The sequence below is a fragment of the Pseudomonas flavocrustae genome (assembly GCF_029872515.1).
Classification (GTDB): domain Bacteria; phylum Pseudomonadota; class Gammaproteobacteria; order Pseudomonadales; family Pseudomonadaceae; genus Chryseomonas; species Chryseomonas aestiva.
In genome coordinates this window covers 55083-111631 of the sequence record NZ_JAPDIQ010000013.1, presented here as the reverse complement: position 1 = coordinate 111631, position 56549 = coordinate 55083, and the positions used below count along the sequence as shown (strand labels likewise).

The following is a 56549-nucleotide window of genomic DNA, read 5'->3' as shown; positions in this document are numbered from 1 at the left end:
CGGTGGCCTTCGCCCTGGGCCTGCCGCCGGAGACGTCGCTGATCCTGCTGGCGGCGGTCTATCTGGGCTGCGAATACGGCGGCCGGATCTCTTCGATCCTGCTGAACATCCCCGGCGAAGCCGCGACCATGATGACCTGTCTGGACGGCTATCCGCTGGCACGGCAAGGGATGGCGGGCGTGGCCCTGTCGCTGTCGGCCTGGAGCTCCTTCATCGGTGCCTTCATCGCCACCTGCGGCATGGTGCTGTTCTCGCCGCTGCTGGCCAAGTGGGCGATCGCCTTCGGTCCGGCGGAATACTTCGCGCTGATGGCCCTGGCCATCCTCAGCCTCTCCGGCATGGCCGCCGAGAAGCCGGTCAAGACCCTGGTCGCCGCGCTCTTCGGCCTGGCCATCGCCTCCGTGGGCATCGATGCCAACAGCGGCGTCTATCGCTTCACCTTCGACAACGTGCACCTGGCCGACGGCATCGACTTCGTGATCCTGGTGCTGGGGCTGTTCTCGGTGAGCGAACTGCTCCTGCTGCTGGAGCAGACCCATCATGGCCAGGTCGCGGTTAAGGCCACCGGGCGCATGCTGTTCAACGTGCGCGAAGCCCGCAGCGTATTCATGGTCAACATGCGCAGTTCGGTGAGCGGCTTCATCATCGGCGTCCTGCCAGGTGCTGGCGCGACCCTGGCCAGCGCCCTGGCCTACACCACCGAGAAGCGTCTGGCGGGTGCCGATGGCAAGTTCGGCAAAGGTGACCTGCGTGGCCTGGCCGCGCCGGAAACCGCCATCGGCGCGGCGGTGTGCGGCAACATGATTCCCATGCTGACCCTGGGCATCCCCGGCTCGGGCACCACCGCGGTGATGATCGGCGCCCTGACCCTGTACAACATCACCCCCGGCCCGCTGCTGTTCCAGAACGAGCCGAATCTGGTGTGGGGCCTGATCGCTTCGCTGTTCATCGCCAACGTGATGCTGCTCATCCTCAACGTGCCCATGGTGAAGATGTTCACCAAGATCCTCGATGTGCCGAACTGGTCGCTGGCCCCGGCCATCGCCATCATCACCGGCATCGGCGTCTACGCGGTGCACGCCACCACCTTCGATCTGGTGCTGATGGTCTGCGTGGGCATCTTCGGCTACATCATGCGCAAGCTGGACTTCCCCCTCTCGCCGCTGCTGCTGGGCTTCATCCTCGGCGAGCTGATGGAGACCAGCCTGAGACGCGCGCTGTCGATCTCCAACGGCGACGTGGGCATTCTCTGGCAGAGCGGCATCAGCCAGGTCATCTGGATCGTCTGCATCCTGATGGTGGCCCTGCCCTTCTACCGGGCCTGGCGCAAGCGTCGCGCGCCCAAGCCCGCGACCGTCTGAAGTCGGTGACACCAGCGCCCGCGGCCGGAGTCCTTCCGCCCGCGGGCGTTTTCGTTCAGGGCGGCTAAAAAAACGTAGCGAGCGGCTGTCAGGCGGGTGCGCGCGGCGCGCAGGAACCGCACCGGGCTCGCGCACGAGTGTACGAGCGGTACATGAGGATTCCGAGCACTGCACGCGCCCGTCTGGCGGACGCGCAGTAGGGTTGTTAGCTGCTCTAGGAGGACTTGAAGCTCTTCTTCGGATAGATATCGTAGCGGCTGGACTTGCCCTCCAGCACATAGCCCGGCTTCACGCCCTCGATGGCCGGCGCCTTGCGCGGGCGCTTGACCACCACCCGGTGACTGGCGCGGGCCAGGGCCGCGGCCAGCAGCGCCGGGGCGTCCAGATCGTCGCCCACCAGCGGTCGGAACAGGCGCATCTCCTTCTTCACCAGGGCGCTCTTGTCGCGATGCGGAAACATGGGATCCAGGTAGATCACCTCGGGCGCCTCGCCTTCCCCGCCTTGCAGGTAGGCGGTGGAATCGGCCTGCACCAGGGTCATCAGGACTGCGATACCGGCCGCTTCATGATCCCGTGCCGCGCGAGCGAGGCCGTCTTCGAGCAGGGCGGCGATCAGCGGCTGGCGCTCGACCAGCGTCACCGTGCAGCCCAGGGTCGCCAGCACGAAGGCGTCGCGACCCAGACCCGCGGTGGCGTCGAGCACGCGCGGGCGCACGCCGGGTCCGACTCCGATGGCCTTGGCGATCATCTGGCCGGCGCCACCGCCGAACTTGCGCCTGTGCGCCGCCGCGCCCTCGACGAAGTCCACCCGTACCGGACCCGGTGCCTCCGGGCCGCGCTGCACCAGTTGCAGGCCCTGAATACCGACCTGCAGGGCGAATTCCTCGGTCGTGGCGGTGCCCAGGGGCAGGTCAAGGCGCGCGGCCCAGGCAGCGGCGGCCTCGGTGAAGGCGGGTTCCAGGGCTTCGACGATAAGCGCGGGGCGGGCGGTGGACATGGGCGACTCGCTGGCGAAAGGACCGGCCATTCTACCGGCAGACGCGAAAGCCACCCATGTCGACATGGAAATGATCGCGGTGCGCCGCGTTGTAGTCCGGTCCCAGGGTGGTATTGAAGGACCGGCAAGCCCCATCGCGTACCAGCCGCAAGAAGCGTTGGGCCTGGGGATCGCCCTTCCAGTCCCGTGCCACGCTGATGCGGCGGCCATCGGCCAGGCGCAGTCCGGCGATGTCCAGGGCGTTGGCCGTGGCGTGCTGACTGCGCCGGCCGCTGGCGCGGCCATAGATGTTGCGGCAGGCAAAGCTGCCGTAGTGCTCCACCTCGGCCACCCGCTGGCCATAGACGGCTTCGGCCGCCGGCTGCAGGCCCTGCCGCTCGAACAGCGCGAAGCTGACGGCCAGGGGACAGCTGGCGAGGAAGCTGCCGCTGAGTCTCACCCCTTCGCCGCGCTGGATGCGCACCGTCCGCTCCAGCGGGCAGTCGGCCGAACCGGCATTGCCACGTAATTCGCGATAGTTGAGCGCCGAGGTGGCCAGGGACGCCGCGCAATAGTCGGCATCGGCCTGCAGGCGCCAGAGCTTGAGTCGGGTGACGGCAGTGGTGGGTGCCTGGATGTCCAGCGGCGCCCAGGGGTTGTAGGCAGGCGGAATGCGCAGCCAGCCCTGGTCGAAGGCGGTGTGCAGACCGCCATAGAGCAGGATGACGAGACCGAGCAGGTGTCTGGCTTTCATGCGGCGCGCCGAAGAGGATCGTCAAGCGAGAGACTTCATCTGACCGGAGCGGACCACGGGAATGCCGGCGAAAACGTCGCCAAACGTATCGCGGTGGACGGCGCGGACTAGAGCAGGCCGAGTTGTTCGGTATCAGCGGTGCTCAACTCGGGCAATGCGGGCAAGCCGGACAGGCGCTCGCGCAGCTGGGCGTGGAATCTCAGGGCCAGCTCGGGCGCCTGGCGGTTGTCCGGGGTATGCAGGAAGACATAGGGCACCTTGCCCGCCTCGATCCAGTCGGCTACCCGGGTGACCCACTTGGCCAGGTAATAGTCGTTGGCAGCGAGCTCCAGGCGGCCGATGAAGCGCACCTGGGGATGCTCGCTGAATGCCAGGGCACGCGCCGGTACCCGCGGCTTCTTGGCCTGGGCCAGGCGCACGGCCGGCTCGCTCGGATCGGCGCTGAACAGGGCAGCCGAATCCAGGCCGACGCGCTCCACGCCCAGGTCCATGAGCAGGCGGTTCAAGGCCCGCTCGGACTCGCCCTTGTCGAAAAAGGCCAGGTGCCGGACCTCCACGGCCAGGGCGCAACGCGGCGCCATGGCCGAGAGAAAGACCTGTAGTTCCTTGAGCCGATCGGGCCCGAAGCCGGCGGGCAGTTGCAGCCACAACGGACTGGCGCGCTCGCCAAGGGGCGCCAGCAAGTCGAGAAAGGTGCGTGCGCTGGCGAGTTGCACGCGCAGATCCTCGGCATGGCTGATGTCGCGGGGAAACTTGGCGCAGAAGCGAAAGTCGGCAGGCATCAGCTCGGCCCAGCGGCGGATGGTGTCCGCCGCGGGCCAGGCATAGAAGGTGGTATTGCCTTCCACGGCATTGAACACCTGGGCGTAGCGCGGCAGGAAATCTCCCGGGCGCAGGCCGTGGTAGAGGCTTTCACGCCAGGCGTTGTCGTTCCAGGAAGGGCAGCCGAGAAAGTACGGCAGCATCAGGCGTAGAGATCGAGGCCCACGACGCTGGAGGAGCCGTCCGCCTCGGCGCCGAGGGCGGCGGTGCTGCCGTAGCTGGCCAGCGCCTGTTGCGCACGCGCGGTGAGCTGACTGGCGAAGCGCCCTTCCCGCTCGCTGAGCACCAGGCCATTGCCACCGCCGTTGCCGGTATCGGTTGCCCCGGTCGCCTCGACGCGGCGGACGGGCGCGACGTCGGACCGGGAATTACCCGTGGCCTCGCGGGCGATGGCGTTCTGACGGGCGTCCTCGTCCTTCGCCACCTCGCGTACGGGCGTGACCGCGCGCGAGGAACGATTCAGGGAATAAGCAGAGGAGGAATAGCCGCTGTCAATGCGCATGGCAGGTCCCAAACGGATGGCACTACTCTAAGTAGGGTCGAAAGCTATGACAATCAAGGGGCGGACGCCCGTCGCGACCGGCGGACGAGCGGCATACATAGCTTGGACGTCAGACTATTACGTCGGGTTTCCTGACGTCAGACCGACTGCTTGGGAGTGGCGACCCGATCACGCAGATAGACGGGTTGCGCCGCTTCGGATTCGGCCGACACGGCTTCGCCGCGCTGCCAGGCCGAGGCCGCCAGCACCGCCAGATCCTGCGCATGGGGCAACAGGCTGGCATCCCGCTCGATCAGGGGCACAGCCATGCGATCGCCGTAACCCCACCCGGTGCCGGCACCGAACCAGTCGCCGGTGGCGGCAGCCGGCAGGACGACGGCTTCGGGGGCCAGCACGGCTTCCGTTCCTGCCAGCACCATGGCGTCGTCGGCGAGGTGATAGCAGCCCCAGTAGACCTCGTCCATGCGCGCATCAATGGCCGCGGCCACCTGGGTCACGCCACGCTCGCGCCAGGCGCGCTGGGCGATGATCGCCAGATTCGACACCGGCAGCACTGGCCGGTCCAGACCGAAGGCCAGGCCCTGCACCACGCCGATGGCGATGCGCACGCCGGTGAAGGCGCCCGGACCGCGACCGAAGGCGATGGCGTCCACCTGCGTCAGACTCAGACCGGTCTCGGCCAACAGCTCCTGCACCATGGGCAGGACCCGCTGGGCATGCAGGCGTGGCGCGATCTCGTAGCGATGGATGATCTCTTCGCCCAGATGCAAGGCGACCGAACAGGCTTCGGTGGCGGTGTCGAGGGCGAGCAGGATGGACATGGGGGCGAATCCGCGACGAGGAAAAGGGCTGCGCATTCTAGAGGAAGACGGGACGCGAGGGGACCCGCCCATCGGTCACGACGCCAGGACGGCGCCTTGACCGGACCGCCTGCAGGCACAGGCGGCCGTTACCGGCGTTTAGTTCAGGGCCTGCAGCACCTTGGCGGTGATGGCATCCACCGAACCCACGCCCTCGATGCGGCTGCACTTCGGCGTGCCCTGGGCGGCGCCCAGCTTCTGGTAGAAGTCCACCAGCGGCTTGGTCTGGGAATGATAGAGGTCCAGACGCTTGCGAATGGTGGCTTCGCGGTCGTCTTCGCGCTGTACCAGCGGCTCGCCGGTCAGGTCGTCGGTGTCGGCGACCTTCGGCGGATTGTGCTCGACGTGATAGACGCGACCCGAACCCGGGTGCACGCGGCGACCGGACAGGCGCTGGACGATTTCTTCGTCATCGACGGCGATTTCCAGCACGTGGTCGATCTTGACGCCCGCGGCTTCGAGGGCCTCGGCCTGGGGAATGGTGCGCGGGAAGCCGTCGAACAGGAATCCCTTGGCGCAATCGGCGTCGAGGATGCGTTCGCTGATCAGGGCGATGATGATCTCGTCGGAGACCAGGCCGCCGTTGTCCATGATGTCCTTGACCTGCAGGCCCAGGGGCGTGCCGGCCTTGACCGCGGCACGCAGCATGTCGCCGGTGGAAACCTGCGGAATGCCGAATTTCTCAGTGATGAACCGGGCCTGAGTACCTTTGCCGGCACCGGGCGCTCCCAGCAGGATTACGCGCATCTGTTGCTCCTTAGAATGGTCTCGGACTGGCAGCCCGCACGGGGCGCTGTCGCGATGATTGTTGTCGACGACACGAGACGGCCAAAGGGACCAACCATACACAGCGCCCCCTGGCCGCACAAGTTACCAAGCGTCGCAGGTGCCGGGGCCGTCCAGACGACGCCGGACCCCGGCAAAAGCGACAGTCTGTTCAACCGGTATTGCGCAGTCCGGCGGCGATCCCGGCCACGCTCACCAGCAGGGCCTGATCGAGTGCGGCCGGCTGGCTTTCGCCCGCCGCCCGCGCCCGGGCCAGCAACTCGATCTGCAAGAGATGCAGCGGATCGAGATAGGTGTTGCGCACGGCAATGAACACCAGGGTTTCCGGATGGTGCTCGAGCAATTCGGCCTGTCCGGTCAGGCGCAGGACCGCCACCCCGGCCTGGCGCAGCCGCTCGCGCAACTGGCTGCCGAGCACCTGCAGATCGGCTTCCACCAGGCGTTGGTCATAGAGCCGCGCCAGTTCGGCTTCGGCCTTGGCCAGCACCATTTCCAGCATGTCGATGCGCGTCTGGAAGAACGGCCAGCGCTCGCGCATCTCGCGCAAAAGCGGCGATTCGCCACGGCGCTCGGCTTCTTCCAGCGCCCTTTCCCAGCCGAGCCAGGCCGGCAGCATCAGCCGGGTCTGGGTCCAGGCAAAGATCCAGGGGATGGCCCTGAGGCTTTCCACGCCGCCTTCGCGGCGCTTGGCCGGGCGACTGCCCAGGGGCAAGCGGCCCAGCTCCTGCTCGGGCGTGGCCTGCCGGAAATAGCTGACGAAATGCGGATCCTCGCGCACCACCCCGCGATAGGCCTGCAGGCTGTCGCGGGCCAGGCGATCCATCTGCTCGCGCCAGGCCGGCTCGGGTGCCGGCGGCGGCAACAGGGTGGCCTCCAGCACGGCGCCCAGGTACAGCGCCAGATTCTGCTCGGCGATGGCTGGCTGACCGAACTTGAAGCGGATCATCTCGCCCTGTTCGGTGGTGCGGAAGCGCCCGGCCACCGAGCCCGGCGGTTGCGAGAGAATGGCCGCGTGAGCCGGGCCACCGCCACGCCCCACGGTGCCGCCACGGCCATGGAACAGCAGCAGTTCGACGCCACGACTGGCGCAGATGTCCACCAGGGCTTCCTGGGCACGGTACTGAGCCCAGGCGGCCGCCAGGGTGCCGGCGTCCTTGGCCGAGTCGGAATAGCCGATCATGACCTCCTGGGGACCGGCCAGACGCTCGCGATAGTCGGGCAGATCGAGCAGGCTGGCGATGGCCGTGCCGGCGTGATCCAGATCGTCGAGGGTCTCGAACAGCGGCACCACGCGCATCGGCTGCCGTACCCCGCACTCGCGCAGCAGCAGCTGCACGGCCAGCACGTCGGATGCGGCGCCGGCCATGGAGATGACATAGGAACCCAGGGCGTCAGGCGGCGAAGCGGCGATGACGCGGCAGGTGGCGAGCACCTCCCGGGTATCGGCCTCCAGCTCGGCGTCCAGCGGCAGCAGGGGGCGCCGGCTGCCGAGCTCGCCGCGGAGGAATTCCAGGCGCTGCGCCTCGCTCCAGGCGGCATAGTCGCCCAGGTCGAGGTAGCGGCAGATATCGGCCATGGCTGCGGCATGGCGCGCGGCGTCCTGGCGGATGTCCAGGCGGACCAGATAGAGACCGAAGGTGCGGGCCCGCCGCAGGGTATCGAGCAGGGAACCGTCGGCGATGACCCCCAGGCCGCAGCGCTGCAGGGAGTCGTAGCACAGCTGCAGCGGCGCGATCAGCTCGGCGTTGTCGCTGAGGACATGGCGGGCGCCGGCATGGGGATCGGTGATGGCATGGGCCGCCCAGCTGCGGGTGATCTGCAGCCGCTCGCGCAGCACCTTGAGCACCTTGCGATAGGGCTCCGGGTGATCGCCGGCCTGCTCGCGCAGGGCCGGACTCGCCGCCTGCATGGACAGCTCGGCGGCCAGCCGATCGACATCGCGCAGATAGAGATCGGCGGCCATCCAGCGCGCCAGCAGGAGCACCTCGCGGGTAATGGCGGCGGTGACATTGGGATTGCCGTCGCGGTCGCCCCCCATCCAGGACGAGAAGCGCACCGGCGCCGCCGTCAGCGGCGGCCGCTGGCCGGTGCGTTCCTGCAGGCCGGCATCCAGCTTGCGCAGCAGACTGGGTATCGCCTGCCAGAGCGAATTCTCGATCACCGCGAAGCCCCACTTGGCTTCGTCCACCGGCGTCGGGCGCTGGCGGCGGATCTCTTCGGTGTGCCAGGCCTCGGCGATCAGCCGGCGCAGCCGTGCCTCGATGGCGGCCACCTCGGCAGCGGTGAGGTCGCGATGATCGAGGGCCGCCAGTTGCGCACTGATCTCGTCGTATTTCTGGATCAGGGTGCGCCGGGAGACCTCGGTGGGGTGAGCGGTCAGCACCAGATCGATGTCCAGCGCCGCGACCCGCTCGGCCAGCGCCTGGCCGGAGTGCCCGGCCGCGCCCAGACGCTCCAGCAATTCCGGCAGCACCTGCTGCTCGAAGGGTGGCGGCTCGTCCTCGGTGCGCCGTCTGACCCGATGATATTCCTCGGCGATGTTGGCCAGGTTGAGAAAATGGCTGAAGGCCCGCGCCACTGGCAGCAGCTCGTCTTCGGCCAGGGTATCCAGGGTGTCGCCCAGTTGGCGGGCACCCTCCGCGGAGCCGCCACGGGCGGCCTTGGCGCCCTTGCGGATCCGCTCGATCTTGTCGAGAAAGGCCGCGCCATGCTGGTCGGCGATGGTCTGCCCCAGCAGATCGCCCAGCAACCGCACCTGCTCGCGCAGGCGAACGTCGATTTCCACCATCTCGTGCTCCTCGAAAGTACCGGTTCGGACCTCACGGCAACCGCTGCGGTCTAGCGCAGAGGACAGCACCCTGCTGTCACGGTTGCAAGCCCCGGCTGTTGCAGGGTGCCCAGCCTCGCTCAACCTGAATATCCGACCTTTGCCTAAGCCACGGGAGATGCTCATGAAGATTCGCGAACTCGCTCACCAATGGGAGCAGCAGGCCACCACCTCCGGCACCACCCGCAGCTACCGCCTCGACCTGGAAGTCGAGACCGCGGCCCGTCTCGAGGCGCTCTGCGAACTCTATCCCCAGCGCACGCCCGAAGCCCTGCTCGGCGAGTTGCTGGCGGCCGCCTTCGAAGAACTGGAAGCCAGTTTCCCCTACGTGCAGGGCGAGGAAGTGGTGGCCACCGATGAACTCGGCGACCCCCTCTATGCCGATGCCGGCACCACGCCGCGCTTCCTGGAACTGGCGCGCAAGCACCTGCATCGCCTGCAGTCCGAAACGGCCGGCTAGCCGCCGACCTGCAGCTTTACCTACGCCGCTACCGCTCTGCCAAGGGCCTCCGCGCATGGCGAAATTCGATAGCCAGTGAACATTTTTGCCGGATGAGCGGTCACAGAGTCAGACCGCAGCGCTGGACGAGGGCTGGTTACCAGTACCCGTCACGGCCCCTTGGGGACGGATCGGACTTGCTTCCACGTGCGGCTTTCAACTGACCAGGCGCCCGCCCTGCCCGTGCCGGCGGCGCGCTTTTCGGATCAACAACGGAGCTTGAATCCATGAAGAGTGCCACTGCCCAAAAGTCCCTTTCCAAAGCCTGCACCCTGAAACTTGCAGCCCTTGCCCTGGGCAGCTCGCTGTTGCTGGCCGGTTGCGCCGGCAATCCGCCGACCGCCCAGATGGCCGTGACCCAGTCCGCCGTCAACGAAGCCGTGAGCGGCGGCGGCAACCAGTTCGCCCCCATCGAGACCAAGTCGGCCCAGGACAAGTGGACCCAGGCCCAGACCGCCCTCTCCAACGAGAAGTACGACGAAGCCAAGCAACTGGCCGAGCAGGCCGAGTGGGATGCCCGCCTGGCCACCCGCAAGACCCAGGCCGCCAAGGCCGACGCCGCACTCAAGGATGCCCAGAACAGCATCCAGCAGATCCGTGAGGAAGGTCAGATCAACCTGCAGCTCCAGCAGAACCTGCAGAAGAAGGTCCAGCAGTAAGCGACCGCCCCTTTCCTCCCTTCACGAATTCAAAGGACGACCATCATGCGTAAACACATTCTGATCCCTGCCGTGTCGCTGCTCAGCCTGGCCCTGGCCGCCTGCTCCACGCCGCCCAACCCGAATCTGGAACAGGCCAAGTCCGACTATTCGGCGCTGGAATCCCAGCCCCAGGCCGCCCAGCTGGCCGCCCTGGAAACCAAGGACGCCGGTGCCTGGCTGCAGAAGGCCGAGAAGGCCTACAAGGACGGTGAAAACGAGAAGACCGTCGACCAGCTGGCCTACCTGACCAACCAGCGCATCCAGACGGCCATGCAGACCATCAAGCTGCGCATGACCGAAGCCCAGATGCAGAATGTCGATGCCGAGCGCACCCAGGCCCGCCTGGACGCCCGTACCGCCCAGCTCAAGCAGCTGCAGGACGCCCTGCAGGCCAAGCAGACCGAGCGCGGCACCGTGGTGACCTTCGGCAATGTGCTGTTCGACTTCAACAAGGCCGAACTCAAGCCCCAGGGCTACGCCAATGCCCAGAAGCTGGCCGAGTACCTGAAGCAGAATCCCGAGCGCAAGGTGATCGTCGAGGGTTATACCGACAGCGTCGGCAGTGACTCCTACAACCAGCAGCTGTCCGAGCGTCGCGCCCAGGCCATCCAGACCGCCCTGGTCAGCGCCGGTGTCGAGCCGAGCCGCATCCAGACCCGTGGCTATGGCAAGGCCTTCCCGGTGGCCAGCAACAGCAACGCCTCCGACCGCGCCCTGAACCGTCGCGTGGAAGTGACCATCTCCAACGATGCCAACCCCGTCGCCCCGCGCATGTAATGACTGCGTGAAGCTCAAGGACCCCGCCCAGGCGGGGTCTTTTTTTGCCTGCGGTCCGGCTAGCGGCGCTTGCCACCCAGCAGGGAGCCAAGCAACCCCCGAACCAGCTGCCGTCCGAGCTGATTGGCCGCCTGGCGAGCCGCGCTCTTGAGTGCATTTCCCGCGAGTTCGCCCACCAGATCGCTAAGGGCACCGCCCTGCCCGGCCTTGGTCCGTGCCGCTGCCGGCGCCTCCGTCGGTACCCGCTCGGCCTGACGCTCGCGCAGGATCTCGTAGGCCGATTCGCGATCCACGGCCCGGTCATAGCGACCCGCCTGGGGCGACTGGCGGATCAGCGTCTGGCGCTCGGCTTCGCTCAGCGGGCCGACCCGGGATTGCGGCGGGGCGATGGCCACGCGCTGGACCAGCGCCGGCGTGCCCTTGTCTTCCAGGCTGCCCACCAGGGCCTCACCGATGCCCAGCTCGGTCAGCACCTGCAGGCTGTCGAACGCCGGATTGGGCCGGAAGCCGTCAGCCACCGCGCGCAGGGCCTTCTGCTCCCGGGCGGTGAAGGCGCGCAAGCCGTGCTGGATGCGCAATCCCAGCTGGGCGAGGATGGCGTCCGGCAGGTCGCTGGGCGACTGGGTGACGAAATAGACGCCAACGCCCTTGGAGCGGATCAGTCGCACCACCTGCTCCAGGCGATCGCGCAGGGCCTTGGGGGTGTCGCCAAACAGCAGATGGGCCTCGTCGAAGAACAGCGCCAGCACCGGCTTATCGGCATCGCCACGCTCGGGCAGTTGCTCGAACAACTCGGCCAGCAGCCAGATCAGAAAGGTGGCATAGACCTTGGGCGCCTCGTGCACCAGGCGACTGGCGTCGAGCAGATGAATGCGTCCGCGGCCGTCGGCCTCCGGGCGCAGCACGGCTTCCAGCTGCAGCGCCGGCTCGCCGAAGAAGGCCTCGGCGCCCTGCTGTTCCAGGGTCGCCAGCCGGCGCAGCAGCGCCTGGGCCGAGGCGCCGGCGAACAGCGCGCGGTCTTCGCCCAGGGCCTCGGGCTGTTCGCGCAGGTGATTGAGGACGGCCTTGAGGTCCTTGAGATCGAGCAGCAGCAGGCCTTCGCGATCGGCCACCTTGAAGGCGGCGTGCAAGGCGGCCTGCTGGCTGTCGGTCAGCTCCAGCAGATTGCCCAGCAGCAGCGGGCCCATCTCGCTCAGGGTGGTACGCAGCGGATGACCGCGCTTGCCGTCGACGTCCCAGAGGGTGACCGGATAGGCCTGGGGCTGGTGCGGCAGACCCTGGGCGGTGATGCGCTCGGCCAGCTTGCCCTGAGGCGCGCCGGCCGCGCCGAGGCCGCAGAGATCGCCCTTGATGTCGGCGGCGAAGACGGTGACGCCAGCGTCGCTGAAGGCTTCGGCGAGGCGCTGCAGGGTCACGGTCTTGCCGGTGCCGGTGGCGCCAGCGATCAGACCGTGCCGATTGGCCAGCTTGAGCGGATGACCGAGCGGTTGGCCAGCGTGCGGGGCGGTGTTCGGGTCGGCAGAAACGGCAGTACCAAGGATCAGCAGGGGCGTCGAGGGCATGGCGCAGCTCCGTAGCGGTTCTGCGCCCAGCTTAACCCGGGAGTCCGCGCTCAGGTACGGTTGCGAATCCGCTCGACGATGGCGGTGGTGGAGCTGTTTTCCACCAGGCCGAGGATGCGTACCTCGCCACCATAGGCCTGCACGATCTGGGCGCCGACCACCTCTTCGACGCTCTTGTAGTCACCACCCTTGACCAGCACATCCGGACGCACCTGCTCCAGCAGGCGCTCCGGGGTGTTCTCGCTGAAGGGGATGACCCAGTCCACCGCGCCGAGGCCGGCGAGTACCGCCATGCGCCGGTCGACGCTGTTGATCGGCCGGCCCGGGCCCTTGAGGCGGGTCACGGAGGCGTCGTCGTTGACCGCCACGATCAGGCGATCGCCCTGGGCCCGCGCCTGTTCCAGGTAGGTCACGTGACCGGCGTGGAGGATGTCGAAGCAGCCGTTGGTGAAGACGATCTTCTCGCCGTGGGCGCGGGCGTCCTCGATGGCCAGCTGCAGCTGTTCCAGGGTCAGGACGCCGCGCTCGGAGCCTTCCGAACGCTGCACCGCGCGCCGCAGCTCGGGGGCGCTGATGGCGGCGGTACCCAGCTTGCCGACGACGATGCCGGCAGCCAGGTTGGCCAGCCCCACGGCCTGGGGCAGGTCTTCACCGGCGGCCAGGGCAGCGGCCAGGGTGGAAATCACGGTGTCGCCCGCGCCGGTGACATCGAACACTTCGCGCGCACGCGCGGGCAGATGCACGGCCGGCTGAGCGGGACGCAGCAGGGTCATGCCGTGCTCGCCGCGGGTCACCAGCAGCGCCCCCAGATCCAGGCGCGCCATCAGTTCGCTGCCCTTGGCCACCAGCTCGGCGTCGTCGGCGCAGACGCCGACGATGGCTTCGAATTCGGAGAGATTCGGCGTGATCAGGCTGGCGCCGCGATAGATGGAAAAGTCCTTGCCCTTGGGATCGGCCAGCACCGGGATGTTGCGCGCCCGCGCCAGCTGGATGAGGGCCTGGTGATTCTTCAGGGCGCCCTTGCCGTAGTCGGACAGCACCAGCACCTTGACCCCGGCCAGCATGGCGGCGGTGTCCGAGGCCAGCGCCTGGGCATCGGTGTCGAAGGGCTCTTCGAAGTCGACCCGGATCAGTTGCTGATGGCGACTCATGATGCGCAACTTGACGATGGTCGGCTGCTGGGCGATGCGCTGGAAGCGCACCTGCACATGGGCCGCTCTCAGGCTGTCGGTGAGGGCATCGGCGGCTTCGTCCTGGCCGGTGACGCCGACCAGATAGGCCGGCGCGCCCAGGGCGGCGATGTTGAGGGCGACGTTGGCCGCGCCACCGGGACGATCCTCGTGCTGGTCAACGCGCACCACGGGTACCGGTGCCTCGGGCGAGATCCGCGAGGTGGTGCCGTGCCAGTAGCGGTCGAGCATCACGTCGCCGACCACCAGGACCGGCGCGAGATCGAAGCGAGGCATGGTCAGCTTCATAGGGACAGGCTCCAAAGCGCGAAAATGGCGGCGATCATAGCATAGGGGCCCAGGCGTCCCGGAAGCGCCTGCCAGCGGGAGATGCCGGGTTCAGAGCTCGTCGCGGCGGTCTATCCAGAACAGCTCGTGACGGCGTACGGCCTTGCGAAAGAACTCGTCTTCGCCGGTGCGCGGCCAGCGGCGTCCGGCCAGCAGCCACTGGATGGCCCGACGCAGGCGTTTCTTCGCCGGCAGCGGCACCAGCAGGTCGTGCTGCATACCCAGGGCCATGGCCTTGTCCAGCCGTCGCTCGGGGGTCAGCAGCGGACTCCAGGGCACCAGGGGCGCGGGCGTCTCGATGGCCGGCGGCAGGGCGATGCCGCCTTCGGCCGGGCCCATGGGCCAGCGGTCGTTGTCGTGCAGGTGGTTGGCGTAGAGCAGTTCGAGTTCGGGCTGCCACTGGCTCAACGTCAGGGCTTCGCGCAGGGCCTGGGTACTGGCCACGTGATCGGCATGGGGATCGATCTGCGGATGCGGCAGCACCACCACCTCGGGACGGAAGTGCTCCAGCAGGGCCACCAGATCGGCCACCAGATTGCGCCAAGTGGGGGCGCCGTCGACATCGCCGGGCAGTTGCAGGGGATTGTGGCGCCGGGCGCTATGCACATCGCTGTCGCCGGACTCGCGGGAGCCGAAGGTGTCTTCCGGCGCCTGGCGCATGGCCGGCAATTGCAGGCAGTAGTAACCCAACTGCACGCAGCGCTCCGGCGGTACCCCACCCCACAGCGGCGTGACTAGGCTGTCCCAGGTGCGCAGCCGCCCCTTGAGCCGGGCCGCGGCCTGGCGATCGAGGCCCAGGCGCTGATAGTGCCCGGCCTCGATCTCGCCCTGGGTCAGGGTGACGATGCTGGCTTCCCGCGCCTGGCTGTAGAGGCCGAACGCCGCCAGTTCGGCGTCGTCGGCGTGGGGCGCGATGACCATGACGCTCTTGCTGCGGAAATCCGGCTGGGCGAAGACGTGCAGACGCAACTCGCCCTGCAACCGGCAGAAGCGCGTCCAGAGGTGCAACTCGCCACGCCGCAGGGCTTCGGCGTAGCCACTGAGATTGACATAGCGCCGCCCGGCCACGCCGCGCTCGAAGTCCTGGCGATCGCCTTCGTCACCAGCGCGCAGGTGCACCCGGGGATCCAGCAGGCGACCAAGCCAGCCGGCCCGCAGCCGACCTTCCAGGAACAGCGTCAGCTCGCCCGGCGGCAATTCCACCGCGGCCAGTCGACCGTGCTCCAGATGCAGGCCCAGCACCAGGGTGTCGGCGGGGAACTGGTAGCTGTAGTTGTCGCGCGGCGAATAGAAGAGATGGTCGGCGAACCAGGCCTCGTGGCCGAGCCAGACCAGCAGCGCCAGCAGCGGCGCGCTCCACCAGGGCCCGAGCGCCAGGCAACCGAGCAGCACGACGGCGATGACCACCAGGACCAGCCGCTTGTGACGGCGGTGACGCTTGAGCAGGGTTTGTTTGCGGGCGGTCATCTCAGCTCTCGAAGACGGTGACGCGGTGGCACCAGCGGTCCTTGTAGTCGCGATCGGCGCGGCCGAAGGAATAGCGCAACGCCTTGCCGAGGGCGCGGGCATCCTGCCAGGCGGCCTGGGTGTTCAGATAGGTGAGGACGCTGCCGGGACTCAGGTCGCTGGCAGCCGGATCGACACCGCCGTTGACGTATTCGACGCTGATCCATTCGGGCGCCTCCACCCGATAGAGCACCTGGATCGCCACCGGACGTTCGCCGAGCATGAGCAGCGAGCCGGTCATGAATTCCCGCAGCAGGCCGAACACCTCGGCCAGCCGGGCCTTGCCCGGCACCTCGAAGCCCCAGCGCGCCTCGAACAGCTCGGCATAGATCCGTGCCTGCTCGGTGCTGTCCAGCTCGGCCATGGGGACCACGCGCCCACCGGCGTCTTCGAACAGGCGCTGCTCGCGACGCTGGTTGTAGCGGAATTTCTTCGACCAGGCTTCCGGCTCGCGGAGCATGGCCAGTTCTTCGCTCTGCCGGCGCAGACCGGCGAAACGCTCGTCGCACAGGGGCGACAGATAGCGGGCGCGCTGCCGCAGGGGCGCTGCGCTACCCGGAGCGGCTGGCAGGATGATCTCGGCGTTGCCCAGGTCGAACAGGGCACGCTGGCGGCGCTTCTTCAGCACCGTACGTGACAGCGCCAGCTCGCGCCCCCAGCAGGGCACCGCGGCCTGCAGGCCATCCGCGCCGGGCCAGCCCAGGTAGCGCACCGGAATCCCGGCCAGTCCGGCCAGCCGGTCGACCACCTCGGGGTGGCTGGCGACGCTGCCGCCATGGCACTGCCAGGCGGCGGCGTAGTCGGCGGCGGAAATGGTCGTCCAGCCGCGCTCACGCCAGAAACGGAATCTATTCAGCATTCGATCGTCGGCGCCGGCGGCACGACCTCCTCGAATTGCTTGGCGTGCAGGCGCGCATAGTAGCCGTTCAGCGCCAGCAGCTCACTGTGGCTGCCGCGCTCGACGATGCGGCCATGGTCCATCACCAGGATCAGGTCGGCCTTCTCGATGGTGGAGAGGCGGTGGGCGATCACCAGGGTGGTCCGGCCCTGCATGACGCGATCCAGCGCCGCCTGGATGTGGCGTTCGGATTCGGTGTCCAGCGCCGAGGTGGCTTCGTCGAGGATCAGCAGCGGCGCGTTTTTTAGCAGCGCCCGGGCGATGGCCAGGCGCTGGCGCTGGCCGCCGGAGAGCAGCACGCCGTTCTCGCCGACCTGGGTGTCGTACTGCTGCGGCAGGCGCTGGATGAATTCGTCGGCATAGGCCGCCTCGGCCGCCGCCCTGACCTGCTCCATCGGCGCCCCGGCCAGATCGCCATAGGCAATGTTGTTGGTGACGCTGTCGTTGAACAGGGTGACGTGCTGGGTCACCAGGGCGATGTGCCGGCGCAGGTTGGTCAGCCGATAGTCCTGGATCTCCAGGCCGTCGAGGAGGATCTCGCCCTGCTCGTGCTGGTAGAAACGGGGGATGAGGTTGGCCAGGGTCGACTTGCCGCTGCCGGAACGGCCCACCAGGGCCACCATCTGGCCGGGCTCGGCGACGAAGTCGATGCCTTCCAGCACCGGCTTGTCGGTGCCCGGGTAGCGGAAGGTCAGATTGCGCACCTCCAGCCGACCCTGGACGCGCTCGCGTTCTTCACGGCCTTCATCGCGTTCGGCGGGCTCGTCGAGCTGCTCGAAGATGCTTTCCGCACCGGCCACGCCGCGCTGGATGGTGGAGCTGACCTCGGAGAGCTGGCGGATCGGCTTGGGCAGCAGGCCGGCCATGGTGATGTAGGCCACCAGGTCACCGGCGGAGGCTTCGCCGCGCAGCCAGAGCACCAGGAACATCAGCACCGCCATGGCGGAATAGATGACCAGCTGCAGCATGGGCGTATAGACCGCGCCGGTCTTGGTCATGGTCAGCTGCTTGTCGGTGTTGGCCAGACTGGAATCGAGGAAGCGCCGTTGCTCGTAGGTCTCGCCGCCGAAGCTGCGCACCACCCGATAGCCCTGGATGGCCTCGGAGGTGATGTGGGTGACGTCGCCCATGGCCGACTGGATCTTGCTGCTCTGCTTGCGGAACTTACGACTGGCGCTGGTCACCATCAGGGCGATCAGCGGCAGGATGGCCACCATCACCAGGGTCAGCTTCCAGTTCATCCACAGCAGCGAGGCGAACAGGAAGACCACGGTCATGCCTTCGCGGATCACCACCTTGATCGCCTCGGTGGCGGCGCCGGTCACCATGGTGACGTTGAAGGTGATGCGCGAGATCAGGTGACCCGAGTTGTTGGCATCGAAGTAGCGATTGGGCAGGCGCAGCATGTGGTTGAACAGCGCCACCCGCAGGTCGTGCACCAGGCCGAGGGAGACCCGCGCCAGGAAGTAGTTGCCGAGAAAGGAACCGACCCCCTGCCAGGCGGCGATCAGGATGATCATCAGCGGCACCGCCTGCACCAGGTGCAGGCCACCGACGATGGGCCAGCCCGGGAACATGGAGGCGTTGGGGTTGTTCAGGCCATCGACGAAGTACTTGAGGATGCCCGCCAGCATCGGCTGGGTGGAGGCGAAGATCAGAAAGCCGACGATACTCAGGGCGAACATGCCGATGTAGGGCCGCACGTAGCCGAGCAGGCGGAAATAGATCTTCAGACTGGAGGTCTGCGCAGGGGAGTCTTGGCTCATGGTCTCGTCGTGACGCAAAAGCGCCATGTTAACACGCACCCGCCGCCGACCCAGCGGCGGGATTTTCCGCTAGGCTCTGCACGAAAAGTCGTCGAGCGAAGGTCAGGCGAGGCGAAAAAGGCCGAGGAAGCGGAGTCTATGAGCGGTAAATGAGCATTCCGCATGTCTTTTTCAACGAAGCATCACCGAGCGCAGACTCTTTTCGTACAGAGCCCAGGCTTGCCCTCCCCCGCCCCGGAACACCTATCATGCCGCCGCTGATCGCCACCTTCGCCGAACTCAAGGATTACTGGCGCCTGGAGGTGCTGGACGCACCCGGCAAGCCCTTGCGACTCAAGCGTCTGCTCCGGCGCGTCACCGCGGGAGAGAGTCCGAGCTTCCTGTTCTGGTATCGCCTGGCGCAATTCCTCTACTGCCGCCCGCGCGGCCTGCTCAACTACCGCAAGCTGGCGGAGCGGATCAATCGCCGGCTGATCCGTCGGCACAATATCGAGATCCTGCTGGGCGCCCGTATCGGCCCCGGGCTGCGCCTGCCCCATCGCATGGGTATCTGCGTGTCGAATCTGGCGGTGATCGGCCGCAACGTGATGATCCGCCAGCACACCACCATCGGCATCAAGAGCGACGATCCGGCGCAACTGGTCGGCATCTTCATTGGCGACAATGTCAGCCTTGGCGCCCACGTCTGCATCGTCGGCGACCACCTGACCATCGGCGACAACGTGGTGGTTGGCGCCGGCGCCCTGGTGATGCGCGACATCCCCGCCGACAGCCTCTACTACAGTCGCCACGAGGCGGTGATCCGTCCGCTGCCGGGCGCTACGCCCGGGGATGGCGCCCCCTGAGGATGGTCCGCAGCATCTGCGGCAGCACGCTGTACAAATACGGCCGATTGCCCAACAGCTGCCGCCCCAGGTAGCGCAGCACCTTGCCGCGCGAGGCGCCCTTGTAGTGCAGGCGCAGCAGCAGGGCGACATAGAACTTCTCGATGTCGCGAAAGCGCCGCTGGGCCGGAGTTTCCGCTTCCAGTTCGGACAGCGAATGGTCGAGGATGCCCGCGCAGCGCAGCGCCACCGGCTCGTCCCGCGCCAGCGCCTGCACCCGCAGGAAAAAGGACACGTCGACGCCATAGAGGGCGAAGCGCTCGTCGAAGACATCGCCGTGGCGGGCCGCGATACGCGCGGCCAGGCCCTGCGTCAGGCACAGGCCCGAACTGATGGTCACGGTGGCCTGGGGATCCAGGGGTCCCTCTGCGGTCACCACCGCCTTGTACTGGTGGGGATAGCGGATGGTGCCCGCCCCCAGCACCAGGGGTACCAGCAACTCGGCGTCCTGGCCAAGCGCCTGCAGAAAGCGCCCGTCCACCACGGTGTCCTGGTCGAAGATCACCAGCCGCTCGGCGCCCAGCCGCAGTGCCTGGTTGTAGACCCGACTCAGGGGCGGATTGCCGAGGTCTTCCTCGATCAGGACCGTCGTCCAACCCGGGGCTGCCAGCAGCGCCTGGCGCTCCGCGTCCTCCAGCGTCCGGGGGCCGTTGTTCCAGACCAGCAGGGCGCTGTCGGCCGGCAGGCTGGCCGGGGGCTGGGCCAGCAGGCTGTCAAGGGTGGCCGACTCCGCGGGACGCAAGCCATAGAGGACGACGAGAAAGAGCGTTCGCATGGAGTTCCCTGGGGATCGCGGCCTAGCCGCGCACCCGCTTGCGCAGATAGTCGAGGGCCGCGCCGGCTTCGTCGGCCAGGTGCGGACGCGGCAGGTCGTTGGGCCAGATGCCTTCGGCGAAGGCCTGGCGATCGCCGCCGCCGAGACGCTCGCTCAGCGCCCGCTCCCACCAGACGTGGCGACAGGCACGGGCATAGCTGTCCTGGGGCGCCAGGCAGCCATAGAGCAGCTTGCGCCCCAGGCTCGCCCGTTGCTTGTCCAGGCCGGCCAGCTGCCACTTCACCCGCAACCGGGTCCAGACATCTGGCAGCGGCTTGGTCAGTGGCACCTCCTGCCAGTGCTGCTGCAGCGCCGGCGAAAAGTCCTCGCCATAGCGCTCGAAGAAGTGCGCCAGCATGAAGTGCAGAAAGCGCTTTTCCGCGTAGTAGTGGCGCACGGGGCCGCGCGCCTCGCCGATGGCCAGATCCGCCAGGCTGAACGACAGGGCGATCTGCTCCAGGGTATGGACCTCCTCGTCGTGGCCATGCCAGTCGTCGATCAGGGCGATGGCCTGCTCGACCCGCGGCAGATGGACCCGCGCCAGACCACAGACGCCGCTGTTGTAGAGCCGGGTCTCTTCCGCCGGCTCCTGGCCACGCGCGGCCAGGGCCGCCGCGAAGCGGGCGAATTCCGGGCGGGTACGGGCCTTGCGCCAGGACCACTCCTCGATGTCCAGCAGCCCGCGTCCGCTGTCGATGCCGTCAAACAACGACGCTAGCGGCGCCTGGACCACGGTGTCGCTGTCCAGGAACAGGGTCCTGTCGGCCCGCGGCAAGGCCCAGGCGATGGCGCAGGCCTTGCTGCGGTGCAGATAGCCGTGCTGCCCCTGCCACTCCCTGAGCGTCGCGGCCTCGATGGCCACTACTTCCGCCGGCCAGCCGCGATAGTCCTGCGGCCGATCGGTCAGGATACGGAGGGCGATGTCCTGGCCCTGCCGCCAGTGCAGGGCGCTGAGCAGGCTGAACTTCAGCTCCTGCCGATAGGCCTGGGCACCGCCGTAGACGAAATACAGGAGTTGGCGTGTGGGGCGCATGTAAAGCTGCCGGCAAAAATCTGATTCTAGCAACAAGCGGCCGGATAGGTCGCAGGGGTCACTTCACAGCCTGCCACCTTCGGGTAACATGCACGCCCTGACGTTGACGGGTCCTGCATGAAGCCTCTCGAACATTCGCGCTATCTCGAACTGCGCGACGCCGCCCAGGTAGTGGAAGCCGATCACCATGGCGACAAGGTCCTGCGCCTCACCGATGGCAGCTATCTCAAGCTCTTTCGCCGCAAGCGGCTGCTGACCTCGGCGGCGCTGTTTCCCTATGCCCAGCGCTTTGCCGACAACGCCCGCCAACTGGCCGAGCGCGGCATTCCCTGTCCGCAGGTGCTGGAGGTCTATCGCGCCGCCTCGCTGCAGCGCGATCTGGTGCACTACAGCCCGCTGCCGGGCGCCACCCTGCGCCAGCTGCGCACCTCGGACGAGGCCGCGGCGCTGCGCCCCGCCCTGGGTCGCTTCATGGCCGAATTGCACGACAGTGGCGTCTACTTCCGCTCGCTGCACCTGGGCAACGTGGTGCTGACGCCAGAAGGCGAACTGGGCCTGATCGACATCGCCGATCTGCGCTGTCATGCGCGGCGTCTGCCGCTGCGCCTGCGGGTGCGCAACTTCCATCACCTGCTGCGCTACGGCGAAGACCGCGACTGGCTGTTCGAACCCGGTCGCGAACCCTTCCTCAGGGCCTATGCCGAAGCCTGCCGCCAGCCCCTGGACTGGCGCGAACTCGACCGGCAGCTGCAGGACTAGATCAGGACTGGACCGGCACCGCCTGTCCCAGCGCCAGCTTGCGCCGGCGTTGCACCTCGGCGCCGACGATCATCGCCGCGGGCAACAGCACCAGCGGCCACAACTCGTCCGGATTGCCGATCAGCTTGGCGCCGTCGAAATTGAGCATCAGCAGAGCCACGGCCAGATAGAGTCCCCAGGGATCGCGCTGGCGCAGGGCCGCGCCCAGGCTGGCCAGCATCAGCACGCCGAAGATCAGCAGCGACACCAGGCCGGTGTAGATGCCGAAGGAGACGAAGATGTTGTGCGGGTGCTGGATGGCCTCGGTGCCATGCAGCAGGTCGTGACTCTGGTAACCCAGGCCGCAGCCCAGCCACCAGCCGCAGGACTCCCAGTCCTTGATCATGAAGTGGAACAGCTCGATGCGTCCGGAATCCGCCCGGCCCCAGAAGGCGACGAACCAGGCTTCGGTATGCACCACCTGGACCACTCCGGCGATCAGGGCACTGACCAGGACGACCAGCGCCAGGGTGCGCAGCGGAAAGCGCGGAAAGGCGAAGAGCACGCCGAGGGCGGCCAGGAAGCCGATGCCCACCAGGCCGGTACGGGTCTGCAGGGCGAAGGAGATGCCGACGATGCTGACCACCACCGCCGCCAGCAACTCGATCCAGCGACGCTCGCGGATCCAGGTGGGCGCGGCCAGGCCGCCCAGGCAGACCATCCAGATGCTCACATAGATGGGATTGGAGATGCGTCCCGGCAGGTGGATGACCCGCTGGCCGACGGCATAGTGGCCGGTCAGCCAGAACACCAGGCTGGAGCCCACGGCATAGGCGCAGACCACCCAGAAGGCTAGGCGTACGAGGCCGGGGCGACGAAAGAAGTCGCCATCCACCAGGCAGGCCACGGTCAGCACGAACAGCAGCACATAGAGGATGTGCTTGAAGAACTGCCCCTCTTCGGCCCGTGCCCCCGGCACGATGAACCAGGCGAGAAACACCAGCCAGAGCAGCAGCAGCGGCGAGCGCCAGTCGATCAGCCGCGGCCGCAGCACGAAGAGGATCAGCGCCGGCAGGGCGATCGCCGCATAGAAGTAGCTGTTGATCCACTTGGCCGTGGGGATGCACAGGTAGGCGGCCATGAACACCAGCACCGCCAGGGTGAAATAACGACTCTGCTGCAGGCGATCGAGCAAGGGTGTCACCACAACAGGGCTCCCAGGAGTGCGCCGACCAGGAAGGCCAGTGCCAGTTTGATGCGTTCCATCCGCCGGCGCTTCTGCTTGTCGTTGCGGTCCTTGTCGCTGACCACGTGCTGGCCGAAGCCGGTATGCAGCACGGCATCGTTTTCCAGGATCAGCGCGTGGCGCTGGGCGTCGGCATAGCGCCGGGACAGTTCCTTCTCGCCGCTCAGGTCGCCATAGGGGGCGTGCAGCAGGTAGTCGGCGCGCCGGCGCAGACCGGGATTGAAGGAAAAGCCCTGCCATTCGGGCTTGTGCGAGCCGACTTCGTAAAAGGCGATACCGGCATGCACCTGCCGCGACTTGAGATAGACGTAGGGGCTGTGGATCGCCAGGTCATGGGCATGGCTGCGCAGCCAGACCTGCAGCGCCTGGGGATCGGCCTCCAGCAGCGCCTGGGAGTCCTCGATGAAGCCCGGGCGATAGAAGGCCCAGTCGTCTTCGCAGTGGAAGATCCAGCTGGTCTCGACCCGGGCATAGGCGGCGTCGACACTGCGCATCTGGCCAAGCTTGGGATTGTTGACGATGAACTCGGTGTGTTCGCGCCAATGGGCGGGGATGCAGTCGCGTACCGCCTCGTCACCGGAATCTTCGGTGATGAAGACGCGGCGGATGGGCGCGGTGTTGAATTCGTCGAAGGTCGCCAGCGTCTGCCGCAGCAGGTCGAAGCGCCCGCAACTGGTGACGACCACGGAGATGTCGCTGTCGGCGGAAAACTGCACGTTCTACCCTTTCTGCCAGTTGAGTCGAAAGCCGGACCTCGGGCAGCGCATCAGCGTCCCAGCCTGCCGAGCAGGCGGTGCAGGAACCCCGGAGCGACTGCCGGTCGCAGCGCTGGGGTTATAGCCGAAACGATGCGCTCACCCAAGTGGCCGAAAGCGAAAGAGTGACGCGCCAGGGCCTCTCCAGCCCTGGCGATGGTCGCGGCGTGCGCCGGATCGCCGCGCAGCCGGGCGAGTTTCTCGCGCAACTCGTCCAGCGAGCGATAGAGCACCACGTTGACGCCATCCGCGAAACCCAGGGCGCGGTTCTCCTCTTCACCCTGATCGAAGGTGAAGAGCACGCAGCCGCAGGCCATGGCCTCGAAGTTCTTGATCATGTATTCGCCCATGCCGACATCGGCGCCAACGAAGTAGCGGATGCGGTTGAGGGTCTGCAGGTATTCGTCGCCCGAGCGGGTCTTGGTGATCAGCAGCGGCTCGACCTTGGCCAGGTCTTCCAGCAATTGCTTGCGCCCGCTGTAGGCCACGCTGCCGAGGCTGCCGACGAAGCCCAGTTCGATGTCGCGTTCGAGCCCCAGGTCGCGCAGCCGGCTGTCGTCGTAGCCCTTGGGCACGAAGTGGGCGTCCACCCCCTCCTCCTGCAGCCGCCGCGCCACGCCGGCGCCGGAGACCAGCACCCGGACGTGGGGCATGGCCCGGTAGTAGCGGCTGAATTTGCCGGTGTACTTGCAGGGGATGAAATTCTGGTAGGCGTCGTGCTCCAGCTCCACCAGATTGGGCAGGCTGCGGATGAAGGCGACCTGCCTGAGCTGCTTCTTGAATCTGAGAAACAGCAGGATGCGATCGTATTGCTCGGGCTGGGGCACCGCGCGGCGGAAATAGCCGCGCAGATCGGCCTGTTCCTCGTCACTCAGCCAGCGCAGGTCGCACTCGCAGTGGGCGGCGATGCTGGCATAGAAGTGGCCCAGCAGGATGCGTTGCTCCTTCTGGACCAGGAACAGGACTTTCACGGCGCCGGGGCCTTGAAGGCGGCGACCATCGGCAGGCGCCAGAAGTCACGGCGCACGGCCTCGTCGGAGAAGCGTTCGGCCAGGCGCTCGCGCATGTGCTGCACGCAGGCGCGTCTCTGGCTCGGCGCCAGGCGGCCGAGGTGCTGCAGGCCCTGGCCGAGGGCTTCGGCGTCGCCGAGGGGAAAGAGGAAGCCGACCCCCTCGACGATCTCCCGCGCGCCACCGCAGGAAGTGGCGATCAGCGGGACGCCGGCGGCCATGGCCTCCAGCAGGACCATGCCGAAGGGCTCGTGGTCGGAACTCAGGGCGAAGACGTCGAAAGCCTTGAAATAGCGCCGGGCGCCGTCCACCTGACCAAGGAACAGCACCCGGTCGGCGATGGCCAGTTCGCGGGCCAGGTCCTTGAGGTCTTCTTCCAGGCGGCCCTTGCCGAGGATCGCCAGCAGGGCATTGGCCGGCAGATTCGGCAGGGCGGCGGCGAAGCCGCGCAGCAGGGTGGCCTGGTCCTTGTCCGGATGCAGGCGACCGACGTTGCCGACGATCCAGGCGTCCTGGGGCAGCTTGAGCCCGGCGCGGGCCTCGTCGGCCGGCAGTAGTTCGCGTTCCACCGCCTCGACGTCCAGACGGTTGTAGAGGGTCTCGATGCGCTCGGCCGGCCAGTCCTTGAGGCGCTGGCGCAACTCGTCGCGTACCGCGTCGGAAACGCCCAGCAGGGTCAGGCGCTTGCTCATCAGCTTGGCGAACAACCGCCGGCCGAGCCGGTCGTAGTCGCCAAAGGCATGGTGGACGCCGATCACCGGCAGAATGGTGGCCAGGCAGGCGATCCAGATCGGCTTGAATCTATGGGCGATGACGAAGCGGATACCGCGCGAGCGGACGATCTCGCGCAGCGCCTGGATGGCGCCGAGCTTGAGGCCCCGCACGTCCTTGGAGGAATACTCGAGGAACAGCACCTCGTCGCTACCGCAGCCGGCGGCCACCTCGGCATCGGCCGTGCCGGTGAGAAAGACCGTGGTGACGCGATAGCCGCTGCCCGCGAAGAGGCTGGCGGTCTGGCGGGCGCAGTCGAGGAAGGGACCGTCGTAGCCATGACAGAACTGCAGCACCCGCGGTTCGGCGGAACGCGTCATAGGCCGGCCCCCTCCTTGATCACCAGGACGTCTTCCATGATCAGGTACTGCAGGTCCGAGCCGAAGAACATGTTCAGGGCATCGGTGGGCGAGCAGACCATGGGTTCGCCGCGACGGTTGAGCGAGGTATTGAGGGAGACGCCGTTGCCGGTTAGCTTTTCCAGCTCGACCATGAGGTCGTACCAGCGCGGATTATGCCGGCGCTCCAGCACCTGGGCGCGGGAGGTGCCGTCTTCGTGGACCACCTCGGGCACCCGGCTCTTCCATTCCTCGTTGACCTCGAAGGTAAAGGTCATGAAGGGCGAGGGATGGTCGACCTTGAGCATCTGCGGCGCCACGGTATCGAGCATGGACGGGCAGAAGGGCCGCCAGCGCTCGCGGAACTTGATCTGGGCGTTGATGCGATCGGCCACGCCCGGCACGCTGGGGCAGCCGATGATGGAACGACCGCCCAGAGCGCGCGGACCGAATTCCAGGCGACCCTGGAACCAGGCCACCGGATTGCCGGCCACCATGATCTCGGCGATGCGCTGGGGCATGTTGTCGATCCGCTCCCACTTGGGTGCATTGGGATGGCGGGCGCAGGCGGCGATGACGTCTTCGTTGCTGTAGCCGGGACCGAGATAGACGTGCTCCATCTTCTCCACCGGCACGCCACGGGCGTGGGAGACGTAGGCGGCAGCGCCGACGGCGGTGCCGGCGTCGCCCGAGGCGGGCTGGACGAACAGCTCCTTGACCTCGGGACGGGCGATGATCTTCTGGTTGAGCTTGACGTTGAGCGCGCAGCCGCCGGCAAAGGCGATCTTCCCGGTCTGGCGGATGATGTCGCCCAGGTAGTAGTCCATCATCTCCAGCGCCAGGCGTTCGAACAGTGCCTGCATGCTGGCGGCATAGTGGATGTAGGGATCGTCGGCGATGTCGCCTTCACGCTTGGGTCCCAGCCACTCGATCAGCTTGGGCGAGAAGTAGTAGCCCTTGCCCTTTTCCTTGTAGCGGCGGAAGCCGATGACGTTGGCGTAGTCGGTGTTGATGATCAGCTCGCCGTTCTCGAATTTCGCCAGGCGCGAGAAATCGTACTTGCTGGCATCGCCATAGGGCGCCATGCCCATGACCTTGAATTCGCCGTCGAGCATCTCGAAGCCGAGGAATTCGGTGAGGGCGCCATAGAGGCCACCCAGGGAGTCCGGGTCGTAGAACTCCTTGATCTTGTGGATCTTGCCGTTCTCGCCGTAGCCGAAGAAGGTGGTGGCGTACTCGCCCTTGCCGTCGATGCCGAGGATCGCGGTCTTTTCGCTGAAACCCGAGCAGTGGTAGGCACTGGAGGCATGGGCCAGGTGGTGCTCGACGGCTTCCAGCTTGACCTTCTTCAGGTCGAAGCCGAGCTGCACCAGGCACCACTCGATGCGCTTCTGGTAGCGGTGGTAGCGACGATTGCCGAACAGGATGGCGTCCAGGGCGCGATCCGGGGCGTAGGCATAGCGCTTGGCGTAGTGCCAGCGGGCTTCGCCGAAGAGACTGATGGGCGCATAGGGAATGGCCACCACGTCGACATCGGCGGGGCTGATCCCGGCCTGTTCCAGGCAGAACTTGGCCGACTCGTAGGGCATGCGATTCTTGGCATGCTTGTCGCGCACGAAGCGTTCTTCTTCCACCGCGGCGATCAGCTTGCCGTCGATATAGAGCGCGGCGGAGGGATCGTGGCTGAGGGCGCCGGACAGGCCAAGGACGGTCAGGGACACAGGTAAAGCCTCTGTACAGGGCGAAGCCAGAGGAGTTCGCCGGGGTTTCGCGAGGCCGCTGCAGGCCCGCCTCGCCTCAAAAACGGCGAATTATAGCCGTTCAGGCAGGCCACGGGTAATGGCCGCACGCCGGAGCGGGGCCTAGCGCACGGCGATTCAGCCCCGGTACAGATGGCGGGTCGGCGCTCAGGCTGGCGGCAGGCGCTCGTCGAGCAGGCGATGCAGGGCGCTGTCGGCCGGCCAGTTGCGCAGCAGCCGGGCGCGGTCGCGGGCATAGGCGGCGGCGTAGGCACGGTCGCTGCCATGGGCCTGGAGGGCGTCGAGGTCGATCACCAGCCAGCGACCTTCATGCCAGATCAGGTTGGTGCCCTTGAAATCGCCATGGCCGAGGCGCTCGCGACGCAGGGCGTCGACCAGCGCCAGCAGGGCCTCCAGCTCGACCGCGGGTGGCGCCGACTGCACATAGGGCGCGAAGCGCTCCAGCAGATTGGGCCCGTCGACGAAGGGCGTCACCAGATAGGCGCGCCCGCGCAGGCCGAGAAAGCGGCGCTCGCGCACGGCCAGCGGCTCGGGAGTGGGAATGCCGAGGAATCGCAGCCGATGCCCTTCGCGCCAGCTGTGCCAGGCTCGGCTCGGTCGCCAGAAGCGCGTCAGCCAATGGCCGAAGCCCTTGATGTTGTATCTCTTGAGCACCAGGTCCTGGTCCTGCCACTGCACGCGGGCCACGGTGGCGGCGCCGCCGTCCTTGAAGGTCGGCAGGCCGGCCAGGGCGGCGTCGGGATCGGCCAGCAGGCCTTCCAGGCGACTCAGCCAGGTGCGCCGCACGGCGATCAGGCCAAAGGCGCTGCGGGTAACGGCGAACAGGGTGCATTCCCGGCCGCTCTTCCTCAGGTAGTCGGCCAGGCGCCAGCGGCGGATCTCGGCGATACGCGCCAGCAGAGCTTCCAGGCGCAGGGCGTGTTCGGCATTGACCAGCAGGTAGTGGATCAGCAGCTCTTCCAGCTGAGCATCCAGGGCGGCCGGCAACTGGGCGAAGAACACCGCCAGATTCTCCTGCACCCGCGCCTGGGACAGTGGCTGGCCGACGGTCTCGGCCTGGATGTCCGCCGCGTCTATGACCAGGGCGGCGCCGTCCTTGACCAGCAGGTTGTCCAGGTGCAGATCGGCTTGCCAGAGCCCCTGGGCATGCAGCCGCGCCAGGGTGGCGAGGGCCGCGCCGAGCAACGCGTCCTGTGCCGGCGACAGGGGCGGCTCGGTGACGAGCGGCTGCCAGAGCTGCTCGACGCTGGGCGCCGCCTCGATGAAGTCGAACAGCAGCCAGGCGCCCTGCCCGCTCGCCTCGCCGCTCTCCAGCAGCGTGGGGGTCGGCGCCGCGGCGGCCGCCAGCAGGCGGCAACCCTCGCGCTCGCGGGCGAATTGCCGACTCGCGCGCTCGCCGACCAGCAGCTTGGCCAGCACCCGCCGGCCCTGCCAACGGGCCTCGCCGACATAGCGCTGACCGGGCAGCACCCTGAGCAGCGACAGCAGTTCCAACTCGCCACTGGGCAGTTCGATGCGCAACGGCAGGGTCGGCGCACGACCGGCCTTGGTCAGTTGCTCCAGGGTCATGCCTTGCGCTCCTTGTGGCGGCGACGCCCGGCCAGACGCCGACTCCAGTCGCGCACGGCGACGCTGTCCAGCGGCTGGTCCAGATAACTCGCCAGCAGGCGGGCGATGTCCTGCTCGCGCCATTGCGGCGCGCGGCGCAGCAGGGGTTCGAGATCGCGCAGGCGATCGCGCCGGCCGAACAGCAGCGGCCGGGTCTTTTCCAGATCGATCAGCCGCGCGGCCAGGCCTTCGCCCTGACGCTGCAGGAACAAATGCTTGGGATAGAAGCAGCCGTGCACCTGGCCGGCGCCGTGCAGCTGGCGAGCCAGTTCGCCGACGGCGACCAGCACCGCCTGGCGCTCCTCGGTGGCCAGGTGCGCCCAGACACGCAACCAGCTGTCGAGATCGCGCCAGTCATCCAGCGCCCGGGTCAGCAGGATGGCGCGCCAACCCTGGTCATCGCGGCGCTCGCCGTAATAGGCCAGCTCCAGCGCCGGGATGCCGCGCTCGGCGTAGCGGCGGATGTTGCGATTCTCGCGGGCGAAGGTCGGCTCGCCCAGCGGGCGGGCCAGGGTGCGGGTCAGGTAGTCGCGCTGGCGCTTGAGGTAGTAGCCATGGCCGCCAACGTCCAGGCGAAACACCTGGCTGAAACCGCCGCGTCCCTGGTTGGGTTCGTCCACCGCGGTCAGCTCCAGCGCCCACAGCGCCGCGAAGCTGTCCAGGCCCTGGCCGGCCAGCACGGCCCGATCCTCGGCCGCCCACACCTCGTTCATTCCCGCCCCTTGAAATAGTCCAGTACCTCGCGGATGCGCCCCTTGTCGTTGTCGCTGAGGCGCGCGCGACCGCGGTATTGCAGATAGAACCTGAGGCGCTGGGTGCGCGACAGCTGGTACTTGGCCACCTTGTCCAGACAGGCCAGGTCCTTGACGATGCGCCAACGCAGCCAGTGGCCGACCCAGAAGGCGCCGGCCGGGCAGTCGATGAGATAGAGCACGCCCTGACCATCCACCAGCAGGTTGCGCCACTTGAGATCGTTATGGACGAAATGGTGGTCGTGCAGGGTACGGGTCGCCGAGGCCAGCTGACGGCTGACGTTGTCCACCCACACCCGGTCGCGCAGCCGCGGATCCTCGCGCCTGGCCAGCTCGGCGAGGTCCAGGGTGTCGGGAATCTCGCGGGTGATCATGGCGCCGCGGGCGAAGCCCCGGGGCGAGCGCTCCATCCCCCAGGCCACCACCGGCGCGGTGGCGATGCCCCACTTGGCGAAACGCTTGAGATTCTGCCATTCGGCCTTGACCCGCGGCCGCCCGACATAGCGCCGCAGCCCCTTGCCGGCGCCGTGGTAGCGCTTGACGTAGTAGCGGATGCCGTCGCGCTCGATGCGCACCACTTCCGACAGCGGATCGCTGGTCAGGCGTTCGCCGTCGAGGGCGAACACCGCTTCCAGGGTGGCGAATTCGGGCAGGTGGGCAACGCTGGAATCGATGCGCCAGTCAGCCATCAGAGCCGGTCCCCGTAGCGTTCCTTGCGCTCCAGCAAGGCGGCGGCCTTGCGTTCCAGACGCGCCAGCAGCGGCGCCTCGTCGCGCAGGATCTCGCGCAGCGGCCGCTGGAAGTAGCCCTGCAGGAAGCGCAGGAAGTCGCGCTGCGTCAGGCCGATGCCCAGGGCGGAGAAATACAGCCCGGCCAGGTCCTTGTCGCGCCAGCGCCGGGGCACCTGGGTGCGGCACTGGGCGCGGTGCAGGTCGATCAGCCACAGTCGCAGATTGGCCACGGTGACCGGCTGGGCGGTGTCGAGCAGGAAATGGCAGATGTAGCAATCGCGATGGTTGACGCCCGCCCGGTGCATGGCCCCGGTCATGCGCGCCACCTCGGCGATCAGCGCCCGCTTGAGCAGGGGCTCGGGCGGCTGGCGGAGCCAGTCGAGGCTGAAGTCTTCGAGGCTGACGGTGGGCGCCAGCTCCTCGGTGATGATGAAGGAGTGCTGGGTCGCCGGATTGGCGCCGCGCTCGCCGAAGGCCACCGCGGTCATGGTCGGCACACCGACCTGGTGCAGCCGCTCGATGGCCTGCCATTCCTGGCGCGCACCCAGCACCGGCTGCTTGGCCTGCAGCAGATTCTTGGCGATCTCGCCCCAGCCGATGCCGCGGTGGATCTTGACGAAGTAGCCACGACCGGCCACCTCGGTGCGCAGGGTGCGGCGTCCGTCCAGCTCGCGATAGACCTGGCCCTGCAGGGCCTCCACGGCGACGAAGGGATCCTGGCCGGCCCAGCGGCTGGCGAAGGGCTCACGCAATTGCAGGGTCATGCCACCCCCAGGATGACATCGGCGGCGCGTTCGGGCAGCGAATAGAGATCGGCGCTGGCGGCGAAGGCCAGGCCATTGCGGCCCTGCACCGCGCGGCGCTCGGGATCGGCCAGCAGCTCGGCGAGCATCCGGTCCAGGGTCTCCTGGACGAAGGGCGACGGCACCACCGCGCCGGCGCGGGCCTCGTCGATGTAGTGGGCATAGCCGCAGACATCGGTGACCAGCACCGGCAGCCCGGCGACCAGCGCCTCCAGCAGCACGGTGCCGGTGTTTTCGTTGTAGGCCGGATGGATCAGCAGATCGGCGCCGAGCAGGAAGCGCGGGATGTCGCTGCGCCCCTTGAGGATCTCGACCCGCTCGCTCACGCCCAGCGCCTTGGCCTGCAGCAGGAAGGGCTTGGGATCGTCCTGGCCGATGGCGAACAGCCGGGTGCGCTTGCGCAACTCCTTGGGCAAAGAGGCCAGGGCGCGCAGGCTGCGATCCAGGCCCTTGGTCTTGAAGCCGGAACCGATCTGCACCAGCAGCAGCTCGCCCTCCTCCAGCCCGAATTCGCGCCGGAAGTCGGCGCGGATCTCGGCGGCGTTGGCCGGCGCGCGACGATCGGCGGCGATGCCCGGCGGCAGGAGGTGGAAGCGCGGCGTCGGCGTGCCGTAGTGCTTGACGAACAGCGGCTGCTGCACCTCGGAGATCATCAGGATCTCGGTCGACGACTCGGGGGCGAACACCGCGCGCTCGTATTCGGCGAAATGGCGATAGCGACCCCACTGGCGATACAGCGGATTGCGCAGGGTCTGGGCCTTGTCCTCGAAGCAGGGATCGGCGGCGTAATAGACGTCCAGCCCCGGCATCTTGTTGAAGCCGATCACCCGGTCCACCGGATCGCGGGCGAGGTCGGCCTGCAGCCAGGCGTGGAATTTCTCGTTGCGTCGGTGATTGAACAGGGCGCTGACCCTGGCCACCCGCACGTCGAAGCCCTCCGGCACCGGGCCTTCCCAGATCAGGGTGTAGACGCGGATGGCATGGCCCCGGCGCTGGCACTCCTGGGCGATGCGCAGGAAGTCCCGCTGCAGGCCGCCAAAGGGAAAGTACTTGTAGAGCACGAAAGCCAGGGTCATGCGGGGAGGTCTTCCAACAGCAGGGTTTCCAGTTCCAGTTCAACCCGCTCCGGGGTCAGGGCGGCGAGACTGGCCGATGGCTGATCGCGCGGCTCGTCGGTGCCGTCCAGCCCCACGGCGCTCAGGTGCACCTGGGAGCGGCCATAGGCGCCGACCTTCTTCGGACTGGTCGGGCCATAGAGCGACACGGTGGGCACGTCCAGGGCCGCGGCCAGATGACCGAGGCCGGTATCCACCGCCACGCAGGCACGGGCGCCGGCCAGCACCTTGGCCACCCCGGCGAGATTCAGTCGCGGCAGCACCTGGACGCCATCCAGGCCGTCGGCGACACGTTCGGCACGGGCATGTTCCGCCTCGTTGCCCCACAACAGTCGCACCGGCCAGTCCAGTTGGCTCATGCGCTCGGCCAGTTCGCGCCAGTGGGCCTCGGGCCAGTGCTTGCTGACCCAGGTGGTGCCGTGCAGGAACACCACATAGGGCGTCTCGTTGGGACCGGCCAGGCGTTGCCGATCCAGGCCGTAGTCACCCACGCCCGCCGGCAGCGGATAGTCCAGGGCCTGGGCGAACAGCTGGCGGATCCGCTCCAGGGCGTGCTGCCCCTTGGCGACATGATAGCGCTCGTCATAGAAGCGGCTGGCCAGGGGCTCGCGGGCGGAGTTGCGGTCGAGACCGGCCACCGGCGCCTCGGCGTAGCGGGTCAGCCAGGCGCTCTTGAGCAGGCCCTGGGCATCGATCACCCGGTCATAGCGCTGCTCGCGCACGCGCGCCTTGAATTCGCCCCACTCGCCACTGGCCCAGGCGGAAAAGGGCTGCTTGCGCCAGCGGCGCAGGGCCACCGGGATCACCTGGCTCACGGCCGGGTGCCAGGCGGGAATCTCGGCGAAGCCCTCCTCCACCACCCAGTCGAAGCAGATGCCGGGGATGGCCCGCGCCGCATCGGTCAGGGCCGGCAGGGTATGGATGACATCGCCGAGGGAGGAGGTCTTGATCAGCAGCACGCGCATCTAGCCCACCTCGATCGGATCGGCGACCAGGCGGCCGAGCGCCTCCTGCACCAGACTCGGCTGCAGCAGGCGCAGACAATCGTAATGGCCGAAACGACAGGTACGGTCGAAGCAGGGACTGCATTCCAGCCCCAGGCGCACCACCTCGACCTGGCTGGCCAGCGGCGGCGTGAAGCCCGGCGAGGTGGAGCCATAGACCGCCACCAGCGGGCGATCCAGGGCGGCGGCCACGTGCATCAGGCCGGAATCGTTGCTGATGACCGCACCGGCACAGGAAAGCAGGTCGATGGCCTCGGCCAGGGAAGTACGCCCGGCGAGGTTGTAGACATCCTCCTCGAAACCGGGGGTGACCCACTCGCGGATCTCTTCGCCACCGGGAGCGTCCTTCTGCGAGCCGAACAGCCAGACCTGCCAGCCCTGACGCAGCCGGGCATCCGCCACGGCGGCGTAGTGCTCGGCCGGCCAGCGCTTGGCCTCGCCGAATTCGGCGCCCGGGCAGAGCGCCAGCACCGGCCGGTCCAGGCTCAGGCCGAAGCGCTCCAGGGCGGCGTCACGGCTGGCCGGGTCGATGGCCAGCCGTGGCTCGGGATAGGGTTTGGGCAACTCCGCACCGGGCGCGTAAGCCAGCGCCATGAAGCGCTCGATCATCAGCGGATAGCGCGCCTTGTCGAGGGTGCGGATGTCGTTGAGCAGGCCGAATCTCATCTCGCCGCGCCAACCGGTACGCTTGGGGATGCCGGCGAAATAGGGCACCAGCGCCGACTTCAGCGAGTTGGGCAACAGGATCGCCTGGTCATAGCGACCGCGCAGCTGCTGGCCGATGCGCCGGCGGGTGGCCAGCTCGAAGGCGCCGTGGCCGAGGGGAAAGCTCAGGGCTTCGCGCACCTCGGGCATGCGCTCGAGCAGCGGGCGACTCCACTCGGGGGCGAGGACGTCGATCTGGCAGTCGGGATGCTGGCGCTTGAGGCAGACGAAGAGGGTCTGCGCCATCACCATGTCGCCGACCCAACTGGGTCCGATGATCAGAATATTCATGCTGGAAGGCGATCGGCACCTAGCGGGTGGCCGACTCCCACTCCCTCAGGCCCGGCCTGATCGAAAGCTCGCGCACGGACATCGACATCTTGCCTCTCCTTACTGATGACGGCCTAAAAGGTGGCCGGATTGCCGGACGGCGTGTCCAGCCCCAGGCCGTGCCAGATACGGCGCACTTCGTCGCGCTCGGCGAGAAAGCCGTCGGCCGGCACCTTGCCCGGCTGCTTCTGCAGCACCAGGCGGTGCAGCGCGGCGCGGTAGACCTTGTAGGCTTCGCGCAGGGCAATGGCGTCCGTGGCCGGTACCAGACCAGCCGCTTCGAGGGATTCCAGGATGCGGATGTTGTCGGGAAAACGCAGCAATTCGGGATGCTGCCACGACCAGGCCAGAACGGCATATTGGACCATAAATTCGATATCGACGATACCGCCGGCATCCTGCTTGAGGTCGAAGCGCTGCTCCGGCCGGCGCGCGTTCGGCCCCAGTCCGCCGGCGGTCACCGCGGTGCCGAGGTTGTCGAGCATCTTGTCGCGCATGCCGGCCACGTCGGCCTGCAGGGTCGCCAGCTCCCGCTGCCGACCGAGGATGCGCGCCCGCACCGCGTCGAAGCGCTCGCCAAGCCGCGGGCAGCCCGCCACCACCCGCGCGCGCACCAGCGCCTGGTGCTCCCAGGTCCAGGCCTCGCTATGCTGGTAGCGCTCGAAGGCCTCCAGCGAGCTCACCAGCAGCCCCGCCGCGCCGGACGGCCGCAGGCGCATGTCCACCTCGTAGAGGGTGCCCACCGGGGTAGTGGTGGTGAGCAGATGGATGATGCGCTGGCCGAGGCGATTGAAGAACTGGGCGCCATCCATGGGCTTGGCGCCATCGGTCTCGGCCAGGGGATCGGCATCGTGGATGAACACCAGATCGAGATCCGAACCATGGCCGAGCTCGATGCCGCCGACCTTGCCGTAGCCGACGATGACGAAGTCCGGCTGGCAGGGCGAGCCGTCGCGTCGCTGCGGCGTGCCATGGCGCTGCACCAGCTGGCGCCAGGTTAGGCCGAAGACCTCTTCGAGGATCACCTCGGCGAGCCAGGTGAGATAGTCGCTGACCTTCATCAGCGGCAGGCTCCCGGCGATCTCCGCCGCCGCCACCCGCAGGCTGTGGGCGCGCTTGAAGTGACGCAGCACGTCCATCTGCTGCTCCAGATCCTCTTCGGGCAGGCGCATCAGGCGCTCGCGCAATTCGGCGGCCAGCTCCGGTTTCTGCGGCGGATGATAGAGCCGGCCCTCGTTGAGCAATTCGTCGAGCAGCGCCGGATAGCGGGTGATCTGTTCGGCCACCCAGGCACTGGCGCCGCAGAGCTCCAGCAGCCGCGCCAGGGCCGGCGGATTCTCGCTGAGCAGGACCAGGTAGGCGGAGCGTCGCGCCACGGCTTCCACCAGCGGCAGCACCCGCTCCAGCGCCCGATCGGGCTGCTCGTCGGCGCTGACCGCATCCAGCAGCCGTGGCATGAAGGCATCCAGGCGCTCGCGACCGGCGCGCTGCATGGCCCGCACCTGGCCGCTGGCCCGCAGACTGGCCAGCAATTCCAGCGCCTGCTCCGGCGCCTGGAAGCCCGCCGCGCGCAGTCGCGCCAGGGACTCCTCGGGATCGAGCAGGTCTTCCCACAGCGGCAGCCAGCTGTCTTCCAGCTCGGCGCTCTGGGTCTCCTCCTCTGGATCGGCGATGGTCTGCTGGAAGTGCCAGTCGATGCGGCTGCGCCAGCCGTCGAGCGCCGCGCTGAAGTCATCCCAGTCGGCATACCCCATGAGGAAGGCCACCCGCGCCCGACCCTGAGGGTCCACTGGCAGGGTCTGGGTCTGCTGGTCGGCGATGGCCTGCAGCCCGTGCTCCACATAGCGCAGGAAGCAATAGCCCTCGCGGAGCTCCGCTTCGGCCGCGGCCGGCAGATAGTCGCGCTCGCGCAGACTGGTCAGTACCCCGAGCAGCGGGCGCTGCTGCAGTGCCGGATCGCGCCCGCCGTGGATCAGCTGGTAGGCCTGGGCGATGAATTCCACTTCGCGGATGCCGCCCGCGCCCAGCTTGACGTTGTCGGTCATGCCGCGCCGGCGCACCTCCTGGCGGATCAGCTGCTTCATGCTGCGCAGGGCTTCGATGGCGGAGAAATCCAGATAGCGCCGATAGACGAAGGGCCGCAGCAGGGTCAGCAGCTCGGCGCCGCTGGCCTGGTCGCCGCCGACCACCCGTGCCTTGATCATGGCGTAGCGTTCCCAGTCGCGGCCCTGATCCTGGTAATAGAGCTCCATGGCGGCAAAGCTCAGCACCAGGGCGCCGGCGCTGCCATAGGGCCGCAGGCGCATGTCGACGCGAAAGACGAAGCCCTCCACCGTGGTGGCGTCCAGCGCCTTGATCAGGCGTTGTCCGAGGCGGGTGAAGAATTCCTGGTTGTCCTGCTCGCGCCGCGCGCCGCGCGTCTCCCCGCCCTCGCCATAGGCGAAGATCAGGTCGATATCGGAGGACAGATTCAGCTCTCCCGCACCCAGCTTGCCCATGCCCAGCACAACCAGCTGCTGGGGCTGACCGCTGTGGCGCCCGGTCGGCACGCCGAACTGGCCGCACTGCTGGGCATAGAGCCAGGCGCAGGCCTGGTCGATGCTGGCATCGGCCAGGTCGCTGAGGTCGCGACAGGTCTCCACCAGATCGGCGCGCCGGGTCAGGTCGCGCCAGACGATGCGCACCTGCTGCAGCATGCGAAAACGCCGCAGCCGGCGCCCCAATTCGGCTTCGTCCGGGCAGTCGGTCAGGGCCTCGCGCAGGCGCTGCGCCATCGCCCCCGGCGCCAGCGACAGCTCCAGATCGCCGCTGTCGACCAGCGCCAGGCAAGGCTCGGGCAGGCGGCAGAACTGCTCGACGACGAAATCGCTGAGGGCGGCCACCCGCCGCCACTCGGCGCGCAGCGGCGCGGGCCAGTTCGCCTGGCGGGCCGCCGCCGCGGGCAGCGGGGACAGGGCGTCGGCCAGACGCCGGTCGGCGAGCTCGGCACAGGCGACAAGAGTCGGAGGCAGTTCGGGACGAAGGAGGGGTATCATGGGCAGTCCTGCGCAGGGACGGTCGAACCCCACCACCCTGCCGCGAACCCCCTACCCGGGACATTCCGACGGACCACCTGGTCCGAGCGGGAACCGTTTTCTCGTCCGCGGTTCGGAGTTCGCGAGCCCTCGAGCAGCGCGTTCGACAAACGTCGAATTGTTTTTTATCGCATTACAGCTCGGAGCTGAAACGGATTTGAATTTGTAGTAAAACTACACGCCGATCGGAACCGTCCGGTCATAAATCCAAGAATTTTCGCTGCCCCCAAGAGGCCGGCGGCGACCCTGAGGCGACCGATTTTGGAAGCCTTTCCGCCCTGGAGCAAGCCATGCAAGATCTCGATCCCGTCGAAACCCAGGAATGGCTGGACGCCCTGGAGTCCGTCCTCGACCACGAAGGCGAGGAGCGCGTTCATTATCTGATGACCCGCATGGGCGAACTGGCTACCCGCAGTGGTACCCAGCTGCCCTACTCCATCAATACCCCCTATCGCAACACCATTCCAGTGACCCGGGAAGCCCACATGCCGGGCGACCTGTTCATGGAGCGACGCATCCGCTCGCTGGTTCGCTGGAACGCCCTGGCGATGGTCATGCGCGCCAACCTCAAGGATCCGGATCTGGGTGGTCACATCTCCACCTTCGCCTCCAGCGCCACCCTCTATGACATCGGCTTCAACTATTTCTGGAAGGCGCCCAACGAAGAGCACGGCGGCGACCTGATCTACTACCAGGGCCACGCGTCCCCCGGCGTCTACGCCCGTGCCTTCCTGGAAGGCCGCCTCTCCGAAGACCAGATGAACAACTTCCGCCAGGAAGTGGACGGCAAGGGCCTGTCGAGCTACCCGCACCCGCACCTGATGCCCGACTTCTGGCAGTTCCCGACCGTGTCCATGGGTCTGGGTCCGATCACCGCCATCTACCAGGCCCGCTTCATGAAGTACCTGGAGAACCGCGGCTACATCCCCGCCGGCAAGCAGAAGGTCTGGTGCTTCATCGGCGACGGCGAGTGCGACGAGCCGGAAACCCTGGGCGCCATCTCCCTGGCCGGCCGCGAGAACCTCGACAACCTGATCTTCGTCATCAACTGCAACCTGCAGCGCCTCGACGGCCCGGTCCGTGGCAACGGCAAGATCGTCCAGGAACTGGAAGGCATCTTCCGTGGCGCCGACTGGAACGTCACCAAGGTCCTCTGGGGCCGCATGTGGGATCCGCTGTTCGCCCGCGACACCGAAGGCCGCATGCAGCAGCGCATGGACGCCGTGGTCGATGGTGAATACCAGAACTACAAGGCCAAGGACGGTGCCTATGTGCGTAAGCACTTCTTCGGCGCCAACCCCGAGCTGCTCAAGATGGTCGAGGACCTGTCCGACGACGAGATCTGGAAGCTCAACCGTGGCGGTCACGACCCCTACAAGGTCTATGCGGCCTACCACCAGGCGGTCAACCACAAGGGCCAGCCCACCGTCATCCTGGCCAAGACCATCAAGGGCTACGGCACCGGTGCGGGCGAAGCCAAGAACACCGCGCACAACACCAAGAAGGTGGATGTGGAGTCGCTGAAGAAATTCCGCGATCGCTTCGACATCCCGCTGAACGATTCCCAGCTCAGCGAACTGCCCTTCTATCGTCCGGCCGACGACAGTGCCGAGATGAAGTACCTGATGAGCCGTCGCGAGTCCCTGGGCGGTCACCTGCCCCAGCGTCGCGCGCGCAGCCTGAGCATCCCCACCCCGCCCCTGGAAACCCTGAAGGCGGTGCTGGACGGCTCCGGCGATCGCGAGATCTCCACCACCATGGCCTTCGGCCGCATCCTGTCGCAACTGGTCAAGGACAAGGACCTGGGCAAGCGCATCGTGCCCATCCTCGCCGACGAGGCCCGTACCTTCGGCATGGAAGGCATGTTCCGCCAGCTGGGCATCTACTCGCCCCACGGTCAGCTCTATGAGCCGGTCGATCGCGACCAGGTGATGTACTACCGCGAAGAGAAGGACGGCCAGATCCTCCAGGAAGGCCTCAACGAGGCCGGCGCCATGTCCTCCTTCATCGCCGCCGGTACCGCCTACAGCAACTACAACCAGCCCATGCTGCCGGTCTACATCTTCTATTCGATGTTCGGCTTCCAGCGTATCGGCGACCTGGCCTGGGCGGCGGGCGATGCCCAGACCCGCGGCTTCCTGCTGGGCGGCACCTCCGGCCGTACCACCCTGAACGGTGAAGGTCTGCAGCACGAGGACGGTCACAGCCACATCCTGGCTGGCACCATCCCCAACTGCCGCAGCTACGATCCCACCTATGCCTACGAGCTGGCGGTGATCATGCGCGAAGGCATCCATCAGATGATGGAACTGCAGCAGAGCGTCTTCTACTACATCACCGTGATGAACGAGAACTACCAGCAGCCTGCCATGCCCCAGGGTGTCGAGGAAGGCATCATCAAGGGCATGTACCTGCTGGAAGAAGAAAAAGGCGACTTCAAGCACCGCGTCCAGCTGCTGGGCTCGGGCACCATCCTCAACGAGGTCCGCGCGGCTGCGAGCCTCCTGCGCGAGATGGGTGTCGGCGCCGACATCTGGAGCGTCACCAGCTTCAACGAACTGCGCCGCGAAGGCCTGGCCGTCGACCGCTGGAACCGCCTGCACCCGCTGGAAGAGCGCCGCCTGACCTACGTCGAGCAGTGCCTGGGCGAGCGCCAGGGTCCGGTCATCGCCTCCACCGACTACATGAAGCTGTTCGCCGACCAGATCCGCCAGTGGGTCCCCACCGAATTCCAGGTGCTGGGTACCGACGGCTTCGGTCGCAGCGACAGCCGCAAGAAGCTGCGTGATCATTTCGAGGTCGACCGTCGCTGGGTCGCCGTCGCCGCTCTGCAGGCGCTGGCCAACCAAGGCAAGCTGGAACGCAAGGTCGTGGCCGACGCCATCACCAAGTTCGGCATCGACACCGAGAAGCGCAATCCCCTGGATTGCTGATGCGGCACACGGATAAGAGGAAACAACTGTGAGCGAGACCATCCGCGTACCCGACATCGGCAGTGGCGACGGCGAAGTCATCGAGCTGCTGGTGAAGGTCGGCGATACCGTCGAGGCCGAACAGAGCCTGGTGGTGCTGGAGTCCGACAAGGCCAGCATGGAGATTCCGGCCCCCAAGGCCGGCAAGATCGCCGCCCTGCACATCAAGGTCGGCGACACCCTCAAGACCGGTGATCTGCTGATCGACCTGGAAGGCGAGGACGCCGCCAGCGGCAGCGAACCCGCCGCCGAGCCCAAGGCCGAGTCCAAGCAGACCCAGGTCGAGGAAAGCGAAACCCCGACGCCGGCCGGCGACGAGGACGCTTCGGCGTCCGCCGGCGAAGGCGAGTCCCAGGAAATTCACGTTCCGGACATCGGCTCCAGCGGCAAGGCCAGCATCATCGAGGTGGCGGTCAAGCCTGGCGACACCATCGCCGCCGAGCAGACGCTGATCACCCTGGAATCCGACAAGGCCAGCATGGAAATCCCCTCCCCCGCCGCCGGCGTGGTGGAGAGCGTTTCCGTCAAGGTCGGCGACGAAGTGGGCACCGGCGATCTGATCCTGGTCCTCAAGGGCGCCGCCAATGCCAAGCCGAGCAAGAGCGTCGAATCCAAGGCCGGCGACAAGCCCGCCAAGGAAGCCGCCGAGCCCGAGCTGCACGAGGAAGCCGCCGCCGAGCCGGCCGGTGAATCGGTCGAGGAGATCAAGGTCCCCGACATCGGCTCCACCGGCAGTGCCAACGTCATCGAGGTGCTGGTCAAGGCCGGTGACCAGGTCAAGGCCGAGCAGTCGCTGATCGTGCTGGAGTCCGACAAGGCCAGCATGGAAATTCCGGCGCCCAAGGCGGGCGTGGTGGAAAGCGTCGCCATCAAGGTCAATGACCAGGCCAAGACCGGCGATCTGATCCTGACCCTGAAGGTGGCCGGTGCCGCGCCCAAGCAGGCGGCCAAGCCGGCTGCCGGCAATGCCGCCGCCAGCGCTCAGGCACCCGAGAAGAAAGCCGAGGCTCCGGCCAAGGCCGCCGCTCCCACCAGCGCCCCTGCCGCCGGCAAGGGCAAGAAGGTCCATGCCGGTCCGGCCGTGCGCATGGTCGCCCGGGAGTTCGGTGTCGATCTGGGCGAGGTCACCCCGACCGGTCCCAAGGGTCGCATCCTCAAGGAAGACGTCCAGACCTACGTCAAGGATCAGCTGCAGAAGAGCAAGGCGGCTCCGGCCGCGGCCGCGGGCGTCAACGGTGGCGCCGGCATCCCGCCGATCCCCACCGTGGACTTCAGCAAGTTCGGCGAGATCGAAGAGGTGCCGATGACGCGCCTCATGCAGGTCGGTGCCAACAACCTGCATCGCAGCTGGCTGAACGTGCCCCACGTTACCCAGTTCGACCAGTCCGACGTGACCGATCTGGAAGCCTTCCGGGTCGGCCAGAAAGCCGTGGCGGAAAAGGCCGGTGTCAAGCTGACCATCCTGCCGTTCCTGCTCAAGGCCTGCGCCCATGTGCTCAGGGAACTGCCGGACTTCAACGCCTCCCTGGCCCCCAGCGGCAAGGCGGTGATCCGCAAGAAGTACGTGCACATCGGCTTCGCCGTGGACACCCCGGACGGCCTGCTGGTCCCGGTCATCCGCAACGTCGACCAGAAGAGCCTCCTGCAACTCGCCGCCGAAGCCGCCCAGCTGGCGGAAAAGGCGCGGACCAAGAAGCTCAGCGGTGACGACATGCAGGGCGCCTGCTTCACCATCTCCAGCCTGGGTCACATCGGCGGTACCGGCTTCACGCCGATCGTCAATGCTCCGGAAGTGGCGATCCTCGGGGTGTCCAAGGCCAGCATGCAGCCGGTCTGGGACGGCAAGGCCTTCCAGCCGCGCCTGATGCTGCCGCTGTCGCTGTCCTACGATCACCGCGTGATCAACGGGGCGGCCGCCGCGCGCTTCACCAAGCGCCTGGGCGATCTGCTGGCGGAAATCCGCGGTCTGCTGCTGTAAGCCGCCACAGGACGGTAACGGCTTCCCGCTACCGTCTTCTGGTGTAGCGCAAGAACCCCGCTCAGGCGGGGTTTTTGCTGCCAGATCAACCGAAAGATCCAGGAAAAAGGTAGGATGGGCGCCCCGAGCGCCGCCCCTTGCATGGGCCGACCTCTATCGGGCAACCTTGACAGCCATCCCAGGGTGCTGGCGAGGCGGAGAGGAAAAAGGATTAATGATTTGTCTGTCCTTTCCGATAAACCTAGGACATCTTTCCGTCTTCACAAGGACGCGGACCCTCGCATGAGTATTCACTCCGATGCTGCCGATGCCGCGGTAGCCGATCAGGCGGGCGCGCTCAGCGCTCCTGCCCGATTGGGCTTGCTGCGTTTCGAGCGTCTGAATGAAGCCTCCTGGGCGATGCTCTATCTCGATTCCCGCTGTGAAGCCAGCCTTGGCCTGCCTGCCCAGGCGCTGTGCTCGCTCATCGATGCCCCCTATGCCAGCCTGATGGAGCCCAGCGTCCGTCATCGCCTGCACGAAGACATCCAGCTGCAACTCGCCGAGCACGGCAGCTATCAGGTGCGCTACCTGTTCCACTCCCCTGCGGCTCCGTACCAGGTGGTCGAGGTGGGCGAAAGCCTGCAGCGCCATGGCCGCCCCCTGCTGCGCGGCTATCTGCTGCGAGTGATGAACGACGACGGCCTGGCCGGCGAATGGGAAGCCCACAACCTGGCCCTGCGCTCCACCCTGGCGCTCCTGCAGGACAGCCAGGACCACAGCCAGCAACGGCTGGGGATGGCCCAGGCGCGGCAGACCCTGCTGCTCGAACTGTCCCGGCTGGCTCTGCGCCAGGCACCGGTCGACGACGAACTGGTACAATTGCTGCGCGCCGAGGGCCCGGCCGCCTTTGCCGCGGACGAACTCAGCCTGTGGCGTTACGAGGGCAATGGCCTCGTCACCCTGTGCAAGGAAGAGCGCCTGCCAACGCTGTGCAGCGACCATCGGCGCCGGTTGCGCGAGCAGGGCGTGATCGAAGACGCCAGTCAGGTGCTGCACCCGCCCCATACCGGGGGCGGAACGGCGCTGGACGTGGCGCTGCTGCATGACAATCAGCTGATCGGTCTGCTCTGCCTGCGCCGGGACCACGCGGCCACCTGGGAAGCCGAGGACGTCGCCTTCGCCCGCAGCCTGGCCGAGTGCCTGGCCGCCCTCCTCCAGCAGCCGGAGCGCCTGCCCAAGGTCGCCCATCCCCTGACCCGGGTGATGGAGGCCAGCAACGATGCCTTCCTGCTGCTGGATGCCAGCGGTTGCCTGGAGCACGCCACCGACAGCTTCGCGCGGATCACCGGCTACCCCATCGGCAAGCTGCAGGGCCTGCACGTCGAATCCCTGCCAGCCCTGGAAAACTGGGGCGAGCTGCTCTACGAAGCCTGGCAGCGGTTGGCGCACCAGGACAGCTGGCAAGGCGAACTGCGCTGCTATCGTCGCGACGGCGAGACCTACTGGGGCCAGCTGTCGCTGTCCAAGATCCAGCAGCCCAATGGCGACCTGCAGGGCTATCTGGGCATCTTCCAGGACACCAGCAAGACCCGCTTCGCCCAGCAGCACAACGACGAACTGGTGTTTCGCGACAGCCTCACCGGGCTGGCCAACCGCAGCCACTTCATCGCCCGCCTGGAAGCGCGCCTGGAGCAGTCCAGTCCAAGCCGCGAACACTCGCTGCTGCTGGTGGACGTCGACAATTTCAAGAGAGTCAACGACAGCCTCGGTCATCGCATCGGCGACCAGTTGCTGGTGGGTCTGGCCCGGCGCCTGCGCAGCGCCCTGGGCAAGGGCGCACTGATCGCCCGCATCGCCAGCAACGAATTCGCCGTGCTGCTCGAAGGCATGGATGCGGTCGCCGCTGACAGCCTGGCCCGCGACACCCTGGTGGCCCTGGATCCGCCACTCTATGTGGAAGGCCACCCGACCCTGATCAGTTGCTCGATCGGCCTGACCACCGCGCGGCCGCACGAGACCGATCCGCAGACCCTGATCAAGCACGCCGGCCTCGCCCTGCACAGGGCCAAGGCTACCGGCGGCCATCAGGTCCAGGTGTTCACCGAGGCGCTGATCGCCGAAGCCAGCAACAAGCTGTTCGTGCAGAACAACCTGCGCCGAGCCCTGGAACAGAACGAACTGCTGGTGCACTACCAGCCCAAGGTCTGCCTGAAACGCGCCAAGCTGCTCGGCCTGGAAGCCCTGATCCGCTGGCAGCACCCGGAAAAGGGCATGATCCGCCCGGACCAGTTCATCAGCATCGCCGAGGAAACCGGGCTCATCGTGCCCATCGGCAAATGGGTCATCCGCGAGGTCTGCCGCCAGCTGCATCGCCTCGACGCCGCCGGCTTCGACGATCTGCAGATCGCCATCAACCTGTCGCCCAAGCAGTTCACCGATCCCGACCTGGTGCAGTCCTTCGTCACCATCCTCGACGAGGAGGGCATCGCGCCCAAGCGTCTGGAGCTGGAACTGACCGAAAGCCTCCTGCTGGATGCCACCGACGCCACCCGCAACACCCTCGAAGCCCTCAAGCGCCTGGGCATGAGCCTGGCGATGGATGACTTCGGCACCGGCTATTCGTCGCTCAGCTACTTGAAAAAATTCCCCATCGACGTCATCAAGATCGACAGGAGTTTCATCAAGGACATCCCGGACAACCAGGACGACATGGAAATCACCTCCGCGGTGATCGCCATGGCCCACAACCTGCGGCTGCAGGTGGTTGCCGAGGGCATCGAGACGACCGAACAGCTGGCTTTCCTGCGCCACCATCGCTGCGATATCGGCCAGGGCTATCTGTTCGACAAGCCCATCCCGGCCGATCAGCTCGACGCCGCCCTGGCGCGTTACCTGCCGACGCGCTGACCCGCCGCGCGGACTCGACCCCGCTGCTGCGATTTTGCGTACACTGAGCTTTTCGCCTGGCCCTTTCCCACGAGGTATCCCATGGTCCTGCGTTCCGAAATCCTGACCAAGAAGACTCATCTGCCCGCCGCCGAGCAGGCCCTGCCCGGCCGGGAGACGGCCATGGCCGTGCCCGCGGCCCACTATGTCAACGGCAATCCGTTGCAAGGCCCCTTCCCCACCGGTCTGCAGAGTCTGGTGGTGGGCATGGGCTGCTTCTGGGGCGTCGAGCGGCGCTTCTGGCAACAGCCAGGCGTCTGGACCACCGCGGCCGGCTATGCCGGCGGCCATACCCCCAATCCGACCTACGAAGAGGTGTGCTCCGGCCTGACCGGTCATACCGAGGTGGTGCTGGTGGTGTTCGATCCGGCCCAGACCTCGCTGGAGGCGCTGCTGAAGATCTTCTGGGAAGCCCACGATCCGACCCAGGGCATGCGCCAGGGCAACGACGTCGGCACCCAGTATCGCTCGGCGCTGTATTACACCGACGACAATCAGCAGGAAGCCTTCGAAGCCAGCCAGGCCGCCTTCCAGGCCCAACTGGCCGAGGCCGGTTATGGCGAGATCACCACCGAGATCGCCCCGCTGCCGCCCTTCTACTACGCCGAGGCCTATCACCAGCAGTATCTGGCGAAGAATCCCAACGGCTATTGCGGCCTGGCCGGCACCGGCGTCTGCCTGCCGCCCAGCCTGGCGGTCTGATCCCGAGCCGCTGCCGCGGCTCTCTTTGTCGGGCGTCGGCGGTAGAGCCGCCTCGATCCAACCTACGCCAACCTTTCCCGTAGGTTGGGTTGAGCGCAGCGAAGCCCAACAGCGCCGGGCCTCGCTATTCCGCGATCAGCCAGTCCAGCCGCCAGCTGCCTTCGCCCTGGGCCAGATGCTCGGCCAGCCAGGGCAGCAGGTCGCGCAACTCTTCTTCCAGTCCCCATGGCGGATTGACGATGGCCAACCCCGAGCCATTGAGCCGGGTGGCATCGTCCGCCGCGCGGATCAGCAATTCGACATTGAGCAGCTTGGGCGCGCCGCTGGCCTGCAGACCGGCATGAAAGCGTCGGAGCTGGCGGCGATCCTTGATCGGATACCAGAGCATAATCACCGTCTGGCGCATCCGGCCGATGGCCTCCGCGACCGCCTTGACGCAACGCTCCAGCTCGTCGGCCTTCTCGAAGGGCGGATCGATCAGCAGCAAGGCCCGGCGTTCGGGGACCGGCAGCAGCGCCCGCGGCAGCAGCCAGCCATCCTTCTGATGCACCGCGACCCGGCGATCGCGAGCCATGTTTTCCTTGAGCAGGCGGCCATCCTCCGGGTGCAGCTCGTTGAGCAGCAGGCGATCCTGGGGACGCAGGGCCTGGCGCATCAGCTCGGGCGAACCGGGGTAGTAGCGCAGCGCGCCGTCGGGATTGAGCGCCGCCACCGCCTGGCGATAACCGACGAAGGCCGCCGGCGCGGACTCCAGGGTCCACAGCCGTCCGATGCCTTCGCGCCATTCGTCGGTGCGACTGGCCTGATCGCCGGCCAGGTCATAGCGACCGACGCCGGAATGGCTGTCCAGATAGGCGAAGGGCGTCTCCTTGCGCGCCAGCAGCGCGGCCAGGCGCAACAGGGTGGCGTGCTTGAAGACATCGGCGTGATTGCCGGCGTGGAAGGCGTGTCGGTAATTCATGGGATACTCCAGCGTCAGCCCTACAGTGTACCGTCTTCCTCGGGCGCCAGCGGCGTCGCGCTTTGACACCCCGGCCACCCAGCGGGTTAAATCCCCAGGTTCTTCAATTCTTTACCCCAGGAGTCACGCTTGGACGCTGTCACCATCAACAGCTTGTTCTTGATCGGTGCGGTGCTGATCGGCCTGTCGATTCTGGTCAGCTCGATTTCCTCGCGGGTCGGCATCCCGATTCTGGTGATCTTCCTGGTGGTCGGCATGTTCGCCGGCATCGACGGTCCCGGTCACATCGCCTTCGACAACTATCCGATGGCCTACCTGGTGGGCAACCTGGCGCTGGCGGTGATCCTGCTCGACGGCGGCATGCGCACCCGGGTGTCGAGTTTTCGCGTGGCGCTCTGGCCGGCGCTGTCGCTGGCCACCGTGGGGGTGATGATCACCACCGGCCTGACCGGGGTCGCCGCCGCCTGGCTGTTCGATCTCAGCCTGCTGCAGGGCCTGCTGATCGGCGCCATCGTCGGCTCCACCGACGCTGCGGCGGTGTTTTCCCTGCTCGGCGGCCGGGGCCTCAACGAACGGGTCACCGCCAGTCTGGAAATCGAATCGGGCAGCAACGATCCCATGGCGGTGTTTCTCACCGTCACCCTGATCGAGATGCTCGCCAGCGGCCAGAGCGGCTTTTCCTGGAGCCTGCTCGGGCATTTCGTCAGCGAATTCGCCATCGGCGGGGTAATCGGCCTGGGCGGTGGCTGGCTGCTGCTGCAGCTGATCAATCGCATCCACCTCGCCGACGGCCTCTATCCGCTACTGGCCATCAGCGGTGGCCTGCTGATCTTCGCCCTGACCAACACCGCCCATGGCAGTGGCATCCTCGCGGTCTATCTGGCCGGTCTGCTGATGGGCAATCTGCCGATCCGCAGTCGCCACGGCATGCTGCACATGCTCGACGGCATGGCCTGGCTGGCGCAGATCGGCATGTTCCTGGTGCTGGGCCTGCTGGTGGAGCCGCACAACCTGCTGCCCATCGCCCTGCCCGCCCTCGGCCTTGCCCTGTGGATGATCCTGGTCGCCCGCCCGCTGTCGGTGGCCATCGGCCTGCTGCCCTTCCGCGCCTTCCACGACCGGGAAAAGGCCTTTATCGCCTGGGTCGGGCTGCGTGGCGCGGTCCCGATCATCCTGGCGGTGTTCCCGATGATGGCCGGGCTGCCCCAGGCCCAGCTGTTCTTCAACGTGGCCTTCTTCATCGTGCTGGTGTCGCTGCTGGTGCAGGGCTCCAGCCTGCCGCTGGCCGCCAAGCTGCTCAAGGTGACGGTGCCACCGGAGCCGGCGCCCTTCTCCCGCGCCGGCCTGCAGGTCCATCCGACCAGCGAATGGGAGCTGTTCATCTATCGCCTGGGCGCCGAGAAATGGTGCATCGGCGCCGCCCTGCGCGAATTGAAGATGCCCGAAGGCACCCGTATCGCCGCGCTGTTCCGCGGCGAGACCCTGCTCCACCCCTCCGGCAGTACCACCCTGGAAGCCGGCGACATCCTCTGTGTGGTCGGCCACGAGCACGATCTGCCGGCCCTCGGCCGGCTGTTCAGCCAGGCACCGCAGCAGACCCAGAGATTCTTCGGCGACTTCGTCCTGGAAGCCGACGCCGAACTCAGCGCCGTGGCCGCGCTGTACGGCCTGCAACTGGGCGAGGTGGACGGCAACCAGCGCCTCGGCAGCTTCATCACCCACGAGATCGGCGGCGAACCCATCGTCGGCGACCTGGTGGAATGGAATGGCCTGGTCTGGATCGTCGCGGCCATCGAGAACAAGCGCGTGCGCAAGGTCGGCGTGAAGTTTCCCGAAGGCCGCAGCAGCGGGCCCGCGCTCTTTCTTTAACGGTGGATGAACAGGGTTCGCGCCCTGGAAAGCGCTATCTTGCGCCCATGGTAGCCTGGCTTTAACCTCGCGCCTTTCCACTGCCCGACGCCCACCGCATGCACCGCCTGTCCGCTCTGCTTCGCGCCGCCGCTCTCTGCGGTTGCCTGTTCACCCTTCCTGCCGTGGCTCAGGATTCCGGGCCGCCGGATGCCCAGCAGGTGCAGCAGAATCTGACCGGGCTGGCCGATCGCAAGCTGCCCGCCCCCGAGCAGAGCGCCGCCCAGGACAGTCTGCAGCAGACCCTCAAGCTGCTCGATCAGCGTGACCAGTACGTCAAGCAGCTGGCCGATCTGCGCCAGCAGCTGGCCCAGGCGCCGCAACAGATCAAGGATGCCCAGCGGCAACTGGCGCGACTGCGCGCCGAGCCGATCAAACCGGCCGAACAGCGCTATGCCGGCGCCACGCCCCAGGCCCTGGAGCAGCGTCTGAGCGAGACCAGCCTGGCGCTCAACAGCGTGCAGGACGACCTCAATGCGGCCAACAGTCTGGTGATCAATGCCCAGACCCGTCCCGAACGCGCCCAGGTGGACATCGCCAATCTGCAGACGCGCCTGCAGCAGATCGCCGATCTGCTCAAGAACGGGCGCGAGAACGCCAAGCCAATTACGCCCGAGCGACGTGGTCAGTTGCTGGCGGAACAGGCGGCCGCCAATGCGCAGATCCAGCTGCTGCGCCAGGAACTGGGCGGCAACAGCGTGCTGCAGGATCTGGGGGCCATCCGCCGCGAACTCTTCACCGAACAGGTCAAGCGCTACGAGCAGGAGACCCTGGACCTGCAGACGCTGATCAGCGGCAAGCGCCGCCAGCAATCGGAAAAGACCCTGGCCGAAGCCTCCCGCGAATCGGAAAAGACCGCCGGGGACGATGTGCTGTCCCAGGAGACCGGGCTCAATCTGCAGCTGTCGGACTACCTGCTGCGCGCCACCGATCGCCTCAACGACCTCAACCGCCGCAATCTCGAGTCGCGTCAGCAGCTGGACCAGCTCAAGCAGACCACCGAGAACATGGAGCAGCAGATCGGCGTGCTCAAGGGCAGCGTGCTGCTGTCCAAGCTGCTCTATCAGCAGCGGGCGGCACTGCCCTCGGTCAAGGTCAACAAGGACCTCACCGACGACATCGCCGATCTGCGCCTCTATCAGTTCGAACTCAATCAGCAGCGCGCCCAGATCGCCAATCCGGAAGGCTACGTCGACAATCTGCTGGCCCAGCAGCCGCCGGAAAAGGCCACCCCGCAGCTGCGTCAGCAACTGCTCGACCTGCTCAAGACCCGCAGCGAACTGCAGGAGCGCCTCAACACCGAACTCAATGCCCTGCTCAGCGAATCCATCGATCTGCAGCTCAACCAGAACCAGCTGCGCAGCACCATCACCAGCCTGCGCGGCACCCTCGACGAGCAGATGTTCTGGATTCCCAGCAACAAGCCGCTGGACTGGAACTGGGTCAAGACCGCGCCGCGCAAGCTGCTGCAGCAGCTGCGCGACGTGCCCTGGGGCTCCAGCCTGCATGAACTCTATGTCGGCCTGGCCGAGCGCCCGCTGCTGCTGCTGCCGCTGGTGCTGGCCTTCGCCACCCTGATCTGGCAGCGCCCACGCCTCTATGGCCGGGTCCACAAGCTCAACCAGGACATCGGCCACTATCAGCGCGACAGCCAGTTGCACACGCCCCAGGCGATCCTGCTCACCATCCTGCTGGGCCTGCCGGCAAGCCTGGTGCTCTGGCTGGGCGGCGTGGCCCTGGAAGGTGACGAACGCGGGGTCAACGCCGCCATCGGCGCGGCCCTGCTGGAGATCGCCGCCGGCTGGCTGGTGTTCTACACGGTGTATCGCCTGCTGGCCTCCGGTGGCGTGGCCGAGACCCATTTCCGCTGGGCCCGGCCCCAGGCGCAATCGTTGCGCCGGCTGGTCAGACGGGTGGGGCTGCTGGCCCTGGCGCTGATGGCGGTGGTGGCCATCGCCGAGCGCCAGCTGGCTGGCCTCGCCGACGACGTCCTCGGCATCCTCATCGTGCTGGTCGCCTATGCCAGCCTGGCCTGGATGCTCGGTCGCTCCCTGCTCAATGCCACCGCCCGCGAGCGCCTGCCGTTCTTCCGCCTGCTGCTCGGCCTGATGATCACCGCCATTCCGGCCGTGCTGTTCTTCGCCGTGCTCTTCGGCTACTACTACACGGCGCTCAAGCTCACCGATCGCCTGGTGGACACCCTCTATGTGCTGATGGCCTGGATCATCCTCGAAGCCACCCTGGCCCGAGGCCTGAGCGTAGCCGCGCGGCGCCTGGCCTACCAGCGCGCCATCCAGAAGCGGCAGGCGCAGCAGGAGGACGCCGAGGGCGTCGAGGTGGTGCAGGAGCCGACCCTGGACATGGAACAGGTCAACCAGCAGTCCTCGCGGCTGTTGCGCCTGACCCTGCTGCTGGCCTTCCTCGGCGTGCTCTACCTGGTCTGGGCCGACGTGGTGGCGGTGTTCTCCTACCTGGACAACGTCACCCTCTACCAGTACACCAGCGGCACCGGCGCCGCCGCCACCCAGGTCCCCCTGACGCTGCGGGTGTTCATCATCGCCCTGGTGATCGCCGGCCTCACCGTCGCCCTGGCGCGCAACCTGCCCGGCCTGCTGGAGGTGCTGGTGCTGTCACGCCTGAATCTGGCCCAGGGCAGCGCCTACGCCACCACCACCCTGCTGTCCTATGTCATCGTCGGCTTCGGCACCGTGACCACCCTGGCGACCCTGGGGGTGAGCTGGGACAAGCTGCAGTGGCTGGCCACCGCCCTTTCGGTCGGTCTGGGTTTCGGTCTGCAGGAGATCTTCGGTAACTTCATCTCCGGTCTGATCATCCTCTTCGAGCGCCCGGTGCGCGTCGGCGATCTCATCACCATCGGCAACGTGACCGGCACGGTGAACAAGATCCGCATCCGCGCCACCCATATCACCGACGCCGATCGCAAGTCGGTGGTGGTGCCGAACAAGACCTTCGTCACCAGCCAGCTGATCAACTGGACGCTGACCGACACCGTTACCCGCATCGTGCTGACCTTCGGGGTCAATCGCGGCAGCGACCTGGCCCAGGCGCAACAGCTGATCATGCAGGCGGTGAAGGAGAATACTCGCGTCCTGCACGACCCCGAACCCTCGCTGTTCGTCACCCACTATGGCGCCACCACCCTCGATCACGAATTGCGCATCTATGTCCGGGAACTGGGCGATCGCAGCGCCGCCACCGACGAGCTGATTCGCCGGGTCGACCAGCTGCTGCGCGAGGCCGGCATCAACCTGCTGTCGACGCCGCAGATGGAAATCACCCTGAAGAATCGCCACGGAGCGGAGAAACAACTGGGCAAAAAGCCTCTCCTATCTGAAGGGGATGCCCAGCAGGAGGCCGAGGGTCCCAAGCCATCCAAGGCCTGACGGCCCCCAAGAGCCTGTCCATAATTTGCTGCGCGTCGGCCAAACTGCGTTGAAAATGGCTTCGGAATGCTCATTTACCACTCGTAAACTCGAGCGCGAGTCCGATCCGCTTCCTCCGCCGTTTTCGCCTTATTTGGCTCTAGCTCGCGAGATTATGAACAGGCTCTACAGCCCCTGGGATACCCATGAAACAGCTGCTCGACCTGACCTTCGACAACAGATTCGCCCGCCTGGGCGATGACTTCTCCACCCATATCGACCCCCGGCCGCTGGACGATCCGCGGCTGGTGGTCGCCTCGCCGGCAGCGATGGCGCTGCTGGACCTGGACCCGGCAGTGGCCGAGACGCCCGAATTCACCCAGGTGTTCGCCGGGGCCCAGCTCTGGGACAGCGCCGAACCCCGGGCCATGGTCTATTCCGGCCATCAGTTCGGCTCCTACAACCCCCGCCTCGGCGATGGCCGTGGCCTGCTGCTGGGCGAGGCGGTCAACGACCGCGGCGAACACTGGGACCTGCACCTCAAGGGCGCCGGCCTTACACCCTTCTCGCGCATGGGCGACGGCCGCGCCGTGCTGCGCTCCTCCATCCGCGAATTCCTCGCTTCCGAGGCCCTGCACGCCCTAGGCATCCCCACCACCCGGGCGTTGTGCGTGATCGGCTCCGCCACCCAGGTGGTGCGCGAACGACTGGAAACCGGCGCCACCCTGCTGCGTATGGCGCCCAGCCACGTGCGCTTCGGCCATTTCGAATACTTCTACTACACCCGCCAGCATCAGCTGCTGGAGCAGCTGGGCGAGCATGTGCTGGCCGCGCACTTCCCCGAATTGCTGACGACGCCTGAGCCCTGGGCCGCGCTGTTCCGCGAGGTGGTGGAGCGCAACGCCCGGCTGATCGCCCACTGGCAGGCCTATGGCTTCTGCCACGGGGTGATGAACACCGACAATTTCTCGATCCTGGGGCTCACCTTCGATTTCGGCCCCTTCGCCTTTCTCGACGACTTCGACGCCCAGTTCATCTGCAATCACTCCGATCACACCGGGCGCTACTCCTACAGCAACCAGGTGCCCATTGCCCACTGGAACCTGGCGGCCCTGGCCCAGGCGCTGACGCCCAAGGTGGCGGTGGAGACGCTGCAGGAGAGCATCGCCCTCTTCCTGCCGCTGTACCAGGCGCACTATCTCGACCTGATGCGCCGTCGGCTGGGTCTGCAGGACGCGCGGGAAGAAGACCAGGAACTGGTCGAGCGCCTGCTGGCCCTTATGCAGCAGGGCGGCGTGGACTATCACCTGTTCTTCCGTCACCTGGGCGAAGACGAACCTGCCGCGGCGTTGGCCCGGGTGCGCGAGGACTTCATCGACCTGCGCGGTTTCGACGACTGGGGCCAGGCCTATCGCGCGCGCCTGGAGGCCGAAGGCGGTACCGCAGCCGACCGCACCACGCGCATGAATGCGGTCAATCCGCTGTATGTGCTGCGCAATTACCTGGCCCAGCAGGCCATCGAGCAGGCCGAAGCGGGCGACTACCGCGAGGTGCGCCTGCTGCACGAGGTGCTGTCACGCCCCTTCGAGGCCCAGCCGGGACGCGAGCGCTTCGCCCAGCGGCCGCCGGATTGGGGCAAGCACTTGGAGATCAGCTGCTCGTCCTGAGAGCCGGCCCTGGCAAGGCGTCCGAACTCAGGCGCCGTTGACCTGGAAGACGTGCCGCAGATAGTGCAGGAAGTCCGGCTCACCGCCCTGGGCCTTGCCCGGGGCGTCGGAGATCTTGGCCACCGGCTGACCGTTGCAGCGACTCATCTTGAGCACCATGTTCATCGGCTGCACCCCGGGGATGTCGCAGGTGAAGTGGGTACCGATACCAAAGCTCACGTTGATCCGCTCGCGCAGGGCGCGAAACAGCGCCAGGGCCTTTTCCAGGTTGAGCGAGTCGGAGAACACCAGGGTCTTGGTCAGGGGATCTATGCCCAGCTGCTGGTAGTGGGCGATGGCCTTTTCCGCCCACTGCAGGGGATCGCCGCTGTCGTGCCGCAGGCCGTCGAACAGCTTGGCGAAGTAGAGATCGAAATCGCGCAGGAAGGCATCCATGGTGATGGTGTCGGTCAGGGCGATACCGAGCTGACCGCGATACTCGCGCACCCAGCAGTCGAGGGCGGAGATCTGGCTGTCGATCAGTCGCGGCCCCAGTTGCTGGTGCGCCATCAGCCACTCATGGGCCATGGTGCCCAGGGGCGCGACATCCAGCTTCCAGGCCAGGTGCACGTTGCTGGTGCCAACGAAGCGACCGGGGAAGTCGTCCCTCAGGCTGCGCACCACCATCTCCTGCACCCCATAGGAGAAACGCCGCCGGGTGCCGAAGTCGGCCATCTTGAACTCGGCCAGTTCATCGGCGCCCGCCTCTCGTGCCAGCCAGTCGAACTTGCGATAGAGCTGATCCTGCGCCACCTGCAGCGGCAGATCGGCATGGCGCTGGCGATTGCGCACCTCGCTGATCAGCGCCAGGATCGGCACCTCGAACAGGATCAGGTGCAGCCAGGGACCTTTCAGGGTTAGGGTGAAGCGCCCTTCTTCCTCGCCCAGGAACACATAGGACGGATTGAAGCGAAACAGCCGCAGGAAGCGGATGAAGTCCGGGGTGATGAAGGGGATGCGCTCGAGAAAGGCCAGCTGACCGTCGCTGATGGCGACATCGGCGAGGGCATCGATCTCGGCCTGGATGGCCGCGTGATAGGGCCGCAAGTCTTCGTCGTTGCGGCAGCGAAAGGCCCACTCGACTTCCGCATTGGGATAGTTGTGCAGGACGGCCTGCATCATGGTGAGCTTGTAGAAGTCGGTGTCCAGCAGGCTTTGCACGGCCTGCTCGGAAAAACTATCGGCCATCATCGGCGGGGGCTCGGCAGCTAGAAGTCAGACGACAGGATGCCCAACTTGCCGAGGAAGCGAAAGGCGCTTGACCGCCCGAGGGCCTAGCGGTTGTGGGTCTGGGTCATGCCGAAGAGAAACAGCAGCAGGTCCTGGCTACCCGTGCTGGAGGTGGTCAGGCTGCGAGCCACCGGCGTCTGGCAATACTCGAGGCCTTCACTGCCGACCACCACCGCCGCCGGCCGCAGCCAGCTCGCATAGGCCAATGTGGTGACCCCACAGAAAGCCGCGATCAGCAAACCTCGAGTAATTTGTGAAGTCATGGCTCTAACCCTCTGATCTTCCGTCCCAACGCCTGTTGGTAAACGTAGAGGAGAGTTCGCCATTGCGCAGCATTCCACGACGAATGGCGGCGTAATTGCAGCATATCCCGACGGGCGGCCGTGTCTATACCGATGCGCTGGCGACATTTCTCCAGATCGAGCAGGGCGACGGAGAATTCCTTGCCCTGAGGGCTGACTCGGTCGGCCACGAAGATGTGCTTGGGATAGAGGCAACCGTGTTGCCAGCGGTGCCGATGCATGCGCGCCAGCACCTCTCCCAGGGTGGTCAGGAAACGCTCGTGCTCGGCTTCGCTGAGAGACTGGCCGCCACCTTCGGCGTACCACTGATCGAGGTCCTGATAGCCTTCCAGAGCGGCGCTCACCAGCAGCGCGCGCCAGCCGCCCTGGGCATGCCGGGCATCGCAGAACAGTAGTTCGGGAACCTGAATGCCCAGGTCGCGAAAGGCGATCAGCGCATCGCGCTCGCGCAGAGCGGTGGGACGTCCCAGGGGATGACGCAGGCTGCGATAGAGATGGCCGACCTGGCGCTTGACGTAGGCCAGGGTACCGTCGGGCAGCTGCAGGCGCTGAACACCGCTTTCGCCACCGCGGCGGACGTTGGGGGCTTCCACCCAGTCACCCGCGGTGTTCCACCAGCGATCGAAACGCTCTTCGCCTTGCGTTACGGCTCCCATCAGCTGCCTCTCTTATTCTAGATAGCTTCAATTGGCCTTGCGCAGGACATAGACCCGCCACATGGCATAGCCCGGCAGGAAATCCAGAGCGCGGTCGACGACGAAGCCGGCCTGGGCGACCTCCGCCTCGAACTGGCTGCGCTCGACGATGAATCTGTTCTGATAACCGCCACGGTCGCGGCCCTGGGCCTTGCGACGGCGCTCCAGCGCCTGACGCCGCCAGGCCTTGAAGTTGCCA

At 66.9% G+C, this 56549-nt stretch carries 45 protein-coding genes and 1 other RNA gene (2 of these 46 cut by a window edge); 13 read left to right on the top strand and 33 right to left on the bottom strand.

The features are described 5' to 3' along the window. Nucleotides 1-1361 carry the 3' portion of a tripartite tricarboxylate transporter permease gene (locus OMP44_RS22460; RefSeq protein ID WP_187978484.1) on the top strand. Its footprint begins 148 nt before the window's first position, so only the last 1361 of its 1509 coding nucleotides appear in the window; the start codon falls outside the window, past its left edge; the stop codon is at nt 1359-1361. Nucleotides 1362-1423: 62 nt separating this feature from the next. Here OMP44_RS22460 and OMP44_RS22455 read toward each other — a convergent pair. The 8 genes from OMP44_RS22455 to ppc all read right to left on the bottom strand — a co-directional run bounded on the left by OMP44_RS22455 (nt 1424) and on the right by ppc (nt 8849). After that, a non-coding RNA gene (locus OMP44_RS22455) (sX9 sRNA) lies at nt 1424-1515 on the bottom strand. 60 nt (nt 1516-1575) lie between these two features. Beyond that, nucleotides 1576-2358, bottom strand: coding sequence for a class I SAM-dependent methyltransferase (locus OMP44_RS22450; RefSeq protein WP_280311382.1), 783 nt, complete (start codon nt 2356-2358; stop codon nt 1576-1578). Nucleotides 2359-2389: 31 nt separating this feature from the next. Next, nucleotides 2390-3091, bottom strand: a complete 702-nt coding sequence (locus tag OMP44_RS22445; RefSeq protein ID WP_273863056.1) for an extensin-like domain-containing protein — start codon at nt 3089-3091, stop codon at nt 2390-2392. A gap of 107 nt (nt 3092-3198) precedes the next feature. Continuing rightward, the gene (locus tag OMP44_RS22440; RefSeq protein ID WP_273863057.1) at nt 3199-4056 is read right to left on the bottom strand and encodes a DUF72 domain-containing protein; all 858 of its coding nucleotides are present in this window, start codon (nt 4054-4056) and stop codon (nt 3199-3201) included. Next, nucleotides 4056-4415, bottom strand: a complete 360-nt coding sequence (locus OMP44_RS22435; RefSeq protein WP_280311379.1) for a hypothetical protein — start codon at nt 4413-4415, stop codon at nt 4056-4058. Before OMP44_RS22435 ends, OMP44_RS22440 begins: the two co-directional genes overlap by 1 nt. A gap of 137 nt (nt 4416-4552) precedes the next feature. Continuing rightward, on the bottom strand, nt 4553-5236 hold the full coding sequence (tsaB, locus tag OMP44_RS22430) for a tRNA (adenosine(37)-N6)-threonylcarbamoyltransferase complex dimerization subunit type 1 TsaB (protein ID WP_280311377.1): 684 nt from the start codon (nt 5234-5236) through the stop codon (nt 4553-4555). A gap of 138 nt (nt 5237-5374) precedes the next feature. Then, a complete protein-coding gene (adk, locus tag OMP44_RS22425) occupies nt 5375-6022 on the bottom strand; it encodes an adenylate kinase (RefSeq protein WP_133862967.1) in 648 nt (215 codons plus the stop codon). 190 nt (nt 6023-6212) lie between these two features. After that, nucleotides 6213-8849 carry a phosphoenolpyruvate carboxylase gene (ppc, locus tag OMP44_RS22420; protein WP_280311375.1) on the bottom strand — a complete coding sequence of 879 codons (2637 nt, stop codon included), beginning with the start codon at nt 8847-8849 and terminating at the stop codon, nt 6213-6215. 163 nt (nt 8850-9012) lie between these two features. Between ppc and OMP44_RS22415 the strand changes: the two genes are divergently transcribed. The 3 genes from OMP44_RS22415 (at nt 9013) to lptF (ending at nt 10865) form a co-directional block, all read left to right on the top strand. Then, nucleotides 9013-9348 (top strand): pilin assembly protein, encoded by a 336-nt coding sequence (locus OMP44_RS22415; RefSeq protein WP_133862969.1) that lies wholly within the window; start codon nt 9013-9015, stop codon nt 9346-9348. 266 nt (nt 9349-9614) lie between these two features. Next, nucleotides 9615-10046 carry a DUF4398 domain-containing protein gene (locus OMP44_RS22410; RefSeq protein WP_133862970.1) on the top strand — a complete coding sequence of 144 codons (432 nt, stop codon included), beginning with the start codon at nt 9615-9617 and terminating at the stop codon, nt 10044-10046. Between the two features lie 45 nt (nt 10047-10091). Further along, complete coding sequence (gene lptF, locus OMP44_RS22405; RefSeq protein WP_133862971.1) at nt 10092-10865, top strand: lipotoxin F family OmpA-related lipoprotein LptF; 774 nt, start codon at nt 10092-10094, stop codon at nt 10863-10865. 59 nt (nt 10866-10924) lie between these two features. Here the strand turns inward: lptF and OMP44_RS22400 are convergent, their stop codons facing one another. The 5 genes from OMP44_RS22400 to msbA all read right to left on the bottom strand — a co-directional run bounded on the left by OMP44_RS22400 (nt 10925) and on the right by msbA (nt 18114). Continuing rightward, nucleotides 10925-12427, bottom strand: a complete 1503-nt coding sequence (locus OMP44_RS22400; protein ID WP_280311373.1) for a helicase HerA-like domain-containing protein — start codon at nt 12425-12427, stop codon at nt 10925-10927. A 50-nt stretch (nt 12428-12477) separates the two neighbouring features. Beyond that, nucleotides 12478-13905 carry a bifunctional D-glycero-beta-D-manno-heptose-7-phosphate kinase/D-glycero-beta-D-manno-heptose 1-phosphate adenylyltransferase HldE gene (gene hldE / locus OMP44_RS22395; RefSeq protein WP_187978477.1) on the bottom strand — a complete coding sequence of 476 codons (1428 nt, stop codon included), beginning with the start codon at nt 13903-13905 and terminating at the stop codon, nt 12478-12480. A gap of 90 nt (nt 13906-13995) precedes the next feature. Further along, nucleotides 13996-15411, bottom strand: coding sequence for a PIG-L deacetylase family protein (locus OMP44_RS22390; RefSeq protein WP_280311370.1), 1416 nt, complete (start codon nt 15409-15411; stop codon nt 13996-13998). 1 nt (nt 15412) lies between these two features. Then, nucleotides 15413-16309 carry a GNAT family N-acetyltransferase gene (locus OMP44_RS22385; RefSeq protein ID WP_280311368.1) on the bottom strand — a complete coding sequence of 299 codons (897 nt, stop codon included), beginning with the start codon at nt 16307-16309 and terminating at the stop codon, nt 15413-15415. Beyond that, nucleotides 16303-18114 (bottom strand): lipid A export permease/ATP-binding protein MsbA, encoded by a 1812-nt coding sequence (gene msbA, locus OMP44_RS22380; protein ID WP_280311366.1) that lies wholly within the window; start codon nt 18112-18114, stop codon nt 16303-16305. The genes OMP44_RS22385 and msbA overlap by 7 nt, the downstream gene beginning before the upstream one ends. A gap of 248 nt (nt 18115-18362) precedes the next feature. Here msbA and OMP44_RS22375 point away from each other — a divergent pair, with 248 nt between their 5' ends. Continuing rightward, nucleotides 18363-18959 (top strand): serine acetyltransferase, encoded by a 597-nt coding sequence (locus OMP44_RS22375; RefSeq protein ID WP_280311364.1) that lies wholly within the window; start codon nt 18363-18365, stop codon nt 18957-18959. On the opposite strand, the gene OMP44_RS22370 is transcribed toward OMP44_RS22375, so the two are convergent. Together OMP44_RS22370 and OMP44_RS22365 are read right to left on the bottom strand one after the other, a co-directional pair. Further along, nucleotides 18934-19773 (bottom strand): glycosyltransferase family protein, encoded by an 840-nt coding sequence (locus tag OMP44_RS22370; RefSeq protein WP_280311362.1) that lies wholly within the window; start codon nt 19771-19773, stop codon nt 18934-18936. The two genes, OMP44_RS22375 and OMP44_RS22370, sit on opposite strands and share 26 nt — an antisense overlap. Before the next feature lie 22 nt (nt 19774-19795). Then, nucleotides 19796-20845: a hypothetical protein gene (locus OMP44_RS22365; protein ID WP_093253871.1), complete on the bottom strand. Its 1050-nt coding sequence runs from the start codon at nt 20843-20845 to the stop codon at nt 19796-19798. Nucleotides 20846-20962: 117 nt separating this feature from the next. Here OMP44_RS22365 and OMP44_RS22360 point away from each other — a divergent pair, with 117 nt between their 5' ends. Then, the gene (locus tag OMP44_RS22360) at nt 20963-21604 is read left to right on the top strand and encodes a lipopolysaccharide kinase InaA family protein (RefSeq protein ID WP_280311359.1); all 642 of its coding nucleotides are present in this window, start codon (nt 20963-20965) and stop codon (nt 21602-21604) included. A gap of 1 nt (nt 21605) precedes the next feature. Here the strand turns inward: OMP44_RS22360 and OMP44_RS22355 are convergent, their stop codons facing one another. The 13 genes from OMP44_RS22355 to glnE all read right to left on the bottom strand — a co-directional run bounded on the left by OMP44_RS22355 (nt 21606) and on the right by glnE (nt 37546). After that, nucleotides 21606-22778, bottom strand: coding sequence for an O-antigen ligase family protein (locus tag OMP44_RS22355; protein ID WP_222613579.1), 1173 nt, complete (start codon nt 22776-22778; stop codon nt 21606-21608). 5 nt (nt 22779-22783) lie between these two features. After that, a complete protein-coding gene (locus tag OMP44_RS22350) occupies nt 22784-23545 on the bottom strand; it encodes a glycosyltransferase family 2 protein (protein ID WP_017640113.1) in 762 nt (253 codons plus the stop codon). A 50-nt stretch (nt 23546-23595) separates the two neighbouring features. Beyond that, nucleotides 23596-24555: a glycosyltransferase family protein gene (locus tag OMP44_RS22345; protein ID WP_280311355.1), complete on the bottom strand. Its 960-nt coding sequence runs from the start codon at nt 24553-24555 to the stop codon at nt 23596-23598. Next, on the bottom strand, nt 24552-25685 hold the full coding sequence (locus OMP44_RS22340; RefSeq protein WP_280311353.1) for a glycosyltransferase: 1134 nt from the start codon (nt 25683-25685) through the stop codon (nt 24552-24554). The genes OMP44_RS22345 and OMP44_RS22340 overlap by 4 nt, the downstream gene beginning before the upstream one ends. Further along, nucleotides 25682-27424 (bottom strand): carbamoyltransferase family protein, encoded by a 1743-nt coding sequence (locus OMP44_RS22335; RefSeq protein WP_133862983.1) that lies wholly within the window; start codon nt 27422-27424, stop codon nt 25682-25684. The genes OMP44_RS22340 and OMP44_RS22335 overlap by 4 nt, the downstream gene beginning before the upstream one ends. 186 nt (nt 27425-27610) lie before the next feature. After that, the gene (locus OMP44_RS22330; RefSeq protein ID WP_280311350.1) at nt 27611-29032 is read right to left on the bottom strand and encodes a lipopolysaccharide kinase InaA family protein; all 1422 of its coding nucleotides are present in this window, start codon (nt 29030-29032) and stop codon (nt 27611-27613) included. Next, entirely contained in the window at nt 29029-29784 is a 756-nt protein-coding gene (locus tag OMP44_RS22325) for a lipopolysaccharide kinase InaA family protein (protein WP_280311348.1), read from the bottom strand. Before OMP44_RS22325 ends, OMP44_RS22330 begins: the two co-directional genes overlap by 4 nt. Then, nucleotides 29781-30512: a lipopolysaccharide kinase InaA family protein gene (locus tag OMP44_RS22320; protein WP_280311346.1), complete on the bottom strand. Its 732-nt coding sequence runs from the start codon at nt 30510-30512 to the stop codon at nt 29781-29783. Before OMP44_RS22320 ends, OMP44_RS22325 begins: the two co-directional genes overlap by 4 nt. Beyond that, nucleotides 30512-31318, bottom strand: a complete 807-nt coding sequence (gene rfaP / locus OMP44_RS22315) for a lipopolysaccharide core heptose(I) kinase RfaP (RefSeq protein WP_280311344.1) — start codon at nt 31316-31318, stop codon at nt 30512-30514. The genes OMP44_RS22320 and rfaP overlap by 1 nt, the downstream gene beginning before the upstream one ends. Further along, nucleotides 31315-32433, bottom strand: a complete 1119-nt coding sequence (locus OMP44_RS22310) for a glycosyltransferase family 4 protein (RefSeq protein ID WP_280311341.1) — start codon at nt 32431-32433, stop codon at nt 31315-31317. The genes rfaP and OMP44_RS22310 overlap by 4 nt, the downstream gene beginning before the upstream one ends. Continuing rightward, on the bottom strand, nt 32430-33437 hold the full coding sequence (waaC, locus tag OMP44_RS22305; protein WP_280311339.1) for a lipopolysaccharide heptosyltransferase I: 1008 nt from the start codon (nt 33435-33437) through the stop codon (nt 32430-32432). The genes OMP44_RS22310 and waaC overlap by 4 nt, the downstream gene beginning before the upstream one ends. Beyond that, nucleotides 33438-34472: a lipopolysaccharide heptosyltransferase II gene (gene waaF / locus OMP44_RS22300; protein WP_280311336.1), complete on the bottom strand. Its 1035-nt coding sequence runs from the start codon at nt 34470-34472 to the stop codon at nt 33438-33440. Nucleotides 34473-34585: 113 nt separating this feature from the next. Then, nucleotides 34586-37546: a bifunctional [glutamate--ammonia ligase]-adenylyl-L-tyrosine phosphorylase/[glutamate--ammonia-ligase] adenylyltransferase gene (glnE, locus tag OMP44_RS22295; protein ID WP_280311334.1), complete on the bottom strand. Its 2961-nt coding sequence runs from the start codon at nt 37544-37546 to the stop codon at nt 34586-34588. Nucleotides 37547-37875: 329 nt separating this feature from the next. Here glnE and aceE point away from each other — a divergent pair, with 329 nt between their 5' ends. The 4 genes from aceE (at nt 37876) to msrA (ending at nt 46165) form a co-directional block, all read left to right on the top strand. Continuing rightward, nucleotides 37876-40518 carry a pyruvate dehydrogenase (acetyl-transferring), homodimeric type gene (gene aceE, locus OMP44_RS22290; RefSeq protein WP_273809804.1) on the top strand — a complete coding sequence of 881 codons (2643 nt, stop codon included), beginning with the start codon at nt 37876-37878 and terminating at the stop codon, nt 40516-40518. Between the two features lie 28 nt (nt 40519-40546). Continuing rightward, nucleotides 40547-42535 carry a dihydrolipoyllysine-residue acetyltransferase gene (gene aceF / locus OMP44_RS22285; protein ID WP_280311330.1) on the top strand — a complete coding sequence of 663 codons (1989 nt, stop codon included), beginning with the start codon at nt 40547-40549 and terminating at the stop codon, nt 42533-42535. A 282-nt stretch (nt 42536-42817) separates the two neighbouring features. Then, nucleotides 42818-45424: a putative bifunctional diguanylate cyclase/phosphodiesterase gene (locus OMP44_RS22280; RefSeq protein WP_187978462.1), complete on the top strand. Its 2607-nt coding sequence runs from the start codon at nt 42818-42820 to the stop codon at nt 45422-45424. Nucleotides 45425-45505: 81 nt separating this feature from the next. Further along, nucleotides 45506-46165 carry a peptide-methionine (S)-S-oxide reductase MsrA gene (gene msrA, locus OMP44_RS22275; protein WP_187978461.1) on the top strand — a complete coding sequence of 220 codons (660 nt, stop codon included), beginning with the start codon at nt 45506-45508 and terminating at the stop codon, nt 46163-46165. Nucleotides 46166-46289: 124 nt separating this feature from the next. Here the strand turns inward: msrA and OMP44_RS22270 are convergent, their stop codons facing one another. Continuing rightward, on the bottom strand, nt 46290-47126 hold the full coding sequence (locus tag OMP44_RS22270) for a 23S rRNA (adenine(2030)-N(6))-methyltransferase RlmJ (RefSeq protein ID WP_280311327.1): 837 nt from the start codon (nt 47124-47126) through the stop codon (nt 46290-46292). Between the two features lie 129 nt (nt 47127-47255). Here OMP44_RS22270 and OMP44_RS22265 point away from each other — a divergent pair, with 129 nt between their 5' ends. From OMP44_RS22265 to selO, 3 genes are all read left to right on the top strand, one after another. Next, nucleotides 47256-48995: a potassium/proton antiporter gene (locus OMP44_RS22265; RefSeq protein WP_133862997.1), complete on the top strand. Its 1740-nt coding sequence runs from the start codon at nt 47256-47258 to the stop codon at nt 48993-48995. A gap of 98 nt (nt 48996-49093) precedes the next feature. Further along, the gene (mscK, locus tag OMP44_RS22260; RefSeq protein ID WP_280311324.1) at nt 49094-52438 is read left to right on the top strand and encodes a mechanosensitive channel MscK; all 3345 of its coding nucleotides are present in this window, start codon (nt 49094-49096) and stop codon (nt 52436-52438) included. A 185-nt stretch (nt 52439-52623) separates the two neighbouring features. Then, complete coding sequence (selO, locus tag OMP44_RS22255) at nt 52624-54084, top strand: protein adenylyltransferase SelO (RefSeq protein ID WP_280311322.1); 1461 nt, start codon at nt 52624-52626, stop codon at nt 54082-54084. A 27-nt stretch (nt 54085-54111) separates the two neighbouring features. On the opposite strand, the gene pncB is transcribed toward selO, so the two are convergent. From pncB to OMP44_RS22235, 4 genes are all read right to left on the bottom strand, one after another. Continuing rightward, complete coding sequence (gene pncB / locus OMP44_RS22250) at nt 54112-55314, bottom strand: nicotinate phosphoribosyltransferase (protein WP_187978459.1); 1203 nt, start codon at nt 55312-55314, stop codon at nt 54112-54114. 83 nt (nt 55315-55397) lie between these two features. Next, nucleotides 55398-55616, bottom strand: a complete 219-nt coding sequence (locus OMP44_RS22245) for a hypothetical protein (RefSeq protein ID WP_178083940.1) — start codon at nt 55614-55616, stop codon at nt 55398-55400. Beyond that, nucleotides 55613-56311: a lipopolysaccharide kinase InaA family protein gene (locus OMP44_RS22240; protein ID WP_280311320.1), complete on the bottom strand. Its 699-nt coding sequence runs from the start codon at nt 56309-56311 to the stop codon at nt 55613-55615. The genes OMP44_RS22245 and OMP44_RS22240 overlap by 4 nt, the downstream gene beginning before the upstream one ends. Before the next feature lie 27 nt (nt 56312-56338). Continuing rightward, nucleotides 56339-56549 carry the final stretch of a class I SAM-dependent methyltransferase gene (locus OMP44_RS22235; protein WP_133863002.1) on the bottom strand. The gene runs 476 nt beyond the window's last position, so 211 of the gene's 687 nt are visible here — the last part of the coding sequence; the start codon falls outside the window, past its right edge; the stop codon is at nt 56339-56341.

What these genes read in the sequence shown, in the direction of transcription:
- OMP44_RS22245 (WP_178083940.1), bottom strand. Translation starts at nt 55,616, where the DNA reads ATGACTTCACAAATTACTCGAGGTTTGCTGATCGCGGCTTTCTGTGGG.
- OMP44_RS22330 (WP_280311350.1), bottom strand. Translation starts at nt 29,032, where the DNA reads ATGACCCTGGAGCAACTGACCAAGGCCGGTCGTGCGCCGACCCTGCCG.
- hldE (WP_187978477.1), bottom strand. Translation starts at nt 13,905, where the DNA reads ATGAAGCTGACCATGCCTCGCTTCGATCTCGCGCCGGTCCTGGTGGTC.
- tsaB (WP_280311377.1), bottom strand. Translation starts at nt 5,236, where the DNA reads ATGTCCATCCTGCTCGCCCTCGACACCGCCACCGAAGCCTGTTCGGTC.
- glnE (WP_280311334.1), bottom strand. Translation starts at nt 37,546, where the DNA reads ATGATACCCCTCCTTCGTCCCGAACTGCCTCCGACTCTTGTCGCCTGT.
- mscK (WP_280311324.1), top strand. Translation starts at nt 49,094, where the DNA reads ATGCACCGCCTGTCCGCTCTGCTTCGCGCCGCCGCTCTCTGCGGTTGC.
- waaF (WP_280311336.1), bottom strand. Translation starts at nt 34,472, where the DNA reads ATGAATATTCTGATCATCGGACCCAGTTGGGTCGGCGACATGGTGATG.
- OMP44_RS22440 (WP_273863057.1), bottom strand. Translation starts at nt 4,056, where the DNA reads ATGCTGCCGTACTTTCTCGGCTGCCCTTCCTGGAACGACAACGCCTGG.
- OMP44_RS22310 (WP_280311341.1), bottom strand. Translation starts at nt 32,433, where the DNA reads ATGACCCTGGCTTTCGTGCTCTACAAGTACTTTCCCTTTGGCGGCCTG.
- OMP44_RS22320 (WP_280311346.1), bottom strand. Translation starts at nt 30,512, where the DNA reads ATGGCTGACTGGCGCATCGATTCCAGCGTTGCCCACCTGCCCGAATTC.
- OMP44_RS22370 (WP_280311362.1), bottom strand. Translation starts at nt 19,773, where the DNA reads ATGCGAACGCTCTTTCTCGTCGTCCTCTATGGCTTGCGTCCCGCGGAG.
- OMP44_RS22450 (WP_280311382.1), bottom strand. Translation starts at nt 2,358, where the DNA reads ATGTCCACCGCCCGCCCCGCGCTTATCGTCGAAGCCCTGGAACCCGCC.
- OMP44_RS22365 (WP_093253871.1), bottom strand. Translation starts at nt 20,845, where the DNA reads ATGCGCCCCACACGCCAACTCCTGTATTTCGTCTACGGCGGTGCCCAG.
- msrA (WP_187978461.1), top strand. Translation starts at nt 45,506, where the DNA reads ATGGTCCTGCGTTCCGAAATCCTGACCAAGAAGACTCATCTGCCCGCC.
- OMP44_RS22385 (WP_280311368.1), bottom strand. Translation starts at nt 16,309, where the DNA reads ATGCTGAATAGATTCCGTTTCTGGCGTGAGCGCGGCTGGACGACCATT.
- msbA (WP_280311366.1), bottom strand. Translation starts at nt 18,114, where the DNA reads ATGAGCCAAGACTCCCCTGCGCAGACCTCCAGTCTGAAGATCTATTTC.
- OMP44_RS22280 (WP_187978462.1), top strand. Translation starts at nt 42,818, where the DNA reads ATGAGTATTCACTCCGATGCTGCCGATGCCGCGGTAGCCGATCAGGCG.
- rfaP (WP_280311344.1), bottom strand. Translation starts at nt 31,318, where the DNA reads ATGACCCTGCAATTGCGTGAGCCCTTCGCCAGCCGCTGGGCCGGCCAG.
- OMP44_RS22390 (WP_280311370.1), bottom strand. Translation starts at nt 15,411, where the DNA reads ATGACCGCCCGCAAACAAACCCTGCTCAAGCGTCACCGCCGTCACAAG.
- OMP44_RS22415 (WP_133862969.1), top strand. Translation starts at nt 9,013, where the DNA reads ATGAAGATTCGCGAACTCGCTCACCAATGGGAGCAGCAGGCCACCACC.
- OMP44_RS22325 (WP_280311348.1), bottom strand. Translation starts at nt 29,784, where the DNA reads ATGAACGAGGTGTGGGCGGCCGAGGATCGGGCCGTGCTGGCCGGCCAG.
- pncB (WP_187978459.1), bottom strand. Translation starts at nt 55,314, where the DNA reads ATGATGGCCGATAGTTTTTCCGAGCAGGCCGTGCAAAGCCTGCTGGAC.
- aceE (WP_273809804.1), top strand. Translation starts at nt 37,876, where the DNA reads ATGCAAGATCTCGATCCCGTCGAAACCCAGGAATGGCTGGACGCCCTG.
- OMP44_RS22240 (WP_280311320.1), bottom strand. Translation starts at nt 56,311, where the DNA reads ATGGGAGCCGTAACGCAAGGCGAAGAGCGTTTCGATCGCTGGTGGAAC.
- OMP44_RS22270 (WP_280311327.1), bottom strand. Translation starts at nt 47,126, where the DNA reads ATGAATTACCGACACGCCTTCCACGCCGGCAATCACGCCGATGTCTTC.
- OMP44_RS22400 (WP_280311373.1), bottom strand. Translation starts at nt 12,427, where the DNA reads ATGCCCTCGACGCCCCTGCTGATCCTTGGTACTGCCGTTTCTGCCGAC.
- OMP44_RS22445 (WP_273863056.1), bottom strand. Translation starts at nt 3,091, where the DNA reads ATGAAAGCCAGACACCTGCTCGGTCTCGTCATCCTGCTCTATGGCGGT.
- OMP44_RS22375 (WP_280311364.1), top strand. Translation starts at nt 18,363, where the DNA reads ATGCCGCCGCTGATCGCCACCTTCGCCGAACTCAAGGATTACTGGCGC.
- ppc (WP_280311375.1), bottom strand. Translation starts at nt 8,849, where the DNA reads ATGGTGGAAATCGACGTTCGCCTGCGCGAGCAGGTGCGGTTGCTGGGC.
- lptF (WP_133862971.1), top strand. Translation starts at nt 10,092, where the DNA reads ATGCGTAAACACATTCTGATCCCTGCCGTGTCGCTGCTCAGCCTGGCC.
- OMP44_RS22340 (WP_280311353.1), bottom strand. Translation starts at nt 25,685, where the DNA reads ATGACGCGTTCCGCCGAACCGCGGGTGCTGCAGTTCTGTCATGGCTAC.
- adk (WP_133862967.1), bottom strand. Translation starts at nt 6,022, where the DNA reads ATGCGCGTAATCCTGCTGGGAGCGCCCGGTGCCGGCAAAGGTACTCAG.
- OMP44_RS22410 (WP_133862970.1), top strand. Translation starts at nt 9,615, where the DNA reads ATGAAGAGTGCCACTGCCCAAAAGTCCCTTTCCAAAGCCTGCACCCTG.
- waaC (WP_280311339.1), bottom strand. Translation starts at nt 33,437, where the DNA reads ATGCGCGTGCTGCTGATCAAGACCTCCTCCCTCGGCGATGTCATCCAT.
- OMP44_RS22435 (WP_280311379.1), bottom strand. Translation starts at nt 4,415, where the DNA reads ATGCGCATTGACAGCGGCTATTCCTCCTCTGCTTATTCCCTGAATCGT.
- OMP44_RS22360 (WP_280311359.1), top strand. Translation starts at nt 20,963, where the DNA reads ATGAAGCCTCTCGAACATTCGCGCTATCTCGAACTGCGCGACGCCGCC.
- selO (WP_280311322.1), top strand. Translation starts at nt 52,624, where the DNA reads ATGAAACAGCTGCTCGACCTGACCTTCGACAACAGATTCGCCCGCCTG.